The organism is Streptomyces sp. NPDC002698 (genome assembly GCF_042888945.1).
Taxonomy (GTDB): Bacteria; Actinomycetota; Actinomycetes; order Streptomycetales; family Streptomycetaceae; genus Streptomyces.
In genome coordinates this window covers 182,858-240,318 of record NZ_JBIAQM010000006.1, presented here as the reverse complement: position 1 = coordinate 240,318, position 57,461 = coordinate 182,858, and the positions used below count along the sequence as shown (strand labels likewise).

Here is a 57,461-nt window from a genome sequence, read left to right as displayed (position 1 = left end):
GCAGGAGGCGAGGGCGCCCTTCCAGGGGTGCGGCCGGGGTCAGGAGGGGACGGCGCTCGCGTGGCAGCGGCAGCGACGGCAGCTGGTGGGCCGGCGGCGCGGGCGGTGCCGTGTCCTCCTGTTCGTCCGGCGGTTCCTCGGGTGGCCACGGGGGTCACTCCTGCGGGGGCAACTCGTCGTGCGGAGGCTCGTCCTGCGGAGGCGGGTCCTCGTGCGGCGGCGGAGGCGGATGCGGCGGAGGCGGCTGACACGGGGCGGCCGAGTTCCCCACGGGAACCGCGACCGAGTACGGAGGCGCCCGTCGGCCGGTGACTGCCGACGGGCGCGTTCGTGCGCCGGGCGCACGTCGCGGTTGAACAGTTGAGCTGTGGAGCCCTCGAGGGGATGGAAACCCCACGAAGTTGGGTAAAAACGCTGTGGCGGCACCACAGTTCATGATTCCCTCTAAACCACCAAAGCGGCCCTGGTGCATCACCAAGCAGCCCTGGGCCGACAGGCCTCGGAAGTCCATCGGATGGTCGTATCGGACGCGTCCGCCGGATGTCCTTCCGACCGGGCCGGCCGGGCCGTTCCCCCCGGTGCTGACCGGGTGCGCAGGAATCCCACCTCACCTTTGCGTGCTAGCGGAGCCGACCCATGCTCACGACCCTGAAAACCTCGTACACCGACACGCGCGCGGCCGATCTCGCCTGGGCTCTGGGCCGCGAACCGCTGCCGGCCCTCGCCACCCTCGATCTCGAACTCGCCGGGGCGAAACTCCAGTTGAGACTTCTCGGCGCGTCCCACCAGGTCCTTCTGGAGGAGAAGCGGGGCAGTTGTTCGGAGACCGTCGCCTGTATCGCGGGCAGCAGCACGCCCCTGCCGCTCGGCGTCGCGAAGAGGTTCGGCGACTGGGAGTACGAGTTCGCGGCCCGTGTCGAGATCATGTCGCCCGGCTCCTTCGCGGGCCGCGCCCAGGAGTTGCTGGCCCTCGTCTCCGACCACCCCCAGGGTCTGGCCGGCGTCTTTCCCGGCAGCCCGCACGCGTTCACGGCGATGCTCGCCCAGCGTCATGAGGGCCAGGTCCACTGGCGTACGTGGCACGCGTACCCGCAGGACGGCCAGTTGGTGGCGACGCGTACGCGAGTCGGCGTACGGACGGGAGCCCTCAGCGCGTCCGGCGTCTGACGGCGCGGAGCGCGAACGGACACGTGGAGGTGTCCGGCACGGGGGCGGGCTCCGCGGCGGTCCGCGGTCAGGGGGCGGTGTGCCGGGAAGATACCCAGGTCAACTCGGTACACCAGGAAGAGCAAGGGTTTCCACACGTGTGGGTGACGTGACGTAGTGGCGGCGTGACGTAGCGTTCACGGCGTGATCGAACCGCACGCGCCAGCCCCACCCGGCGCGCCGCCGCCCTGGGGCGTCCAGGGCCAGGCGCGGCTGCCCGTCCGGCCGGGCATCGGCAGGTTCCTCGTCCTGGCGGGAGTGTTCGTCTGCGCGGCCTGCGGACTCGTGTACGAGCTCGAACTGGTCGCCCTCGCCTCGTACTTGATCGGTGACTCGGTCACCCAGACATCCGTCGTCCTGTCCGTCATGGTGTTCGCCATGGGTGTCGGCTCCCTCGCGGCGAAGCGGCTGTGCCCGTGCGCCGCGGCCGGGTTCGGCGCCATCGAGGCCGCGCTCGCCCTCGTCGGCGGATGCAGTGCGATGGCGTTGTACGCGGTGTTCGCCTGGACGGGCGGATGGGGCGGCCTGTGGGCGGACGGGCCCCGCTGTCTGCTGGTGGTCTTCTCGCTCACCATCGGCCTGCTCATCGGCGCCGAGGTCCCGCTGCTCATGGAGCTGATACAACGCATCCGCCGCCAGGACCCCGGCGGCGCGGTCGCGGACCTGTTCGCGGCGGACTACGTGGGCGCCCTCTTCGGCGGCCTCGCCTTCCCGTTCCTGCTGCTGCCCCAGCTCGGCCAGCTGACGGGCGCGCTGCTGACCGGAGCGGTGAACGTGATCGCCGGCGGTGCCCTCGTCCTCGGGCTGTTCCGGAACGACCTGACCCGCCGGGCGCGCTGGACCCTGATCGTCGCCAACGTCGTCGTGCTCGGCCTCCTCGCCTCCGCCGCGATGCTGGTCGGCGACTTCGAACGGGCCGCGCGGCACGCCCTGTACAGGGCGGACGCCCGCGTCGCGCTCCGCACCGGCGTCCAGGAGGCCGTCCTCACCGGAGGCACCCACGGCCGTCCGCTCCGCTTCTTCCTCGACGGCCGGCTGCGCTTCAGCGGCCGCGACGAACGCCGCTACCACGAGGCGCTCGTCCACCCCGCGATGAACGGACCCCACGCGCGCGTGCTCATCCTCGGCGGCGGTGACGGCCTCGCCGCCCGCGAGGTGCTGCGCCACCCCGGCGTGCGCCGCGTCGACATCGTCGAACCCGACGCGAACGTGGTCCGGCTCGCACGCCACGACACCGCGCTGTCCGCCCTCAACCACCACGCGTACGACGACCCCCGGGTCCACGAGGTGGCGGCGGACGTCTTCAGCCGGCTGCGCCACGCCCGGTCGACGTACGACGTCGTCATCTCGGACCTGCCCGACCCGTGCGTCACCGCCGCCACCAAGCTGTACTCGCAGGAGTTCTACGGCCTCGCGCGCCGCGTGCTGGCCCCCGGCGGACGTCTCGTGGTCCACGCGGGGCCGCTGTCCGGCCGGCACCGGGCCTTCTGGACGGTCGACGCGACGATCCGCGCGGCGGGCCTGTTCACCAGGCCCTACCGCGTCGGCGGCCGTGACTCCGGCTACGCGGCCCGGCCCGGCCGCCACGCCGACCGGGTCACGGGGCCGGGAGGAGCGGCGGGATCCGTGGGCGACTGGGGTTTCCTCCTGGCCTCCCGCGCGCCCGTGCCCCTGCGGCTGGACTCCTCCTGTCCACGGCTGAGCACCCTCACCCAGGCGGCCCTGACGGCGGACGCGCGCGCCGCCTCCCGCAGCCGCCTCCCCCCTCCGCTCCCGCCCTCCACGCTGGTACATCCGCGGTACACCGACTGAGGGGAGGGCCGGGAATCCCGTGATACGCGGGTGCGGTCCGGTTCGTGCTGGGTAGGCTCGGCTGACATGGAGCATGAGGTGTTCGTTCCGTTTCCGGCCGGGCGGCTGAGAGAGGCGCTGGCCGATCCCGTCCGGGTCGCCCGCGTGGTCCCCGGTCTCCAGCAGGACGCGTCGGCCGTCGCCGACGGCGCGGCGGAGACGGACGGGGGCTCGCCGCCCGTCTCCGGGGCCGGGCAGGACGCCGCCGCCGGGTCCGCGGCTGCCGGGCGCGGGCGGGACGCGGGGGGCGCGCGGGTCGCCGGGCGGCTGAAGGTCCGCGTCGCTGGCCACACGATCACCTATCGCGGCGGCTTCCGCGTCACCGCCCAGGCCGACGGCTCGTACGCCGTCGAGGGCGACGCCACGGAGGTGCGCGGCGCCGGTGCCGTGAAACTGGCGCTGACGCTGCGGCTTCTCCCCGCCGAGGGCGGGACCGTCCTCGCGTTCGGCGGCACGGCCTCCGGCGACGGCCGCCTGGCGGAACTCCCGCACGACGCGGTGGCGTCGACGGGCGCGCGCCTGCTGACCCGCTTCGGCGAGGCCCTGACCGCGGACCTCGCGTCACGGCCCGGCTCCGAGCCGGGGACCGGAGCCGAGCCCGCACACGGAGCCGCCGAGCCCGGCCACCGAGCCGAATCCGAAACCGGTCCGTCAGCCGGAAACGTGCCCGCGGCCGGATCGGAACGCGAACCTGCGCCCGAGGCCGAAGCCGAGCCGGAAGCCGAAGCCGAGCCGGAAGCCGGCCTCGGTCCCGAAACCGAGACCGGTCCCGACGCCGACGCCGACGCCGACGCCGACGCCGACGCCGACGCCGACGCCGACGCCGACGCCGAGGGTGAGGGTGAGGGCGAGGCAGTTCCCGGGTTCGAGGCGGACGTGACGTCCTCCTCGTTCGATTCGTCGGGCGAGGACGGCGAGTTCGGCGGGGAGGACTTCGTGGCGGAGGCGGAGGCCAGGGAACCGGGGCGTGCGGACGCCATGGCCGAAGCGGCGCACGCGCGGCGGACGATGATCGGGCGGAGCGCGGAGGAGGTCGACCACGCCCCTCCGCGCGGCCGCTACGCCCCCGTCCCGCCCCCGGAGGCCACCGCCGCACGCGCCACCCTGCGCTGGGCGGCTCCCGCGGCGGCCCTGGCGCTGGCCTCGGCGATCGCCCTGACCCGGGTGCTGCGCAAGCGTCGTTGAGCCGTTCCGAGGCCGGAAAAGCGCACAGCGCTCCCGCCCCAGTAGGGTCGGCTCCGTGAGTAACGAAGACATCACGCTGACCGCGGGTGACGCGGAGGTGACCGTGTCGCCGGGCAACGGCGGCCGGATCGGCAGTCTGCGGGTCGGTGGCGTCGAACTGCTGCGGCAGGGCGCGAAGTTCGGGTGCTTCCCGATGGTCCCGTGGTGCGGACGGATCCGCGACGGCAGGTTCCTGGACGGTGCCGCCGTCCGGCAGATGCCGCTCAACTCCCCGCCGCACGCCATCCACGGCACCGCCCGCGACGGTGCCTGGAGGACGGCCCGCGTCACCGCGGACGACGCCGTGATCACGTACGACCTGGTCGAGCCCTGGCCGCACCCCGCCCGTGTCACCCAGGCGTTCACCCTCACCGAGGACACCCTGGCGATCACCATGGCGGTGGAGACGTACGGGGAGTCGTTTCCGGCCCAGATCGGCTGGCACCCCTGGTTCAACAGGAACCTGGGAGACGGCGGCGAGGACGTCCGCGTCGATTTCCGGCCCGCCTGGCAGGAGGAGCGGGGCGACGACCACCTGCCCACCGGCCGCCGCGTCGACCCGGAGCCCGGCCCCTGGGACGACTGCTTCGGCATGCCGGAGGGCGTCGACGTCACGCTCACCTGGCCGGGGCGGCTGGAGCTGAAGGTCGCGAGCCGTGAGCAGTGGGCCGTCGTCTACGACGAGCAGGAGGCGGCCGTGTGCGTGGAGCCGCAGACGGGTCCGCCGAACGGGCTCAACACCCACCCCCGGCTGGTCACACCCATCGAACCCCTCGAAGCCACCACGACCTGGAGCTGGCGGCGGCTCTAAGCTGGCGTCATGAGTGACGTCAACGCAGTAATGCCGCCAGGCACACGCGGCGCGCTGCTGCAGCAGATCAAGGACAAGGCCGTGGTGCACGGCAAGGTGACCCTCTCCTCGGGTCTTGAAGCCGACTACTACGTGGACCTGCGCCGGATCACGCTGGACGGCGAGGCCGCCCCGCTCGTCGGGCAGGTTCTCCTCGACCTCACCGCCGGCCTGGACTTCGACGCGGTCGGCGGGCTGACCATGGGCGCCGACCCGGTCGCCGGGGCGATGCTGCACGCCGCCGCCGCGAACGGGCGCAGGCTCGACGCCTTCGTCGTCCGCAAGGCGGCCAAGGCGCACGGCCTGCAGCGCCGTGTCGAGGGCCCCGAGATCAAGGGCCGGCGTGTCCTCGTGGTCGAGGACACCTCGACCACGGGCGGCTCCCCGCTGGAGGCCGTCCAGGCCGTCCGGGAGGCCGGGGCCGAGGTCGTCGGCGTCGCCACGATCGTCGACCGCGCGACCGGTGCCGCCGAGAAGATCGAGGCCGGCGCCGGTGTCCCGTACCTCTTCGCCTTCTCCAAGGGCGAGTTGGGGCTCGACTGACGAAGCTCCCGCGGGGCCCCGCCGACGGCAGGGTCCCGCATGTCGGATGGGGGTCTGGAGCATCCGGCGATGTCTGGAAAGATGGGGCCGACGATGACGTCGCCCCCCTAGGTCAGGGCCATAAGCACCAGTCCCGTCGTACCGCAGCAGCAGTACGCAGACCCGCACATACAAGGAGCGGACAGATGCCCATCGCAACCCCCGAGGTCTACAACGAGATGCTCGACCGGGCGAAGGCAGGCAAGTTCGCCTACCCGGCCATCAACGTGACCTCGTCCCAGACCCTGCACGCTGCGCTGCGCGGCTTCGCGGAGGCGGAGAGCGACGGCATCATCCAGATCTCCACCGGTGGTGCGGAGTTCCTGGGCGGTCAGCACAAGAAGGACATGGTGACGGGCGCCGTCGCGCTCGCCGAGTTCGCGCACATCGTCGCCGCGAAGTACGACATCACGGTCGCGCTGCACACGGACCACTGCCCCAAGGACAAGCTGGACGGCTACGTACGTCCGCTGCTCGACATCTCCGCCGAGCGCGTCGCCCGCGGTGAGAACCCGCTGTTCCAGTCCCACATGTGGGACGGCTCCGCCGAGACCCTCGCCGACAACCTGGCCATCGGCCAGGAGCTGCTCGCCAAGGCCGTCGCCGCGAAGATCATCCTCGAGGTCGAGATCACCCCGACCGGTGGCGAGGAGGACGGCGTCAGCCACGAGATCAACGACGAGCTGTACACGACCGTCGACGACGCGCTGCGCACCGCCGAGGCCCTCGGCCTGGGCGACAAGGGCCGCTACCTGCTCGCCGCCTCGTTCGGCAACGTGCACGGTGTGTACAAGCCGGGCAACGTCGTCCTGCGCCCCGAGCTCCTCAAGGACCTCCAGGAGGGTGTCTCCGCCAAGTACGGCAAGGCGAGCCCGTTCGACTTCGTCTTCCACGGCGGCTCCGGCTCCACCGCCGAGGAGATCGCCACCGCGCTGGAGAACGGCGTCGTGAAGATGAACCTCGACACCGACACGCAGTACGCCTTCACCCGTCCGGTCGTGGACCACATGTTCCGCAACTACGACGGCGTCCTGAAGGTCGACGGCGAGGTCGGCACCAAGTCGAAGTACGACCCGCGCACCTGGGGCAAGCTCGCCGAGGCCGGCATGGCCCAGCGCGTGACCGAGGCCTGCGCCGCCCTGCGCTCCACGGGCACCCGGCTCAAGTAGGCGTCCGGTGGTCCTCCGGTAGGCCTCCGGCGCTCCTTCGCCGGTCCTCCGGAGTCATCCCCGCGCAAGGGCCCGGCACCTCCCACGGTGCCGGGCCCTTCCGTATGCTCCGAGGTATGGCTGTGCCGGCGCGGGACGCATCGGATCTGTCGGACGGCAGGCCCGCGGTACGGATCGCCTCCCCCAAGGGGAAGTGGATCCTGCTGACCACCGTCCTCGGATCCAGCATGGCCCTGCTGGACTCGACCGTCGTCAATGTCGCTCTGCCGACCATCGGCCGTGACCTGGACGCGAGCCTCGCCGCCCTCCAGTGGACCGTGAACGGCTACATGCTGTCGCTGGCCGGGCTGATCCTGCTGGGCGGCTCGCTCGGGGACCGTTTCGGGCGCCGGAAGATCTTCGTCATCGGCGTGGTGTGGTTCGCCGCCGCCTCGCTGCTGTGCGGGCTCGCGCCGAACGTGGGGGTGCTCATCGCGGCCCGCGTGCTCCAGGGCGTCGGCGGGGCGCTGCTCACCCCCGGCTCGCTGGCGATCATCCAGGCCTCCTTCCACCCGGACGACCGGGCCCGTGCCATCGGCCTGTGGTCGGGCTTCGGGGGTGTCGGGGCCGCGGTCGGGCCGTTCCTCGGCGGCTGGCTGGTGGACGGGCCCGGCTGGCGCTGGGTCTTCCTGCTGAACATCCCCGTCGCGCTGGTCTGCGTCCCGATCGCCCTGCTGCACGTTCCGGAGTCGGCCGGCGGAACCTCCCGCCCGGCGGGGGCCGAGGGCGGGGGAGGCGGCTCGCACCGCGGCTTCGACGTCCTCGGCGCCGTCCTCGGCGCGCTCTCGCTCGCCCTGGTCACCTACGCCCTGATCGAGGCCAGGAGCGGTTCTCCGCTCGTGTGGGCGGCCGCGGTCACGGGCGTGGCGGCGGGGGTGGCCTTCGTGTACGTCGAGCGGCGGCGGCCCGATCCGATGATGCCGCCGGACATCTTCGCCTCGCGTCAGTTCACGGCCGTCAACCTGGTGACCCTGTGCGTGTACGCGGCTTTCGGCGGCTTCTTCTTCCTGACCGCGCTCCAGCTCCAGGTCGTGGCGGGCTACTCGGCGCTCCAGGCCGGCACGGCACTCCTGCCGACCACCGCCTTGATGCTGCTCTTCTCCGCCCGCTCCGGCGAACTCTCCCAGCGCATCGGCCCGCGCATTCCGCTGACGGTCGGGCCGCTGCTGTGCGCGGCGGGCATGCTGCTGATGCTGCGGGTGGGCGAGGACGCGTCGTACGTGACCGACGTGCTGCCCGCGCTGCTGGTGATGGGGCTCGGCATGGTCACCCTGGTCGCGCCGCTGACCGCGACCGTCCTGGCCTCCGTGGACACCGGGCGGGCGGGTCTGGCCAGCGGGATCAACAACGCGGCGGCCCGCGTGGCCGGGCTCCTCGCGGTGGCCGCGCTGCCGCTGCTCACCGGGATGGGAGAGGAGGCGTACCGCTCGGCGACGGCCTTCGACGCCGCCTTCCGCCGGGCGATGCCGCTGTGCGCGGGTGTGCTGGTGGTCGGCGCGGTGCTGGCCTTCACGACCGTGCGCCGCCCGCCGCCCGGCTGCCTGCGCCCCGAGTGCCGCAGGCACGGTTCCCTGACGACGCCCCCGCTGGAGCCGGAGCGCTCCCGGGGCGTCCTCGGCGCCCAGGAGTCCCCGGGCTCGCCGGGGCGTTAGGGCCTGCCGTTCGGATCAGGTGGCGCAGACGTGCGTGCCCTGCCCCGCGTCCCGCCGCATGATCCGAACGACAGGCCTCAGGCCTTCCGGCGCCGGTCCGGCTTCGTGATCGCGGCGGTGCCGGCGCACCTGACGATCACCCCGTTCGGCGCGGACGCGATCGGCGGACACCGGTCGCGGTCCGGCCACGGAACGGATCCTTCCCGGGCGCCATGGGCCACCGTCACCGATCACGGAGAATGCAGCAGACTGGAACCCATGACGATTCACGAGAACCTTCTCGGGGGACCGCCCCCGACCCGTCTCCCCGACGACCCGGAGCCGCGCGAGCTCCTCGCCAACGGCACGGCCCCCGCCGATGTCGCCGCGAAGTACCCCACCTCCTCGCTCGCCTGGGCGCAGCTCGCCGACGACGCGTTCGAGCGGGGCGGCGTCGTCGAGTCGTACGCCTACGCCCGTACCGGCTACCACCGCGGCCTGGACGCGCTGCGCCGCAACGGCTGGAAGGGCCACGGTCCGGTGCCCTGGGAGCACGAGCCGAACCGCGGCTTCCTGCGTGCCCTGCACGCCCTCGCCCGCGCCGCGCAGACGATCGGCGAGCAGGAGGAGTACGAGCGCTGCAGCCAGTTCCTGAAGGACTCCTCGCCGACGGCGGCCCAGACCCTGGGCTAGGGCGGACGGCGGGCCAGGACCGGCCCCGGTTCGCCCCGGCCCCGGCCCCGGGCCGGGACAGAGCCTTCACACGAGGCCCCGTCGGGGTGCTTCGACGCGGGTCCGCCTGGTGTGACCAGGCGGACCTTGCGGTTTCGGGGGACGATTGTGGAGGATGCCCGGTGGGGACCGGGGCCCCCGTGTCGGTAACGGCAGGGGCGGACCGCTACCCGGAGCACAATCAGGAGACAGCGATGTCCCACCAGGCTCGGCCCACGCAGGCTCAGGAGCCCGAGACCCCGCATCTCGACTTCCAGGGCACGACCCCGTACGAGGACTACGTACAGGCGGACGTGCTCACCCACCTCCAGCACACCCTCTCCGACGACCCCGGAGAGATGGTCTTCCTGGTGACGACCCAGGTCATGGAGCTGTGGTTCACGGTCATCGTCCACGAGTGGGAGACCGCGGCCAAGGCACTGCGCGCCGACGACATCCCCGTCGCGGTGGCCGCGCTGAAGCGGTCCGTACGGGAGCTGGAGGCGCTGAACGCGTCCTGGCGGCCCCTCGGACAGCTCACGCCCGCGCAGTTCAACTCCTACCGGTCGGCCCTCGGCGAGGGCTCCGGCTTCCAGTCGGCGATGTACCGGCGCATGGAGTTCCTGCTCGGCGAGAAGTCCGCGTCGATGCTCGTCCCGCACCGGGGCGCGCCGCGGGTGTACGCCGAGCTGGAGAAGGCACTGCACGAGCCGAGCCTGTACGACGAGGTGCTGCGGCTGCTCGCCCGGCGCGGGCACGCGATCCCGGCCGCCGTGCTGGAGCGTGACGTGTCGCTGCGCTACGAGCCCGTGCCCGAGGTGCAGGCCGTGTGGACGGCCCTGTACTCCGGTGACGACAGCGACGAACTCGCGCGTCTGGGCGAGGCTCTGACCGATGTCGCCGAGCTGGTGTGGCGCTGGCGCAACGACCACCTCGTCGCCACCCGGCGGGCGATGGGCTCGAAGACCGGCACCGGCGGCTCCGCCGGGGTGGCCTGGCTGGAGAAGCGCGCGCAGAAGAACGTGTTCCCCGAGCTGTGGACGGCGAGGTCCTATGTCTGAGCGAGCCTCTGTGTCCGCGCTGGGCGCGCGGGCGGCGGAACTGGACGCGGCCGACGAACTCGCCGGGCTGCGCAAGCGGTTCGTGCTCGACGACGTCGTGTACCTGGACGGGAACTCGCTCGGCGCGCTGCCGGTCGAGGTCCCCGGCCGGGTCGAGGACGTCGTCCGCAGGCAGTGGGGCGAGATGCGCATCCGCTCCTGGGAGGAGAGCGGCTGGTGGACCGCGCCCGAGCGGATCGGCGACCGCATCGCCCCGCTGGTCGGCGCCGCGCCCGGACAGATCGTGGTCGGCGACTCGACGAGCGTGAACGTCTTCAAGGCCCTGGTGGGTGCCGTACGGCTGGCGGGCGAGGGGCGCGACGAGATCCTCGTCGACGCGACGACGTTCCCGACGGACGGGTACATCGCCGCGTCGGCGGCCCGGATGACGGGCTGTGAGCTGCGTCCGGTCGACCCGGACGAGGTGCCCTCGGCGCTCGGCCCCCGCACGGCGGCCGTGCTGCTCAACCACGTCGACTACCGCACCGGCCGGTGCTACGACCTCCCGTCCCTCACCGCCGCGATCCACGCGGCGGGCGCGATCTCCGTCTGGGACCTGTGCCACACCGCGGGCGCCCTGCCGGTCGGTCTCGACGAGCACGGGGTGGACCTGGCGGTCGGCTGCACCTACAAGTACCTGAACGGCGGACCGGGTTCGCCCGCGTACCTCTACGTCCGCGCGGACCTCCAGGACCGTTTCGACTCCCCGCTGCCCGGCTGGAACTCGCACGCCGAGCCCTTCGCCATGAGCTCGTCCTACGAGCCGGCGCCGGGCGCGCTGCGTGGCCGGGTCGGTACGCCGGACATCCTCTCGATGCTGGCCCTGGAAGCGGCGCTGGAGGTGTGGGACGGAGTCTCCATCGACAGCGTCCGCGCCAAGTCGCTCGCCCTGACGGACTTCTTCCTGGAGTGCGTCGCGGCGTACGTCCCCGAGGGCCGGGTCGAGTCCGTGACCCCCTCCGCGCACGCGGAACGGGGCAGCCAGGTGGCCCTGCGCTGCGCGGACGCGGGCGCGGTGATGAAGCGCCTGATCGACAACGGAGTCGTCGGCGACTTCCGCCACCCGGACATCCTCCGCTTCGGCTTCACCCCCCTGTACGTCGGCTTCGCGGACGCGGAACGAGCGGCGAGGGTGCTGGCGGAGACGCTGGGCTGAACCGGCCGTAAGTTTCAGCCCCTCCGGCGTTTGAGGAGCGGGGTCCGGGGCGGAGCCCCGTGTACGGGACGGGTAGGGGCGGAGGGGGCGGGATTCCCTCCGCCCCTACCCGTACGCCGGGTACCTGGCCCGCCCGGGGATCACGGAAGGGAGAACTGTCACCCCTTGACCGAGAGTGACAGCCCGCTGCCGACCCATGTCACCGGCCTGATACCGTCCCCGCAAACGGCCGAATTGTTCCCTCGCCCGCCAAATCCGTTTCACCGCTGAGAGGTTGGAGCATGCAGGACGACGCCGTATCCCGGGACGGCGACGACGACGCCGCCGTCGCGCGCGACGCAGCCGAAGAGGCGTCCGCCTTCTCGCACCCGGAGGTGGCCCCGGACGTCACGACGGCGTACGGCGACCACCCCGACCAGGTGATCGACTTCTACGCCCCGCGCGATCCCGACCCGGCGGTCCCCGCCCCGGTCGTGGTCGTCCTGCACGGCGGCGCCTGGCGCGCTCCGTACGACCGCCGCCACATCACGCCGTTCGCCGACTTCCTGACCCGCCGCGGATTCGCCGTGGCGAACGTCGAGTACCGCCGGGGAGAGGCGGCGTCACCCGCTCCGAGCGGACCCGTGATCCCCGCGCAGGGCGGCCCCACGGATCCCGGGCGGGACGACGCGGCCGCTTCCGCGGCCGGCGGCACCGCCACCGGAGGTCCGGTCGCCGGCCGCTGGCCCGACACCTTCGACGACGTGGCGGCCGCCCTCGACGCGCTGCCCGCACTCGTACGCCGGGCACTTCCGCAGGCCGACCCCCAGCGCATGGTGATCACCGGCCACTCCGCGGGCGGTCACCTGGCGCTGTGGGCCGCGGCGCGCCACCTCCTGCCCGCCGACGCGCCCTGGCGCACCGACCACCCCGCACCGCTGCGCGGCGTCGTCGCCCTCGCTCCGATCGCCGACTTCGAGGTCGCGGAGAAACTCGATGTGTGCGGCGGAGCCTCCCGCCAACTCCTCGGCGGGGAAGCCACGTTCGCGGAGCGTCTGCCCTACGCCGACCCGGTGCGACTGCTCCCCACCGGCATCGCCACCACGCTGGTCCAGGGCCGTACCGACATCGTCGTCCCGCAGGCGGTCGCCGAGTCCTACGCGGACGCGGCGGCCAAGGCCGGTGAGGTGGTGGGTCTCACCCTGCTGGAGGACGTCGGCCACTTCCCCCTGATCGACCCGGCCGCCGACGCCTGTGCCGTGGTGGCGGAGGAGATCGCCCAACTGGCCTGGTAGCCGGGGTCCGGACCCCGGTGCCGACGGCCGAACGATCCTCCCCAAGGGCGCCGTGGTTCAGGGGAGTTGACCCGTTCTCCCCGAACCCCGGTCATACCCGTAGTACCTGAGAGCTACCTCGCGGATGGGGCCCGCAGCGGGACGCGGGTGACGGGTGGCGATCCGTAATTTCCCTTCCAGTGACGCCCGACGAACGGGCGCACGGGGAGGGACGGACACCATGGATTTCCGGGCGAAGCCGATCGCGAGGGGGAACGCGGACACCTCACGACAACGGCCGCGGCGACCGCACCGGCGGCTGGGCCGGGCGCTGCTCGCCGCGCTCGTCACGGCCGCGGTCGTCGTCCCCTTGTCCGGCGCCGCCCGCCCGGAGATCCCCGCGCCGCCACCCGCGGTCCTCGCACCGCTGACGGCGTCGACCCTGGACGCGGCGTACGCGGCGAACCGGGCCGACGCCGCGGAGGCCGCCCGGATGGCCGCGGACCACGGCGACCGCACCCGGGCAGCCGCCGACCGCGCGATGGCCGCACCCTCCCGCCGTTTCCTCACCTTCGACGGCCGGGGTTCCGGCCGGGCCGCCGAGGTCTTCGGCGACCTCGCCCACGCCGACCGCGTGGCCGTCCTGGTCCCGGGCTCGGACACCACGCTGGAGACGTACGGCCGTTTCCGCGCCGGCGCCCTCGCCCTGTACGGCCGACTCGGCCCGCGCGGCGCCGTCATCGCCTGGCTCGGGTACGAGACGCCGGGCACGGTGAGCACCACGGTCGCGACGCCGGACCGCGCCGAGCGGGCGGCCCCGCTGCTGAGGGCGTTCCTGCACCGGCTGCACGGCGTCGTAGGCCGGTCGGCGCACCTCTCCCTGCTCTGCCACTCGTACGGCACGGTGGTCTGCGGCCGCGCCGCCCCGGGCCTGGACGTGAGCGACATCGTCGTCTTCGGCAGTCCGGGCACCGGCGCGTCCTCGGCCGCGGCGCTGCGCACCCCCGCCCGTGTCTGGGCGGCCCGTGGCTCCGCCGACTGGATCGCGTACGTCCCGCACACGAGCGTCGGTCTTTTCGGTACGACCGTCGGCCTGGGCCCCGACCCGGTGTCCCCGTCCTTCGGCGCACGGGTCTTCCGGGCGGGCACCGCAGGCCACAGCGGCTACTTGGCACCGGGCTCGGTGTCCCTGGCCAACCTCACCCGCATCGTCCTCGGCGACACCTCGGAGGTCACCCGTGCGTGAACCGACCGGCACGACCGCCCTGACGGGCAGCACCACCCCGACCGGCAGGACCGCCCTGACCGGCGTGCGGACCGCGATCCACCGCGTCGACCGGGCCACCCCCGCCGAACGGGACCGTTCCGTGGACGCCCTGCGCGCCCTCGCGATCCTGGGCGTGGTCCTGGGCCACTGGCTGGTGACGGCGCTCGTCGCGGACGGCGGCGCGCTGCGGACCGCGAGCCCCTTACAGCACATGCCGTGGCTGACCCCGGTTTCCTGGGTCTTCCAGACGCTCGCCGTGTTCTTCCTGGTGGGCGGTCATGTGGCGACGAAGAGCTACGCGTCGGCGCGGGCGCGCGGCACGACGTACGAGCAGTGGCTGCGCGCCCGGGCGGTCCGTCTGCTGAGGCCGGTGGCGGCGGTGCTGACGCTCTGGACGGTGGCGACCGTCTGTCTGCTCGCCTCCGGCGCGGACTTCGGCACGGTGCGCACGCTGGTGAAGCTCGCCCTGTCCCCGCTCTGGTTCCTGGTGGTGTTCGCCGGACTGACCGCGGCGACACCGCTGTTGACCCGTCTCAGCCCGCTGTGGCCGCTGGCCGTCGTTCTCCACGTCGACGTCATCCGCTTCGGCCTCGGCGGCCCGGCATGGCTCGGCTGGGTGAACCTCGCGGCTGGCTGGCTGGTGCCGTACACCCTGGGCGCGGCCTGGACCCGGGGCGAGCTGGAGGGACGGCGCGCGGGAGGGGTGCTGTTCGGCGGGGGTGTGTCGGCGACGGTGGTGCTGGTGACGTGGGCCGGCTACCCGGCGTCCATGGTCGGCATACCGGGGGCCGCGGTCTCCAATCTGGACCCGCCGACACTGGCCGCGGTCACGTTCGGCCTGGCCCAGTGCGGACTCGCCCTGCTGCTGCGCGAGCCGCTGCGCCGGGTGATGCGGCGCCCGGTGCTCTGGGCGGGCACGGCCTTCGCCAACCTCTCCGCGATGACGATATTCCTCTGGCACCAGAGTTCCCTGATGGTGGTGACCGCCCTCGGCCTGCTCGCGGGCCGGCTTCCCGGCCTGCACACCACCCCCGACTCCCTGCTCTGGGTGGCCGCGAGAGTCGCCTGGCTGCCCGTCTTCGTGTGCGCCCTCACCTTGTGCTGGTTCGCCTTCAGCGCGCACGAGCGTGGACCCCGCCGCCCCACCGGCCGTCCTTCCCGGGTCGTCCGGGTCCACCGCGTGCGCCGCGGTCCCGGCCCGGCCACGCCCAAGGCGGCTCCTCGTGCCTAGGGTTGACGGCGTGACCAGCGAGGAGCACCGCCCCCGGGACGACGAGCCCGCAAGGCTGCCTGACACGCCCTCAACCGCACCCGCACCCTCACCCGCACCCACGCCCGAGCCACCCGAGCACGCCACCGCGCCGACCACGCCCGTCGACCACGCCCCCCGCACTCCCCGTACCCTCCGCACTCCCCGGACCTCCCGCGGGACGCGCGCCATCCACGCGATCCGCGCCATCCGCGTCCAGACCCTCGCGCGGACCCTCACGCAGACCTCTCTTCCCTTCCTGCGCGGGATCCTGGGCGAACTGGCGGTGTCGGCGGCCATGCCGCTGCCGCCGTTGTCCCGGCCCCGGCGTCTGCGCCGACTGCCGCACGTCGTGGTGTGCTTGGTCGCCTTCGGGCTCGGGCTGGCGGCCATGGACGAGCTGAGCGGCGGCTATCGACTGGGTTTCCCGCTGGGCACGGTGAGCGGGTTCGCGCTGGGTGCGGCGGTCGCGCTCGCGCTGTGGCGCCCGATTCCGGCCTGGTGGCTGTCACTGGGCGCGGCCGTGGTCGCCGCTGCCGCTGTCCGTATGGACCCGGTGGCGGGCTTCCCGGGATCGGGACCGGGACCGGACTGGCCCTGGAGCGGGCCCGCGATCACGGCGCAGGCCGTCGTGCTCTTCCTGCTGGCCCTGCGGACACCCACACGCGTCGCGGTCGGCGCGCTGTCGTTGACCGGCCTGGCCACCTATGGGCTGCAGGGTCTGGCCGGCGGCCCCTCGTACCCGCGGCCGGGCACGCTCGGGGACCCGTCGTACCCGCAGCCGGGCACGTTCGGGGGCCCGTCGTACCACCCGACGGGAGCGACGGCGGTGATCGTCTTTGCCGTCGTCGTCCTGCTCGGCACCGCGCTGCGCGATCGCCGTGAGGCGCGCAGCCAACTGGTCGAGCAGGCCTCGCTGACCGAGGAGGAGCGCGCCCGCCGCACGGTTCTGGAGGAGCGCAGCCGTATCGCGCGCGAGCTGCACGACGTGGTGGCCCACCACATGTCGGTGATCTCCATTCAGGCGCAGGTCGCCCCGCACCTGGTGGAGAATCCGACGGACGAGCTGAGGGAGAACCTCCACGGCATCCGGCAGAACGCCCTGGAGGCGCTGACCGAGCTGCGCCGGGTGCTCGGAGTGCTGCGTTCGGAGGATCCGGAGGACCCGTACGGCCTCGGTGCGGGCGCGGGCGCGGCTCCGGACGCCCCGCAGCCCACGCTGGACCGGCTCGACGCCCTGGTCGAGAACACGCGCGCCGCGGGACTGGAGGTGACCACGGAGATCGCCGGGGAACAGCTTCCCCTGGCCCCGGGCGTGGAGCTGTCGGCGTACCGGATCATCCAGGAGGCGCTGAGCAACGCCCTGCGCCACGCGCCGGGTTCGGCGGTCAAGGTGGAACTCTGGCACTTCCCGCGGGGCCTTCAGGTGAGGGTCGTCAACTCGCGGCCCGCGTTTCGCGCCCCGCCGTCCCCGGGCGCGGGGCACGGACTGCTCGGTATGCGCGAGCGCGTCGCGATGCTGGGTGGCACTCTCGTGACCTCGGAGACGTCCTGCGGAGGTTTCGCGGTGGCGGCCTTCCTGCCGGGCAACGGCGTCGAGCCCACCGACGACGTCACCCGGACGACGACACCTTGACCGGCCTCCCAGGAGAAGAGACGCCATGACGACCGTGAGCGGCACCATCCGCGTTCTGATCGCCGACGACCAGCAGATGGTCCGCCAGGGATTCACCGTGCTGCTCGACGCGAACCCGGGCATCGAGGTGATCGGCCAGGCGGTCGACGGACTCGACGCGGTCCGCCAGGTCGCCGAACTCGCGCCGGACGTCGTCCTGATGGACATCCGCATGCCCGAACTCGGCGGCATCGAGGCGACCCGCCGCATCACGACGGACACCCCGCACATCAAGGTCCTGGTGCTCACCACGTTCGACCTCGACGAGTACGTGTACGAAGCCCTGCGCGCCGGTGCCTCCGGCTTCCTCCTCAAGGACGCCTCGGCCGATCAACTCGCCGAGGCGGTCCGTGTGGTGGCCGCCGGCGACGCCCTCCTCGCCCCGGGTGTCACCCGCCGCCTCATCGCCGAGTTCTCGCGCCTCGACTCCACCCCGCGCGCTCCCCTCAAGCAACGCGTGGGTGATCTCACCGAACGCGAGACCGAGGTCCTGGCCCATATCGCCCAGGGTCTCTCCAACGCCGAGATCGCCCAGCGTCTGGTGGTGGCCGAGCAGACGGTGAAAACCCACGTCGGCCGCATCCTCGTCAAACTGGGCCTGCGCGACCGCACCCAGGCCGCGGTCTTCGCCTACGAATCGGGACTGGTCCGCCCCACCGGCTACTGATCGCCGTACAGGCCGGCCGAAGACCGGCCACCACCTCCTCGCGAACCCGGCCCTACCCGTAGTACCTGAGACGGACCCCCAAGGACCCTCCTCGCAGGTGACGACCCCGCCCCCCGTCCGGGCCTACCGTTCTGAGCGTGACCGAGACGACCCACACGCAGACGACGTCCCCGCCCCCCGGCGGTGCCGGGGCCAAGCCGCGCAGCCCGGAGTACCGCCTCGCGGCGGACGCCGTGCGCGGCCTGCGGCAGGACATGTTCCACGACGCCTTCGCCTACCGCCCGCTTCGCCGCATGCGCACGGACGGCCCCGTTACCCGCCGCCTCTCCGGAACCCTGCGCGCGTACGCGGCCTGGACCCCGCACGCGACGGTGGCCGCGGCCGGCCTGCTGGCCATGGCCGCGGGCTACAGCTCGGCGGACGGCCCCGGCGGCGGCTCGGTCGCGTCCCTGCTGTGCGGGCTCCTCGCCCTGCTCCCGGTCCTGGCGACCCTCGTCCGTCCGATCGGCGCCTTCTGGTTCTCGATCGCGGCGGTCCCGGTCGTCGCCGTGTTCGACGGCGCCTGGAGCGACTGGCCGTGGCCCCCCGGCAGCTTCCTGGCGCATGTCATCGTGCTGACGGTGGTCGCCCTGCGCTCGCGCCCCCGCGTCGCGGCGTGGATGTGGCTGCTGACCGCGGCGTACGGCCTGATGGCCGAGACGATCTTCGGCGGGGGCTACAGCGACAACACGTTCCCGCTCCTCTTCGTCTCGGCGCTCGCCCTCCTGATCGTCTCGGTCCTGAACATCCGCAAGGAGGCCGAGCAGGAGGTGACCGCCCACCAGTCGGAGACGGCCCACGAGCGTTCCCGGCGCACGCTGCTCGAAGAGCGCACGACGATCGCCCGCGAGCTGCACGACGTGGTCGCCCACCACATGTCGGTGGTCGCCATCCAGGCGGAGGCGGCGCCCTACCGGGTGGAGAATCCGCCCCCGGAGCTGGAGCAGGCGTTCGTCACGATCCGGGAGAACGCGGTGGCGGCGCTCACCGAACTGCGCCGGGTGCTGGGCGTGGTCAGGGCCGAGGACTACGAGGCGCCGGACGCGCCGCAGCCCACCCTCGCCGATCTGGACGGGCTCCTCGCCAATGTGCGGGACGCGGGTCTGACCGTGGAGAAGGCGGTCACCGGTGCGGTGCGCGAGCTTCCGCAGGGCGTCGAACTGTCGGCGTACCGGATAGTCCAGGAGGCACTCAGCAACACCCTGCGGCACGCGCCGGGCGCGTCGGCCCGCGTCGAGATCGGTTATGTCCTCGGCGGGCTCGGCCTGCGCATAGTCAACGGCCCCGCGCCGGTGACGACCCTGGAGAAGTCCACGCACGGCGCGGGGCACGGCATCACGGGCATGCGCGAGCGGGTCACGATGCTGGACGGTGAGATGACGACGGGCGCCATGGACGACGGAGGGTACGAGGTGGTGGTGTTCCTGCCGGTGCCGTCGGGGGAGGAGACCGGATGACGGACGGTACGAGTCGCGCGATCCGTGTGCTGATCGCCGACGACCAGATGATGGTCCGCGAGGGCTTCTCCGTACTGCTCGGCGCGATGCCGGACATCGAGGTGGTCGGCGAGGCGGTCAACGGCCGCGAGGCGGTCGACCGGGTCCGTGAGCTGCGCCCGGACGTCGTGCTGATGGACATCCGTATGCCGGAGATGAACGGTATCGACGCGACCCGGGAGATCGTCGCCGCGGACGGTGCCGCGAAGGTGCTGGTGCTGACGACGTTCGATCTCGACGAGTACGTGTACCAGGCGCTGCGCGCGGGGGCGTCCGGTTTCCTGCTCAAGGACGCCTCGGCCCGCCAGCTCGCCGACGGGGTGAGGGTCGTGTCGGCAGGGGAGGCGCTGCTCGCCCCCTCGGTCACCAAGCGGCTGATCACGGAGTTCTCCAAGCTCGCGGAGGAGCCCCGGCCGACGGCGACGGCGCACGGGGCGTACGGGGATCTCACCGACCGGGAGACGGAGGTGCTGGTGCTGATCGCGCAGGGGCTGTCGAACGCGGAGATCGCCGGGCGGCTCGTCGTCGCGGAGTCGACGATCAAGACCCACGTGAGCCGGATCCTGGTGAAACTGGGCCTGCGGGACCGGACACAGGCCGCGGTGTTCGCCTACGAGGCCCGCCTGGTCACCCCCAGATGACGGCACCCGGCGCCCCCGGAACGGGTCGGCCCTGGTCAGCGGGGGGTGGGTAGGGCTAGCGTCCGTTCATGGCAGCTTTGGAGAGTTCGCGGGCCTTCGACCCGTGGGATCCGGCCTTCGTGGCGGACCCGTACCCGGCGTACGAGGAACTGCGCGCGCGGGGCCGGGTGCACTACTACGAGCCGACGAACCAGTGGCTGGTGCCGCACCACGCGGACGTGTCGGCACTGCTGCGGGACCGCCGGCTGGGCCGGACGTATCAGCACCGGTTCACGCACGAGGACTTCGGGCGGACGGCACCGCCGCCGGAGCACGAGCCGTTCCACGTGCTCAACGATCACGGGATGCTCGACCTGGAGCCTCCGGACCACACGCGGATCCGGCGGCTGGTGTCGAAGGCGTTCACGCCCCGCACGGTCGAGCGGCTGAAGCCGTATGTGGAGGGGCTGGCGGGTGAGCTGGTCGACCGGCTGGTGGAGGCGGGCGGAGGGGATCTGCTGACCGATGTGGCGGAGCCGCTGCCGGTGTCGGTGATCGCGGAGATGCTGGGCGTCCCGGAGTCCGAACGGGCGCCGTTGCGGCCCTGGTCGGCGGACATCTGCGGGATGTACGAACTGAATCCGTCCGAGGAGACGGCGCGGAAGGCGGTGCGGGCGTCGGTCGAGTTCACCGAGTACCTGCGGGGCCTGATCGAGGCCCGCCGCAAGGAGCCCGGGGACGATCTGATCTCGGGGCTCATCGCGGCGTACGACGAGGGCGACCGGCTCACCGAGCAGGAGATGATCTCCACCTGCGTCCTGCTGCTGAACGCCGGGCACGAGGCGACGGTCAACTCGACGGTGACCGGCTGGTGGACCCTGTTCCGGCATCCCGCGCAGCTGGAGACGCTGCGGGCGGACCATGCGCTGATCCCGACGGCGGTGGAGGAGCTGATGCGCTACGACACCCCGCTCCAGCTGTTCGAGCGGTGGGTGCTGGACGACATCGAGATCGACGGCACGACGGTTCCGCGGGGTGCGGAGATCGCGATGCTCTTCGGTTCCGCGAACCGTGACGCCGAGGTGTTCGCGGACCCGGAGACGCTGGACCTGTCCCGGTCGGAGAACCCGCACATCTCCTTCAGCGCGGGTATCCACTACTGCATCGGCGCTCCGCTCGCCCGGCTCGAACTGGCCGCGTCCATGAGCGCGCTCCTGACCAAGGCCCCCGGTCTCCGGCTCGCCCGGGAGCCGGTCCGCAAGCCGAACTTCGTGATCCGCGGACTGGAGGGTCTGCCGGTGGAGGTCTGACGACCGTCACCGCTGCCGGTCCGGCGGGCGCGTCCGTCCGTTCCCGCCGGTCCGGCGGGCGCGTCCGTCCGTTCCGTCCGCTCCGGCGGCGCGGTCCTCCACCGCTGTCCGTCGAGCGGCGCGACTTCGGCACCGAAGTCCTGGTGACGGCGGGCGCGACCGCTCGGCTCGGCAGGTCGCGCCGCCGAGGGCTCGTCAGTGGCCGGGCCGCCTTCCGGCTCGGCCGGGCGGCCCGCCCCTCATGCCGCCAGGTCGCGGCGGCGCAGGGACACCAGTCCCGCTGCCGTCAGGGCCGCGGCGATCGCGGTGAGGACGAGGACCGGTGTCCAGGCCATGGTTCCGCCCGGCAGCTTCGGGAGGTGGCCGAAGGGGGAGAGGTCCATGACGGCCTGCGGGATCTTCAGGGCGGGCCCGATCCAGCCGAGGAGGAGGGCGAGGCCCGCCGCGGCCCAGGCACCGGGGGCGATCCGGGGGGAGAGACCGTGGAGCAGGACGGCGAGGCCGCCCAGGGTCCAGACCGCCGGGACCTGGACCAGGCAGGCGCCGAGGATGGCACCGAGCCCGGCGCCGTAGCCGAGAGCGAGGCCGAGTCCACCGAGCAGCATGATCAGGACCGTGCCGCCGAAGGCGAGGACGAGGTGTCCGCCGGCCCAGCGCAGCCGGCCGACGGCGGCGGCGAGCAGGGGTTCGGCGCGCTGCGAGGTCTCCTCGCCGTGCAGCCGCAGCACGGAGGCGACGATGTAGAGCGCGGCGACCATGCCCAGCATGTTCACCATGGCGGCGAGGAACGCGTCGGTGATCCCGGCCTGCCCGCCCATCCGCTCGATGATCTCGCGGGTCTTGGCGTTGTCGCCGACCAGGTCCGCGGCCCCCTTCGTGATGCCGCCGAACGCGGCGCCCGCCGCGAGGAATCCGAGGCTCCAGCCGAGCACCGCGCCGCGCTGGAGACGCCAGGCCAGCGCCCCGGCCGTGCCGAGGCGTCCGGTCGCGGGTCCCGGCCGGGTGGGCAGGAAGCTCATGCCCACATCGCGCCGCCCGGCGAGTGCGTAGGCCGCGGCGCCCTGGGCGGCGACGGCCGCGGCGAACAGCAGCAGGACCCACCAGCGTTCGTCCGCGAAGGCGCGGAGGTTCTCCAGCCAGCCCACGGGTGAGATCCAGGTCAGCGCCGACGAGCCGTCGTCGGTCGCGGAGTCGCCCGCCGCCCTGAGGACGAAGGCGGCGCCGATCAGCCCGCCCGTCAGCCCCTTGGCGAGCCGCGCGCTCTCCGTCAGCTGGGCGACGATCGCGGCCATGGTCGCGAAGACCATTCCGGTCGCGCCGATCGCGAGCCCCAGCGCCAGGGCCCCGGCACCGCCCTGTCCGGCGAGGCCGATGGTGACGATGAGGGCGAGAACGCCGTTGGCGACGAGCGCCGCGAGCAGGGCGGCGGTCAGCGGCGCCCGCCGCCCGACCATCGCGGCGGAGACGAGTTCCTGGCGTCCGCTCTCCTCCTCGTCCCGGGTGTGCCGTACGACGACGACCAGGCTCATGACGGCGGCGAGGACTCCGGCGTAGGCGCCGATGCGCCAGGCGGTGAGTCCGCCGAGCGAGTCGCTGAACACCGGTCCGTAGGTGGCGCGCAGGGAGCTGTTGGCGAGCATCTGCCGTGCCAGGGAGGCGCGTTCCGCCGGGGTGCTGTAGACGGACTCCAGCGAGGCCGGCAGGGAGAGCACCATCAGGGAGACGACGCCGATCCACAGCGGCATCATCACGCGGTCGCGGCGCAGCGCGAAGCGCAGCAGGGTTCCGGTGCCGGCCAGGGGGCGGGAGCCGCCGACGCGTGCGGCGAAGGGGCCGGCGGTCGTGGCGGTCATCGGGCCATCGCCCCTTCCTCGGATCCGTCGGCCCGTACGTCGTCCTGGTAGTGCCGCAGGAACAGCTCCTCCAGGGTCGGCGGGGTCGAGGTCAGGGACCGTACGCCGGAGTCGGTCAGCGACCGCAGGACCGCGTTCAGTTTGTCGCTCTCGACGTGGAACCGGACCCGGCAGCGGACGCCGTCCTGCCGGGCCCCGGTGTCCTGGACGTCCAGTTCGTGGACTCCGGGCAGGGACGCCAGTCCGTTCGGCGGGCCGGTGAGTTCGGCGGTGACGCTGGTGCGGGTGAGGTGGCGCAGGTCGGCGAGGGAGCCGCTCTCGACGGTGCGGCCCTTGCGGATGATGCTGACGCGGTCGCAGAGCTCCTCGACCTCGCTCAGGATGTGCGAGGACAGCAGGATCGTGCGGCCCCGGTCGCGTTCCTCCCGGACGCACTTCTGGAAGACCTCTTCCATCAGCGGGTCGAGGCCGGAGGTCGGCTCGTCCAGGATGAGCACGTCGACGTCGGAGGCGAAGGCGGCGACGAGGGCGACCTTCTGACGGTTGCCCTTCGAGTAGGTGCGCCCCTTCTTGGTGGGGTCGAGTTCGAAGCGCTCGATCAGTTCGGCGCGCCGCGCCGGGTCGAGGCCGCCGGTCCGCCCGCCGTCCGTGCCGCCGCGCCGGGCGCGGCCCCCGTCGTGCAGCCGCCCGTAGAGATCGATGACCTCGCCGCCGGAGAGGTTGCGCCACAGGGTGACGTCTCCGGGGACGTAGGCGACCCGGCGGTGCAGTTCGACGGCGTCCGCCCACGGGTCCATGTCCAGCATCCGGGCCGTGCCCGAGTCGGCGCGCAGCAGGCCGAGCAGGACCCGGATGGTGGTGGACTTCCCGGAGCCGTTGGGGCCGAGGAAGCCGTGCACCTCACCGGCCTCGACCTCCAGGTCCAGTCCGTCCAGTGCGTGCGTCCTGCCGAACGACTTGTGCAGTCCGGTGACGCTGATTGCCTTCGTCATGGCCCGAACGTACGCTTCCTTCAGAAATTTGTGAAGTTAAGGAAACGTATAAATCCTGGATACACTCGACGGTGACGCGTGAGCAGGGGAGATGATCGTCAGATGGCGGAACCGAGTGCGGCGGAGCGGGACCCGGAGGCGGTCTCGCGGTTCGTCGAGGGCTTCGCGGCCCAGCTCGTCGAGGCCGGCATGCAGCGGATGCCCGCCCGCGTCTTCGCCGCCCTGCTGGCCTCCGACTCCGGTGCCATGACCTCCGCCGAGCTCGGCGAACAGCTCCGGGTGAGCCCCGCCGCCGTCTCCGGCGCGGTGCGCTATCTCGCGCAGCAGCACATGGTCTCGCGCGAGCGGGAGCCGGGCTCACGGCGCGAGCGGTACCGCGTGCACAGCAACCAGTGGTACGAGGCGCTGACCAACCGCGACGCGGTGCTCAAGCGCTGGGAACTCGCCCTGCGCGCCGGTGTCGACTCCCTCGGTTCCACGACCCCCGCCGGGCGGCGGCTCTCCGAGACCCTCGCGTTCTTCGAGTTCATCGACGGTGAGGTCGCCGCCATGATGGAACGCTGGCGCGCCCACCGCGAGACGCTGTTCGGCGCCGACGGCTGACCACCGGACCGCTCCCGGTCAGGGTGCCGCCGGCAGGGTCAGACCCCAGGCCGACTCCCGTACCGTCCACGTCCGGGTCCGCACCGGGCCGCTCACCACGGAGTCCGCGCCGTAGCGGAAGTCGGCGCCGGAGACGGTGACCTTGTGGCCCAGCAGCCGCAGGGGCGAGGACCCGGCCCCCACGGACACCGCGCGGACCTCGATCTCGGCGCCGGTGCCCGAGCCCCCCGGTGTCACCGACACGGTTTCCACGGGCTGGTCCAGGTCCACCACGCACACCCCGTCGACCTCGATCCGCAGCCGGGAGGGCCCCGTCACGGGCGCGGAGGCGAGCCGGGACGGCCGGGAGGCCAGGGTCCGCACCAAGGACTGGCAGGTACGCAGCCACGGACGCGCGCCGGCTTCCTCCCCGGGCGCTCCCACGGGCACCGGAGCGGACGGCCGGGAGGGCAGGGAGGGGATGCGCAGCGCGCCGAGCACCACACCGTCACTGTCGTCCACGAGCAGGTCGAGCCGCCGTTCGGCCCCGTCGAGGACCGCCCTGGCCGCCGCGACGGTCCCCATCGGCACCCCGAGCGAACGGGACAGCGACAGCGCACCGCCCACGGGCACGAAGGACAGCGCGCACGCGGCGAGTTCCCGCCGCCGGTGCAACAGGGACACCGCCCGCAGCAGGGTGCCGTCGTCACCGATGACGACGGGTCGGCGCGCACCCCGGCGGATCAGCGCCCGAGCGAATTCCTCGGGCCCTTCCGGGAGGCACACCTTCGTCGCCGCACCCGCGCTGAGCACGTCTTTCGCGATCCGGACGGACTCGCCGTCCGTCCGTCGGGCGACCGGGTCGATGACCACCAGGAGCTGGTCGGAAGCCGCCACCTCGGTCCTGCCTCGCTTCCTCGGGTAGCATCTTTCTGCAAGAGCCCCTTGCGCCTTTGCGCCAGGGGCTTCGTCTATTCCGGGGCATCCGGTCCGACGGTCGCGGCCAATGGTGGTCGCCGGTGTACGCAGCCACGAACGGCCACGTACGTCCCCGACCTTGGACATGCCCCGCCCGGAAGGGGTGTACGCCTGTGCCCGCACTTGTGCTGCTCGGTGCTCAGTGGGGTGACGAAGGCAAGGGAAAGGCCACCGATCTGCTCGGTGGATCCGTGGACTATGTGGTGCGCTACCAGGGCGGCAACAACGCCGGCCATACGGTAGTCGTCGGCGACCAGAAATACGCTCTCCACCTCCTCCCTTCCGGAATCCTCACGCCGGAGTGCACTCCGGTGATCGGCAACGGAGTCGTCGTCGACCCGTCCGTCCTGTTCTCCGAGCTGAACGGACTGAACGAGCGCGGCGTCGATACCTCCAAGCTGCTGATCAGCGGAAACGCTCACATCATCACGCCTTACAACGTCACTGTCGACAAGGTGACGGAACGCTTCCTCGGAAAGCGGAAGATCGGCACCACCGGGCGCGGGATCGGCCCGACCTACGCGGACAAGATCAACCGCGTGGGCATCCGCGTCCAGGACCTCTACGACGAGTCGATCCTCGTCCAGAAGGTCGAGGCGGCGCTGGAGGTCAAGAACCAGCTGCTCACCAAGCTCTACAACCGCCGCGCCATCGAGGCGAGCCAGGTCGTCGAGGAGCTGCTGGGCTACGCGGACCGGCTCAAGCCGTACGTCGCGGACACCGTCCTGATCCTCAACCAGGCGCTGGAGCAGGACAAGGTCGTGCTCTTCGAGGGCGGCCAGGGCACGCTCCTGGACATCGACCACGGCACGTATCCGTTCGTGACGTCGTCCAACCCGACCGCGGGCGGCGCCTGCACGGGTGCCGGTGTCGGCCCGACCAAGATCAGCCGGGTCATCGGCATCCTCAAGGCGTACACCACCCGGGTCGGCTCGGGTCCGTTCCCGACCGAGCTGTTCGACGCGGACGGCGAGGCGCTGCGGCGCATCGGCCACGAGCGCGGTGTGACGACCGGCCGTGACCGGCGCTGCGGCTGGTTCGACGCGGTCATCGCCCGCTACGCGACCCGCGTGAACGGTCTGACCGACTTCTTCCTCACCAAGCTGGACGTCCTGACCGGCTGGGAGGAGATCCCGGTCTGCGTGGCGTACGAGATCGACGGCAAGCGCGTCGAGGAACTCCCGTACTCCCAGACCGACTTCCACCACGCGAAGCCGATCTACGAGACCCTCCCCGGCTGGTCGGAGGACATCACCAAGGCGAAGACCTTCGCGGATCTCCCGAAGAACGCGCAGGGCTACGTGAAGGCGCTGGAGGAGATGTCGGGCGCCCCGATCTCCGCGATCGGCGTCGGACCGGGCCGCACCGAGACGATCGAGATCAACTCGTTCATCTAGCGCGGAGCGGTATCCGCGGCGGTGTCCGAACCGGGCCCGCCGCGGTGCCCGGAGCGGTTGTCTCCACGAGTACGCCCCCGGCCGACATCCGGGGGCGTACCCGTACTTCCCGGCTCGGCCGGATCAGCTGAAGACGATCATGGAGCCCTGGGCGAGACTCCGGGTCGCGGCGGCGTGCAGGCCCAGCCAGACGTGACGCTCACGGGCGAAGGGGCTGGAGTCGTAGGGGGCCGGAGCGGCGGGTTCCTCCAGCTCCGTCGGGGAGCTCGGGGGCTGCGGTGGCGCCGGCGGATTCGCCGGGTCGATGCCGATCGAGGGGGCCACGAACTCGAGTTCGCGCAGGAGGGCCTGGGACGAGCCCAACGGCCCGCCGCCCGCGAGGAGTTCGTCGTTGGCCAGCGGGTGCGGGAACTCCACCGGAACGTAGGCGCCCGCGTGGTCGTAGTGCCAGACCAGATGGGACTGCTGGGCGTTCGTCTCGAACATCTCCAGCAACTGCTCGTAGTCGCCGCCGAGTTCGTCGACCGGCGCCACCGCGAGCCCGCACATCTGGAGCAGGTACGCGCGGCGCAGGAAGTGCAGCGCGTCGTAGTCGAAGCCGGCGACCGGGGCCACGTCACCCGACAGGCCCGGCATGTACGCGTACACCGGTACCGGGGGAAGCCCGGCCTCGGCGAGCACCTTGTCGTAGAGCGCCAGTTCCTCGGCGAAGGGGTTGTCGGGGGTGTGGCACAGCACGTCGACGAGCGGGACCAACCACAGGTCACAGGCCAACAGACGGCTCCTCTTGCTCCTTGGGGTGCAGGGTGGTCAGGGCAGCGTAATGCGCGTGGCGGTCCTGTGAAGAGGCCGGTACGCAAGTAGGCCTCCCGATGGCCGGGGTCGCCCGCTCCCCGGGGACACCTCCCCATCCCCCCGATCGCCCGCGGGGGGTGTCCTCAAACACGGGAACGGGACGATCCGCGCCCGGACCGCGGCTCAGGGGGCGTCGAGGCGCTCGATGAGGGTGAGCGCGTGCTCGTTGTACGCCGTCACGATCGCCCGCGCCCCGTCGGCGTCGCGGCGCGCGAGGGCGTCCACCAGCTCGGTGTGGCCGGACCACAGATGGCCCTTGAGATCGGAGACGTGGCGCAGGTGCTGGACCGTGCAGACCCAGGACTGGACCCGCATCCGGTGCAGGAAGTCGGCGAGATAGGCGTTGCCGAACAGGTTGCTGAGCTCGCGCCAGTAGCGGAGGTCGTAGCCGATGAGGATGTTCAGGTCGCCGGCGGTGGCCGCGCGCTGGGCCTCCTCGCCGCGGCGCCGGACGGCCGCGAGCGCGGCGAGCGCGCGGGGGTCGTCCGCCTGTGGCATGCCGCTGGCCACGAGGCTCTGGAACATGCCCTCCGTGATCAGGCTGCGCGCCTCGATCATGCCGCGGTAGTCGGCGCCGGAGTACTCGTGGACGCGGAAGCCGCGGTGCTGGTCGGCGTCCAGGAGCCCCTGGGCCGACAGGTCGACCAGGGCCTCGCGGACCGGGGTGGCGGACACGCCGTACTGCTCGGCGATCTCCTTCACCGTGAACTCCTGGCCGGGCCGGAGGCGACCCCCGAGCACCTCGTCACGGAGCGCGTCCGCGATCTGCTGCCGCAGGGTGCTGCGTGTTACGGCGCCGCTGCCGCCGATGCCGGCCATGGTGGTGGTCTCACTCCCCGTCGCGTGGGCTGGGTGCGCGTGTCTACTCGCGTATCTCCACGAGCAGGACACCATACGCCGTGGGGGCCGGCGGACGGACTCCCCGGCACCCCCGAAGGGGCGCGGGGAACCGGCGCGGCCGACCCCACCAGGGACGGGAACCCCCAGGGCCTGCCGGACAGGCCCCCGGACCTCACACCGTGTGCTCGTCCGCCACCGACAGCGCCGCGTCCAGGGCCGCCAGGCCCTCCTTGGCCTCGGCCTCGGTGATGTTGCACGGCGGTACGACGTGGGTGCGGTTCATGTTGATGAAGGGCCACAGACCGCGGGCCTTGGCCGCGGCGCCGAACGCCGCCATCGGCGCGTTCGCCTCGCCCGACGCGTTGTACGGGACCAGCGGCTCCCGGGTCTCCCGGTTCTTCACCAGCTCCAGCGCCCAGAAGACGCCGGTGCCGCGCACCTCGCCGACACTCGGGTGCCGCTCGGCCAGATCGCGCAGCCCCGGGCCGAGGACGGTCTCGCCGATGGCGGCCGCCTGGCCGACGATCCCCTCCTCCTCCATGACGTTGATCGTCGCGACGGCGGCGGCGCAGGCCAGCGGGTGCCCGGAGTAGGTGAGTCCGCCCGGGTAGGGCCGCCTGGCGAAGGTCTCGGCGATGGCGGCGGAGATCGCCACGCCGCCCAGCGGCACGTAGCCGGAGTTGACGCCCTTGGCGAAGGTCATCAGGTCCGGCGTCACCTCGTAGTGGTCCGCGGCGAACCACCTGCCGGTGCGGCCGAACCCGGCCATGACCTCGTCCAGGACGAAGACGATCCCGTAGCGGTCGCAGATCTCCCGCACCCCGGCCAGGTAGCCGGCCGGCGGCGTCATGATCCCCGCGGTGCCCGGGATCGTCTCCAGGATCAGGGCCGCTATGGTCCCCGGTCCCTCGAAGGCGATGGTGTCCTCCAGGTGCTGGAGCGCGCGCTCGCACTCCTGCCGCTCGCTGTCGGAGTGGAAGGGGCTGCGGTACAGGAACGGCGCCCAGAAGCGGACGACACCGGCCGCGCCGCTGTCGTTCGGCCAGCGCCGGGGGTCGCCGGTGAGGTTGATCGCCGTGGAGGTGGCCCCGTGGTACGAGCGGTAGGCGGAGAGCACCTTCGGGCGGCCGGTGTGCAGCCGGGCCATCCGCGTGGCGTTCTCGACGGCCTCCGCGCCGCCGTTGGTGAAGAAGATCTTGTCCAGGTCGCCCGGGGTCCGCTCGGCGATCAGCCGGGCCGCCTCCGAACGCGCCTCGACGGCGAAGGCCGGCGCGAACGTGGACAGGGTCGCGGCCTGTTCCTGGATCGCGGCGACGACCTTCGGGTGCTGGTAGCCGATGTTGGTGAAGACGAGCCCGCTGGTGAAGTCCAGATACCGCTTGCCTTCGTAGTCCCAGAAGTACGACCCCTCGGCGCCTGCGACGGCGAGCGGGTCGATGAGCTCCTGCGCGGACCAGGAGTGGAACACGTGCGCGCGGTCCGCGGCCTTCACGGCGGCGCCGGCCTGGGGGTTGGGCTGAGGGGTCATGCGGCGAAGCGTAAATGTCCGCCGACCGGGCGCGATATCGGCGTCCTGTCTGCGGTCGGGGGCTTTCCGCGACAGTCTGTCGGGCTTGGCCGGGAGGCCGCTCGGGGCGGTCCCCGGCGGGGGACGTCCGGGACGACGGTGGGACCCGTTACCAAAACGGCACCAGTCGTGACGGAACCGTAGACACCGCCCCGCCCGATGCCCGGTAAGGCGCACTATCCTCGGTCTGTTGCACACGTACGGGGGAGGGTGGGCACTGCCATGGAGAACCTGGGGGCGGGGGATCCGCAGCAGATCGGGGCGTACCGGCTGCTGGCGAGACTCGGTGCCGGAGGGATGGGCCACGTCTATCTCGCACGGTCCGACCGGGGACGTACCGTCGCGGTCAAACTCGTCCGGCCGGAACTCGCCGAGCAGGAGGAGTTCCGGGCCCGCTTCCGCCAGGAGGTGCGGGCCGCCCGCCGGGTCGGCGGGCTGTGGACCGCACCCGTCCTGGACGCGGACACCGAGGCCCCGATCCCGTGGGTGGCCACCGGCTATGTCGCGGGGCCCTCGCTCCAGGCCGTCGTCGGACGCGACCACGGCGCGCTGCCCGAGCGTTCCGTGCGCATCCTCGCCGCGGGTCTCGCGCACGCGCTGAAGGACATCCACTCCGCGGGCCTCATCCACCGCGACCTCAAGCCCTCGAACGTCCTCGTCACCATCGACGGCCCCCGCGTCATCGACTTCGGCATCGCGCGCGCCCTGGAGACGCTGACCGAGGGCGGCCTCACCCACACCGGGGCGCTCGTCGGCTCACCCGGGTTCATGGCTCCCGAGCAGGTGCGCGGCGACCGTGTCACACCCGCGTGCGACATCTTCTGCCTCGGCTCGGTCCTGTCGTACGCGGCCACCGGCGCCCTTCCGTTCGGCGCGGCCAACAGCGGTGTGCACGCCATGATGTTCCGCATCGCGCAGGAGGAGGCCGACCTCACGGGGGTGCCCGAGGGGCTCGCCGACCTCGTGCGGGACTGTCTGCGCAAGGATCCCGGCGCCCGGCCCGGGCTCGACGAGATCCTGGAGCGCACGGGCGCGGAGGAGACCGTCGCGGAAGGACGGACCCTCGACCCCTGGCTGCCCGGCTCGCTGGTGGCCCAGCTCGGGCGGCACGCCGTGCGGCTGCTGGACACGGAGAACCCGGACGGGGGACCGGAGCGGCCCCGGGCGGGCGCTCCGGCCGCCCTGCCGCCCGCGCCCGGTGCCGCTCCCGCCCTGCCGCCGGCACCCGTCACCGCCCCCGACTTCTCCAAGCCGCCCACCGGCTCGCCCGCCTCCTCCTCGGCTTCCGCCTCCTCCTCGACGCCCTCCGCCTCCTCCTCGGCGTCCGCCGCGGCCGGCGAGGCCTCCCCGGAGCACGCGCCCGCGCCCGCCGAGGGGAGCGCCACCCCGCCCCTTCCGGGGCAGCCCGGCCCCGTGAACCACCTCCCGACCGTGATCGCGGGCCCGGGCACGACGCCTCCCCCGGCGGCGCCGGCCGGCCCGCACCCCGCGTACGGCTATCCGCAGCAGCACCCGCAGCCCCCCGGCCAGGGCCCGGCCCACCCCGCGTACGGCTACCCGCAGGCGGGGTGGGGCTCGGCCCAGCCGCCCTACGGCTCGACGCCTCCCTACGGTCCGGGAGCGGTCGCCCATCCGTACGGGCCCGGCGGCGCGACCCCGCCCTACGGGGCGACCCCTCCCTACGGTCCCGGCGTCGCCCCGCTCGGCCCGGAGCCCCCGCACAGGAGCGGCCGGTCCACGGTCCTGCTCGTGGTCGTGGCCCTGGTCGTCGCGCTCGGCGCGGGCGGCAGCGTGTTCGCGCTGCTGAACGGCCGGGGCGGCGGAGGCGGCCAGGACGACCCCAAGGCGTCCACCACGGCCTCCGGCGCGACGACACCGGGGCAGAGCGCGTCGCAGCCGCCCGCCACCGCCTCCGATTCGCCCAGCGCCCCGGCGACACAGGGCGGCACCGTCCCGGAGGCGTTCCTCGGCACCTGGGACGCGGTCATCGACAACGACAGCGGACACCACACCCGCCGGATGACCATCCGGCAGGGCGAGGTCGGAGACACGGTGCTGACGGTCACCGCGGACGGCGGCGACTACCACTGTGTCTTCCAGGCCGCCCTCGCCACGGCCCCGGGAGCCGGCGGTCCGCTGGAGATCGGCCCCTCCCAGGTCACCGTCGGGGAACCGCCGTCCTGCAGGCCGGGCGACGCCTCCGAGGTCACCCTCCTGCCGGACGGACGGCTGCGGCGGGCGAAGACCGGCTCGGTGGCCGAGGCCGAGCTGACGTACACGAAGACCGGCTGATCCCGGAACACGCCGGGGTCCCGCGGGCGGTGGCCCCCGGGCCCCCGGGAGGGCTCCGGCCGCCGTACCGACCACGGCCGCCGAAGTTCACTTCCCGTATGTGGGTTGTTTCCGGCCAGAGCCGTACGGTGACCGCACCGCAGGCTCGGGGGAGTGGCTCACGTGGAGTGGCTGAGCGCAGAGAACGTCGTGGCCGTCGGGACGGCCGTCATCGGTGTCGTCGCCTCCGCCGTGATGGTCTGGTACGAGCGCAGGGTGCCGCGCCGCAAGAGGGTCGGCTACCGCGTCCAGATGGACAACCCCATCGGCGACGACGTGCGCTCGGGACGCGCGAACGTACGGCTCGGGCTGTTCGACGAGGCCCCCGGCATGTCCGACGCCACCCTCGTGCTGCTGCGGATCGAGAACGACGGCTCGCAGAGCATCGCCGGGGACGACTACACCAGCCGTGAACGGCACGGACTGACCGCGGTGTTCACCGACCGCACCATCCGCGGTGTGTCCGTGACCCAGCCGCCCGGCACCGACCACCTGATGGACCACTTCACCCCGGCCGCCGGGCTCGGCTACGAGGACGGCACGCTGCGCATCCCGCGGGTCCCGCTCAACCGGGGCGAGCACTTCAAGCTGCTCGTCCTGCTGTCGGGCGGCGACGTGGGATGTCCGATACGGATCGTCGGCGGCATCCGGGACGGCGAGGTCCGGCCCAACCGCAGTACGACACCGGACGACCAGCCGCCGCTGTTCAGCCGCGCGGCCCGGCTGATCACCGTGCTCCTGACGGTCTGCGTCGTCGCCCTCGCCCTGATCGTCGTCCTGCGCGACGACTCCCCGCCGCCGATCGGCTGCGCGCAGGGCACGCTGACCGTCACCGGCTCGACCGCCTTCGCGCCCGTGATGCGCGAGCTGGCCGAGAAGTACGAGCACGCCTGCCAGGGCTCCGCGATCACGGTGGACGCCCACGGCAGCACCGCCGGCGTGCGCGAACTCGACGTGGCGGGGCAGGCGTCGAAGAAGGGGTCCCCGGCCCTCGTCGCCCTCTCCGACGGTCCCAAGCCGGGCGCCTTCCCGCACCTGCGGGAGAACCGGATCGCGGTGTCGGTGTTCACGCTGGTCGTCAACGACGCCGTCCCGGTCAGGAACCTGTCGCTGACCGACGTACGGCGGCTGTACCGCGGCGAGATCAGGAACTGGAAGCAGCTCGGCGGACCCGACCGGCCCGTCCTGCTGGTCAGCCGGGACGCCAACTCCGGTACGCGGCAGGTGTTCCAGCGCCGGGTGCTCGGGCGCGGCGAGATCGCCAACTCCTCGCTGGACTGCGCCCACAAGGACGACGCGACGGCACCGGTCGTGCGCTGCGAACTCGACTCCACCGAGCAGGTGCTGAACGCGGTGGCCGGGCTGCCCGGCGCGATCGGCTACAGCGAGCTCAACGGCGCCGCCGGCCACAAGGGGCTGCACAGGATCAGCCTCGACGGCCACACCGCCTCCGTCGAGGACCTGGAGCGCGGCACCTCGGACTATCCGTACCGCGAGATCGAGTACGCCTACACCTACGGACAGCCGCCCGCCGACTCCCTCGCCTCCAGCTTCCTCTCCTACATCACCCGGGGCAGCGGCCAGGACGTCGTCCGCACCCACGGCCATCTCCCCTGCGGGACGCCGGTCGGGCTGAAGATCTGCGGAGCCGGCTGACGCCGCGGCGCCGGCCGCTACCGGGGCTCGGGCGGGCGCTGGCGGGGCATGTTCGGGCGGGTGCCCGGCGGCAGCGGGGTGCGTCCGTTCAGCGGCGGTCCCTCGGGCCGGGGCGCTCCCGCCGACGACGACTGGATCCCCAGTGGTGCCGGTCCCGTGCGGAACTCCACCATCCAGTCCGCCGTCTCGGTGCGCACCAGTTCCGTGATGTCCTCCGAGAACCTCCGCAGCACCCCGATGCACCGGTCGGCCGCCTCGCTGGCCGTCCCGTCGGCGGGTCCGAGGACCTCCCGGACGCTCTCGGAGGCCCAGTCGAACTGAAGTGCCTGGAGCCGCCGTTGCACGGCCTGCGCGGTGGCCACGTCCCTTATCCATCCGGAGGTCACACCGAAGAACCGGTCGACGGCGACGCAGGACACCGCGAGCAGCAGCGCCGGATAGCCCCACGGAGCCGCCCCCCGCACCGCTCCGGTGAGGTCGAGCAGCGGCAGCGCGGCCCCGGCGACGGCCCCCAGCGTCGCGCCGGACCGCAGCACCCGCGCCGTCCGCCGCTTCCACACGCGGTCGGAGAGATACCAGGCGGCCGTGTCGAGCGCCCCCTGCTCCACCCAGCGGTAGAGCTCGTGGAGCCGCTCGGCGGGCTCCCCCCAGTCGCCGAGCGGAAACGGCCGACCGGTCAGGTCACCCGGCCGGGGCCCCGCCGCGCCCTCGTTCCGCCCGTCCTGGAGCGGCCCCTCCGGCTGCATCTCCGGCTGACTCACCCGGCACTCCCTAGTTGACGACGGTGATGGGGACGACGCTGACGACCGTGACGACGGCGACGGCACCGACAGCGCGTGACGTCGTGTGACGCGTGGTGCGAATGCGCGGCCCCCTTCCTACCGCTCAATGGGTGGCGATGGACCGGCTTTACCGGCTTTTCCGCCCGGAAGTGGGCCTTGATCAGGTATAGGCGCCGCTGTGATGTCACTCGAAAGAGTGCTTGGGCGACGGGCCCGTGGACCACGTAGGCTCATGCTGGACAGGAGAAAACGCTCGGACAGCCGTACTCGAACCAGGAGCTGATCGTGATTCCCGGTGGTGGCCAGCCCAATATGCAGCAGTTGTTGCAGCAGGCCCAGAAGATGCAGCAGGACCTGGCGAACGCGCAGGAGGAACTGGCGCGGACCGAGGTCGGGGGCCAGGCGGGCGGCGGCCTGGTGAAGGCGACCGTGACGGGCTCCGGAGAGCTCCGCGCCCTGGTGATCGACCCGAAGGCGGTCGACCCCGAGGACACCGAGACACTCGCCGACCTGATCGTCGCGGCCGTCCATGCGGCGAACGAGAACGCGCAGGCGCTCCAGCAGCAGAAGCTCGGCCCGCTCACCCAGGGGCTCGGCGGCGGCAGCGGCATCCCCGGTCTGCCTTTCTAAGACCGGCGGCATCCAACTACCGTACGCACCAGGAAGAAACAGTAGGACGAACAGCAGGACGAACAGCAGGACGGGACCAGGCGGTACCGGAACACTCGGAAAGGCAGTCCGTTGTACGAAGGCGTTGTTCAGGACCTCATCGACGAACTGGGGCGGCTCCCCGGCGTCGGTCCCAAGAGCGCGCAGCGGATCGCCTTCCACATCCTGCAGGCGGAGCCGACGGACGTCCGCCGGCTCGCGCAGTGCCTGATGGAGGTCAAGGCGAAGGTCCGCTTCTGCGCGACCTGCGGCAACGTGGCGCAGGAGGAACTGTGCAACATCTGCCGCGACCCGCGCCGCGACCTCTCGGTGATCTGTGTGGTGGAGGAGCCGAAGGACGTCGTCGCGGTCGAGCGGACGCGTGAGTTCCGGGGCAAGTACCACGTGCTCGGCGGCGCGATCAGCCCGATCGAGGGCGTCGGCCCGGACGACCTGCGGATCAGGGAACTCCTGGCCCGCCTCGCCGACGGCGCGGTCACGGAGCTCATCCTGGCCACGGACCCGAACCTGGAGGGCGAGGCCACGGCCACGTATCTCGCCCGCATGATCAAGCCCATGGGCCTCAAGGTCACCCGCCTGGCCAGCGGCCTCCCTGTGGGCGGCGACCTGGAATACGCGGACGAGGTCACGCTCGGCCGCGCCTTCGAGGGGAGACGACTTCTAGATGTCTGACGCCACGCTGCACGCGACCAGCCCGGACCCCGACGACTTCGTCGTTCAGATCGCGGACCAGGTGGAGAGCTTCCTGGTCGCCGTCAACGAGGTGGCCAAGGGCGACGAGCCGGACTCGGCCGTGCCCTTCCTCCTGCTGGAGGTCTCCCAGCTCCTTCTGGCCGGCGGCCGTCTCGGGGCGCACGAGGACATCGTTCCCGACGAGCGCTACGAGCCGGACCTCGGCCCCGAGGCGGACGTGGACGACCTCCGCGAGCGTCTCGCCGTGATGCTGGAGCCGATCGACGTCTACTCCGAGGTCTTCGACCCCTACGAGCCACGCAAGGCCCCGGTCCCGGCCCGTATCTCCGACGACCTCGCCGATGTCATGACCGACCTGCGCCACGGCATGGCCCACTACCGCGCGGGCCGCACCACGGAGGCCCTGTGGTGGTGGCAGTTCTCCTACTTCTCGAACTGGGGCTCCACCGCCTCCGCGACGCTGCGCGCCCTGCAGTCCGTGGTGGCCCACGTCCGGCTGAACCAGCCCCTGGAGGAGCTCGACGGCCTCGACACCGACCAGGACCTCGGCGAGGAAGCGCTCGCGGAAGAGGCCGGCAAGGTGATGGCGGAGGAGATCGCGGGGCCGCTGGGCCTGCGCACGGTCAAGTGACCGACCGCGCTCCGGCGAGGGCCCGCCGTGCCGGCGGGCGCGGGAGAGGGCCCGCCGTGCCGGCCTCCGCGTCCCGCCCGTCCGTGGTGTGACCTGGGGCACGTTCGGAGTGGCGGGGCTCCGGCACGGGCAGGTGCCGTCTCGGAGCGGCCGGACCTCCCTTACCGACCTGACAGCCCGGAGTGATCACGTCGTGAGCGGGACATCTCACGATGCGATACCCCGGAAGGGAAATCCGGCCGCTCGTTAGACTGAGCCGACCGCAGTAGTGCGGTGCAGAGACGGACTGAGCGAGGAGCGCACGTGGGCCTTGTCGTGCAGAAGTACGGAGGTTCCTCCGTAGCCGATGCCGAGGGCATCAAGCGCGTCGCCAAGCGGATCGTGGAAGCGAAGAAGAACGGCCACCAGGTGGTCGTGGTCGTTTCCGCGATGGGCGACACGACGGACGAGCTGATCGATCTCGCCGAGCAGGTATCTCCGATGCCCAGCGGCCGGGAGTTCGACATGCTGCTGACCGCCGGAGAGCGGATCTCCATGGCCCTGCTGGCGATGGCGATCAAAAACCTGGGCCACAGCGCCCAGAGCTTCACCGGCAGCCAGGCGGGCGTCATCACCGACTCGGTCCACAACAAAGCCCGGATCATCGACGTCACCCCGGGCCGGATCCGTACGGCGCTCGACGAGGGCAACATCGCCATCGTCGCCGGCTTCCAGGGCGTCTCGCAGGACAAGAAGGACATCACCACGCTGGGCCGCGGCGGGTCCGACACCACGGCCGTCGCGCTGGCCGCGGCGCTCGAGGCCGAGGTGTGCGAGATCTACACCGACGTGGACGGCGTGTTCACCGCCGACCCGCGCGTGGTGAAGAAGGCGAAGAAGATCGACTGGATCGCCTTCGAGGACATGCTGGAGCTCGCCGCCTCCGGCTCGAAGGTGCTGCTCCACCGCTGTGTGGAATACGCCCGCCGCTACGACATCCCGATCCACGTGCGCTCGTCCTTCAGCGGACTTCAGGGCACCTGGGTCAGCAGCGCACCACTCGTTCGAAAGACACAGCAGCAAGGGGACCAGAAGGTGGAGCAGGCCATCATTTCCGGTGTCGCTCACGACACCTCCGAGGCCAAGGTCACGGTCGTCGGCGTCCCGGACAAGCCGGGCGAGGCCGCCGCGATCTTCCGCGCCATCGCCAACGCCGAGATCAACATCGACATGATCGTGCAGAACGTGTCGGCGGCGACCACGGGCCTGACGGACATCTCCTTCACCCTCCCGAAGACCGAGGGCCGCAAGGCCATCGACGCCCTGGAGAAGGCGAAGGGCGTGATCGGCTTCGAGTCGCTGCGCTACGACGACCAGATCGGCAAGATCTCGCTCGTCGGCGCCGGCATGAAGACGAACCCGGGTGTCACGGCCGGCTTCTTCGAGGCGCTCACCGACGCCGGGGTCAACATCGAGCTGATCTCGACCTCCGAGATCCGCATCTCCGTGGTCACCCGCGCCGACGACGTCAACGAGGCCGTACGCGCCGTGCACAGCGCCTTCGGGCTCGACTCCGACAGCGACGAGGCCGTCGTCTACGGAGGCACCGGGCGATGACCCGACGACCGACGCTCGCGGTCGTGGGAGCGACCGGAGCCGTCGGCACGGTCATGCTCCAGATCCTGTCCCAGCACGCGGACATCTGGGGCGAGATCCGACTGATCGCCTCGCCGCGCTCGGCCGGCCGCAAGCTGGCCGTGCGCGGTGTGGAGGTCGAGGTGACGGCCCTGTCGGAGGACGCCTTCGACGGGGTCGACATCGCCATGTTCGACGTCCCGGACGAGGTGGCCGCCCAGTGGGCGCCGATCGCCGCCGCCAAGGGCGCGGTCGTCGTCGACAACTCCGGCGCCTTCCGGATGGACCCGGAAGTGCCCCTGGTCGTCCCCGAGGTGAACCCGCACGCCGCGCGTGTGCGCCCGCGCGGGATCGTCTCCAACCCGAACTGCACGACCCTGTCCATGATCGTGGCGCTGGGTGCCCTGCACGCCGAGTTCGGGCTGCGGGAACTCGTCGTCTCCTCGTACCAGGCGGTCAGCGGCGCGGGCCGCGCCGGCGTCGACACCCTGCGCCGCCAGATGTCCCTGGTCGCGGGTACGGAACTGGGGAACAGCCCCGGGGACGTACGCCGGGCCGTGGGCGACGACACGGGCCCGTTCCCGGAGCCGGTCGCCCTGAACGTGGTGCCGTGGGCCGGGTCGCTCGCCGAGGACGGCTGGTCCTCGGAGGAGATGAAGGTCCGCGACGAGACCCGCAAGATCCTCGGGCTGCCCCGGCTGAAGGTCGCCGTGACCTGCGTCCGCGTCCCCGTCGTCACCACGCACTCCCTGACCGTGCACGCCCGCTTCCAGGACGAGGTGACCGTCGACAAGGCCCGGGAGATCCTGGACACCGCGCCCGGCGTCGTGCTCTTCGACAACCCGGCCGCCGGCGAGTTCCCCACGCCCGCCGACGTGGTGGGCACCGACCCGACCTGGGTGGGCCGGGTCCGCCGGGCACTGGACGACCCGACGGCCCTCGAACTGTTCGTGTGCGGGGACAACCTGCGCAAGGGCGCGGCCCTGAACACCGCTCAGATCGCCGAGCTGGTGGCCGCGGAGATCGGCAGGGCCTCGTAGGCCGTCACGACCCGGTGGATCACCAGGGCCCGATGTCTCATCAGGACCCGATGGACCGTCCGGACCCCCTGGATCCGGTTCTCCGTCGTGGCGTATGCTCCGCAGGTTCTGCGCTCCCGGCGCCCTCCGGCCGTAAACCCGGTGCCCCGCGGAGGGCGGGTTTGTAAGATTCCTGTCGGTTCAGTGATCAACTTAATGGTCCTGGCCACTTGAACGGACTCGTGTCGGCGTTCGAAGATTTTGCTACCGCCCCGCCGCAACCGCGCGCGGGGCCGTGAGCGTCTTCGCCGTCGCCATTCAGGGGCGTCCGGGGGGCGGCAGAGCATTGGGCACAGGGGAAGAGCTGTTACGCATGAGGACATCTGGTGCACTGTCGCGCGCGCGGGTCCGCGTGACGGCGGGGGGCCCGAGCGGCGTTCCGAAGGGCGTGACTCCGGCGGATGTGGCACACGACACGAATGTGATGACGTTCGCGTACAACCCTCCTGGGGGGACGTGTGTCCAACTGGCGTGGCAGAGGTACTCGAATTCACCGCGGTCCAGACAAGGGGCATGGCCCTGCGTCCACCCCGCCGACTCCGCAGCCCCGGCGCGCCCGGCGGCATGCCGGTGATCGCGCCCATGCCCTCAGCGCGGCCCGCCCGCATCCCGAGCCAGCGTGACGGCGCCGAGGACAGCCTGGCGGCGGGCACGACCGTCGACCATCTGACCGAGACCTACCGGGCGCACTACCGGTCCCTCCTCGGTCTCGCGGCGCTCCTCCTCGACGACACGGCCTCCTGCGAGGACGTCGTCCAGGAGGCCTTCATCCGGGTGCACTCGGCGCGCAAACGCGTCCGGGACCCCGAGAAGACGCTCGCCTATCTGCGTCAGACCGTCGTCAACCTGTCGCGTTCGGCCCTGCGCCGGCGCATCCTCGGCCTCAAGCTCCTCTCGAAGCCGATGCCCGACATGGCGAGCGCCGAGGAAGGCGCGTACGACCAGTTGGAGCGCGACGCCCTGATCAAGGCGATGAAGGGGCTCCAGCGGCGCCAGCGCGAGGTCCTGGTGCTGCGCTACTTCGCGGACATGACCGAGGCCCAGGTCGCCGAGACGCTCGGTGTCTCCCTGGGTTCGGTGAAGGCGTACGGCTCGCGCGGCATCGCCGCGCTCCGCGTCGCCATGGGGGCTTCGGCATGAGCGAGCACGACGACCGGCGGCACCCCGAGGACGAGGGGCGCCCGGACCACGAGCACAGGCAATCGCACGCTGGGAACGGAAATGTGAACCACGGCCCCGACGAACAGCCCGGAACACCGGACATGGACGGACTGGGACCCGAAGGGCTCGGCGGCGACGAGCTGGCACTGCGCCGGCTGTTGCACCAGGCCGTTCAGGAGATCGAACCCTCCGACGGCACCCTGGACCATCTGCGCCGGGCGGTACCGGCGCGGCGCGCCCGCAAGCGGCAGGCCGTGGTCGGCATGGCGGCGGCGGCGCTCTTCATGGGCACGGCGATCCCGGCGTTCGTCCACGTCTCCAACTCCTCGGGGGCGAACGCCGACCCGTCCATCGCGGCCAACAGCTCACAGGCCCAGGGCGGTGCGAACCAGGGCAAGGGATCGGGCGGCGACTCCGGAAAGGACACGGGCGGCCCGGCCGGCACGTCCGCGGGCGACGGCGACAGCGGCAAGACCGAGTCACCGGGCGACAAGGACAAGAACGCGGGCGGCGCCGGCGCGGGCGGCACCGATCCCTCGGCCTCCGCCCCGGCCGCCCTCGCCTGCACCGCGGACCAGCTCGGCGGGGCTTCCGGCACGGCCGCGGCACCGGACGCCACCGGCGCGGTCTACGGCTCCTTCACCGTCTCGAACGTCTCCACCTCCGCCTGCACGGTCACCGGCGCCGGCACGGTCAACACGACCGTCCAGGGCGCGGCGGATCCCGCCAAGGTCGGCGTGGCGACACATGTGGGGGGCGACGCGGCCGCCGGGCTGCCCGACCCCTCCACGGAGGTCACCTCCCTGGTGCTCCAGCCGGGCACCTCGTACGTGGTGAAGTTCGCCTGGGTGCCCTCGTCGACGTGCCCGACCGTGGAGCCCTCACCGGATCCCACCCCGACGCAGGGAGCCACCGACACCGGCGGTACGACCGCCGGCTCCGGCGCGGAGGGCACCGCGCCCCAGCTCCTCGTCGAGGACGGCACGCTGGACGGCAGCGTCGTCGTCTCCAGCACGGCGGCCACCGGCGGCGCGAGCGCGTCGGTCACCGTGGCCAACGCCTGCGCGGGCACGGTGTACCACACGGGGATCCTGGCCTCGTCCTGACGGACGGGTGATCCGTTCGGTACCGGGCGGCGGCGATGGTCGGTCGCCGCCCGGTCAGTCCGCTCAGGCCGTCCCGGACGGCTCGACCGCGGTGGCGGCGGCGTCCTCGGACTCCTTCTCCGGGGTGGCCGGGGCGGCCATGGCTTCGGAGGCGGCCGGGGTTTCGGCGCTGCCCGAGGTCTCCTGGGTGTCCGGGAGCAGTCCCAGTTCGGCGTCGCGGACGAACTCCACCTCGCGGCGCAGCAGGCGGAACCACATGAAGACGACGAAGCCCGCGAAGACGAACCACTCGCCGGTGTAGCCGAGGTTCTGGAACGCCTTGAGATCGAGGCCGGTGTTCGCCGGCGCGGACGGAGGCACCGCCTTCATCCCGGCGTCGGCCTTGTCGAGCGTGATCCACGCGTCGTACGGGGTGTACGGCACGAGGTTGACCAGCGACGGGGCGCTGATCGCGGCCGTCTGCCCCGGGGGAAGCCCGCCGACCGCGCTGACGCCGTTCGAACCGGGGCTCTCGGACGCCTGGAGGGCGCCCGTGACCGTGACCTCGCCGGTCGGCGCGGCCGGGGCCTTCGCCGCGTCCGCCGTACCGGGCAGCCAGCCCCGGACGACGGGCAGCGCCTTGCCGCCGTCGACCCGCAGCATCGTCAGTACGTAGTAACCGCTCCTGCCGTCCAGTTCCCGGCCCGGCACCAGCAGCTGCTTGTCGTACCGGCCCTTCGCGGTGGTCTGCCTGCCGGACGTCTGCGTGGTCACGGGCAGCATCGAGGCCAGCGGCCGGGCCGGGTCCGTTCTGGCCGCCGAGGCCGCCGCGTCCGCCGTCCGGTGGTCCTGCACCCGGTCCTCGAACCGCCCCAACTGCCACGACCCCATGAAGACGCAGAAGGGAATGGCCAACAGCACGAAGACGTTGATCCCCCACCAGCGGGGCGTCAGCAGGAACCGGTACACGCCGTCCACGGTACGGGGCCCCCGAGCCGGACTCGCCCGTGGGGCCCGCTCAGTACCGCTCGGCAAGATGGTCCCGGCCCGCCGGAGGCTCGTACGGCTCGGGCCAGAAATCGGTCACCGTGGAGATACGGCCCGACGCGTCCGCCGTGAAGAACGTGATCGCGTGCATCTCCTCCAGGCCCACGGTGACGCGGGTCCAGGTGACGGCCTGACCGGTTTCGGCTATGACGCGCTCGATCTGAACATGCCAGTCGCCCGGATACTCGCGGTTGAACTCGACGTACCGCTCCCGGCCGCTGATCCGCTCCCGTGTCTGCGGCAGGGTGTAGACGACGTCCTCGGCGAGCAGTTCCGTGAACGCTTCCCAGTCCCGGGCGTCCGCGGCGGCCCAGTAGCTCTCGACGGCCTTGCGTAGATCGGTCATGCGAAAAAGTCTGCACCCCACCACTGACAACGGCCCTGACCTGCGCACACGGCCCGGCGGAACGACCGGCCCCGACCTCGTTTCCCGGAGCGCCGGGGCGGCTCCGCGTGCCGTTCGGCGCCTTGCCGAGCACGCGGGGGCCGCGAGGTTGTCCACAGGCCGGGTGCCTCTCCGGCGCGAGGCGGGCCGGGCCAGGCACTATGGGGCCATGACTGAGAGCACCAGGTCCATCGAGCCGCAGCAGGCCGACATGCCCGACTGGGAGAAGCGCTTCCGGGCACCGCGGGTGTCGCTGCCGGACTGGGCGGAGGACGCCCCGCACCGTTCCCTGTTCGTCTCGAACGCGACGGGGACGTACGAGCTGTACGCATGGGACCGCGCGACGGGGGAGCAGCGCCAGGTCACCCACCGGGCGAACGGCACGACGGACGGGGTGCTCTCGCCCGACGGCGAGTGGATCTGGTGGTTCGACGACAAGGACGGCGACGAGTTCGGCATCTGGCGCCGCCGCCCGTTCGGCGCCGCCCTGGTCGTGGGCGGTGCCGACGAGCCGGCGGTTCCCGGCCTCGACCCCTCCTACCCGGCGGGTCTGGCCATCGCCCGCGACGGGCGTACGGCCGTCGTGGGCCGCTCGACGGACGACGACGGATCGACGATCCATGTGGCCCGTGCCGGTGAGGCCACGGTGGAGATCTACCGGCACCGCGAGTCGGCCGGGGTCGGTGACCTCTCGCACGACGGCTCGCTGATCGCCGTCGAGCACACCGAGCACGGCGACGCGATGCACTCGGCGCTCAGGGTGCTGCGCCCGGACGGTTCGGCGGTCGCCGAGCTCGACGACACCGAGGGCGGCACGGTCGAGCTGGGCCTCGAGGTGCTGGGCTTCGCCCCCGTCGACGGGGACAGCCGGCTGCTCATCGGGCACCAGAGGCGCGGCCGCTGGGAACCCCTGGTGTGGGACGTGGTCACCGGCGAGCAGACCGACCTGAACCTCGACCTGCCCGGTGACGTGGCGGCGGAGTGGTATCCGGACGGCTCCGCCCTCCTCATCGCCCACAGCTTCGAGGCGCGCAGCGACCTGTGGCGCTACGACCTCGCCGCCGGTGAGCTGACCCGGGTCCCGACCCCGCCCGGCACGGTGTCGGGGGCGACGGCCCGCCCGGACGGCACGGTGGAGTACCTGTGGTCGTCGGCGGCCGAGCCCTCGGCGGTCCGTTCGACGACCGGCGAGACCGTCCTGGACCCGCCCGGCCAGAAGTCCCCGGGATCCGTCCCCGTGGAGGACGTCTGGGTCGAGGGTCCCGGCGGCCGCATCCACGCCCTGATCCAGAAGCCGGCCGGGACCACCGGCCCGCTGCCCACCGTCTTCGAGATCCACGGCGGTCCGACCTGGCACGACAGCGACTCGTTCGCGGCGGGCCCGGCGGCCTGGGTCGACCACGGCTACGCGGTGGTCCGGGTCAACTACCGCGGCTCCACCGGCTACGGCCGCGCGTGGACCGACGCTCTCAAGCACCGCGTCGGCCTCATCGAGCTGGAGGACATCGCGGCGGTCCGCGAATGGGCGGTCACGTCCGGCCTGGCCGACCCCGGCCGGCTGATCCTCACGGGCGGTTCCTGGGGCGGCTACCTCACCCTCCTCGGCGTCGGCACCCAGCCCGAGGCCTGGGCCCTCGGCATCGCCGCCGTCCCGGTCGCCGACTACGTCACGGCGTACCACGACGAGATGGAGGCGCTGAAGGCCATGGACCGCACGCTCCTCGGCGGCACCCCGGAGGAGGTCCCCGAACGCTTCGAGGCGTCCTCCCCGCTGACCTACGTCGACGCGGTCAAGGTCCCCGTGTACATCTCGGCCGGTGTCAACGACCCCCGCTGCCCCATCCGCCAGATCGACAACTACGTCACCCGCCTCGCCGCCCGCGAAGCCGTCCACGAGGTCTACCGCTACGACGCGGGCCACGGCTCCCTGGTCGTCGACGAACGCATCAAGCAGGTCCGCCTGGAACTGGACTTCGCGGAGCGGCACCTGGGCAGGTGACACCGGCGCACCGCCGGGGGTCCCGGGGCTCTGACAGAGGGCCCCGGGACCGGGGTGGTGCCGGTCGTGCTCCGGGACCGGGTGGTGCCGGCCGTCCCGGGACCGGGTGGTGCCGGCCGTCCCGGGACCGGGGTGATGCCGGCTGTCCCGGGGGCGTCTGCTGACCGCATGCTCGAGGACTCTGTGCTCGCGGACGCGTGTCCTTGGGCTGCGTGCCCGCGGACCGCGCGCCCTTGGACTGTGTGTGCCCCCGGACCGTATGCCCGCGCAGCCCAGCCCAGCCCAGCCCAGCCCAGCCCAGCCCAGCCCGGCCCAGCCCGGCCTCCGTCCCGTCTACGCCCCTGCGCGCTGCCGGGGCCGTCGGCCGAGCAGTTCCGCCAGGCCCCGCCGCGTCGCGGCGAGGACCACGCGGTCCTCGGGCCGCAGGACATAGGTGGAGGGCAGGTCCCACACCAGCCGGGGACCGCGCGCTCCGGACGCCTGGTCCGCCCGGCGCTCCTCGGGAGTCGCCGTGTCCAGCGCGAGCACGCGCCAGGCCCCCGCCCGGAACGCCTCACCCACCGTGCGCTCCTCCAGCTGCGGATGCCCGGCCACGTCCACCGCGGCGAACAGCAGCACCCGCCGCTCGACGGGAATCGCCCCGAGGATCTGTCTCCCCAGCATCGCCCCCGCGAACGCGGGCGCGGCCAGGTGGGACACGCTGCGGCTCCGGGTGAGCGCGCCGGGATGCGCGGCCCGGAGGGTGCGGTAGACCGCGGTCGCGAAGTCGTCGTCGTACAGCCGAAGCACGACGCGCAGGTCGGGGTTCAGGGTGCGGGCGGAGAGCGCGGCCTCCAGGTTCATGGTGTCCGCGCTGGTCAACGCGAGCAGCGCGTGCGCACGGTGGATCTTGGCGGCCTCCAGCACCCCTTCCTGCGTGACGTCCCCCAGCACCACGGGCACGCGCAGACTCCGTGCCAGCGCGAGCCCCCGGGCCTCCGGATCGGCCTCCACGCACACCACGGGGATGCGCAGCTCACGCAGCCGCGCCAGCACCCGCGTACCGATCTTGCCGACCCCGAGCAGCACCACATGTCCGGACAGCCCGCGGGGCGGCTTCCGCAGGGCGGTCCCGCCGCGGAAGGTGCCGAGCGCCTCGAGCACGGCGGCGAGCAGCACCGGCAGGAGCAGCAACCCGACCAGCCCCGAGCAGAGTTGGAGGATCTGCCGCCCGAGCGACTGCCCGATGGCCGGATCGTTGATGGCGAAGAGATCGAGCAGCGTCAGATAGGTCGCCTGGAGCGGGGGCTCCTTGGTGACCAGCATCGAGGCCACGGCGAGTCCGACCACACACGAGACGAGCCCCGCGAACGACCAGCGCAGCCTCCGGGACAGCAGCGAGCCGAACCACGGGACGACCCCTCGTCCGGGGTTCAGTTCGGGGCCGGAGTACGACACGTTCTCCAGGACGACGGTGCCGCGCCCGGTGGCTGCGGCCACCGCCCTTTCGTCGGGCAGGAGTTGGGGTCCCTGCGTGCCACTGCTCTCGGAACCGTCGGCGCCGGCGGGGTCGTTGGTCGTGGCGGAGAGCAACGCCAGTGTGCACAGACCCGGATCGGCGACCTCGCCCGGACCGGGCGGCGGCCGCTCCACCGCGCGCAGCATCAGCCCGTCGGTCTGGACGACCTTGCTGGTACCGGTCACGGCGGTCGCGGCGAGGGCGGGCGCGGCCGTGTCGGCGTCGGACAGCACGGTGGTGGAGGTGTCGTAGACCTCGGTGTTCCCGCCCGTCGGGGAGGCGTCCGCCCCCGGGGCTCCTCCGGCGGCCAGGGCCGAGGCCTGGTCGAGGAGGGCTTCGATGTGCTGCCCGAGACGCCGGTTGTAGAGCCGCAGAACCAGCCGGATCCGGGGGTTGAGCCGCCGGGCGGTGAGGGCGGCACGGATGTTGGTCTCGTCGTCGTCGTACACGAGGGCGAGCGCGGTGGCCCGATCGACACCCGCGTGGGCGAGCGTGAGCTCGGTGAGTTCGGCGACCTCCACGACCCGCTCGGTTCCGCGCGGCTCGTCGCCCGCGCCGGTTCCTCCCCCGGCCCCTGCCCCTGCCGCTCCCCCGTTCCCGTTGCCGGAAGCCCGGTTGACCGCCGCGGACACCCGGTCGAGCAGGGCGGTGGCCCGCGCCCGCCCGACGACCGGCAGCCGTACGCCGCCCTGCGCGGGCGGCACCACAAGGGTCACCCGCTCGCCGTACACCCCACGCAACTCGGCGGCCAGCCGCTGGGCCAGGGCGTCGTCCCCGGCCACCACCATGTGTTCGGCGGCGTCGCTCGACGCGCTCTGAGACGGAAGATTCCCCACGAAGGAGAAGACTGCCGTACGGATACGGGTGGTTCCAGCGAGGAGACCCGGCGACAAGGGCCGCCGCCCTCCCGGAAGGGACGAAGGGGCCCCTGTGCCGCGGTTTCCCGCAGCATGACTTGCCCTTCGCTCACGTGCCACACGCGGACACGGGTTTTCACACGCCGGACGCATGGGTGGCACCCTCTCGCGCTCACCTTCACACGCTGAGGCTCCGAAGCGACTTGGGCGGGGGCTTGGCCTTTGGCCTGACGGCGGCCGCCCCGGCTCGGGGGACCGGGGCGTCGGAGGAAAGCGTCCGGTAGGCCTCTACGAGCGCCCGGGCCACCCGCCGCCGGCCGGGCACGGAGAGCAACGAAGTAGTGCGGCACGCGCGTTTCCAGAGGCGTCGGTCCTTCTCCGGCAGGGATCCGGCGGACCGGAGTAGTGCGTGTGCAGTAGGACGGATCGCCCGTAGCTGCACGACGACGGAACAGCGCTGGTCCTGGAGTCTTGTGGAAGATTCCCGAGACCAGATGTGGAGACCTTCTGTCATGGCGTCCTTCCTCTACCGGCTGGGCCGGACGGCCTTCCGGAAGCGCCGCTGGGTCCTGTTGCTGTGGGTGGCCGTCGTGGCCGTCGTCGGCTTCAAGGGCCTCACCGCCGCCGCCGGCTCCGACGACTCGTCATCGATGCCCGGAATCGAATCCCGGAAGGCCTTCGACCTCATCGACCAGCGCTTCCCCGGAACCGCGGCGGACGGGGCGAGCGCACGCATCGTGTTCGTCGCGCCGGACGGGCAGAAGGTCACGGCCGCCGACAACCGCGAGGCCATCGAGAAGACGGTCACCGATGTCACCGACGGCGGCCAGGTCGCGAGCGCGGTGAATCCGTTCCGGGCGAACGCGGTCAGCAAGGACGGCAGCACCGCCTACGCGACCGTCACCTACAAGGTGACGGCCAAAGACATCTCCGACGGCAGCAAGAGCGAGCTCCAGCAGGCGCTGAACGACGCGAGGCAGGCCGGTCTCACCGTCGAGACCGGCGGCAACGCCGTGGCCGCGCAGACGGAGGCCGGCGGTGTGGGCGAGGCGGCGGGTGTGCTGGTGGCCGCGCTCGTCCTTCTGGTGACCTTCGGATCCATGGCCGCGGCCGGGCTGCCCTTGCTGACCGCCATCATCGGCGTGGCCACCAGCATGCTCGCCATCACGGCCCTGAGCAGTACCTTCGGCCTGTCGTCCTCGACGGGAACCCTGGCCACCATGCTGGGCCTCGCGGTCGGCATCGACTACGCGATGTTCATCGTCTCCCGCTACAGGGAGGAGCGGGGCAAGGGACACGCCCCGCAGGAAGCAGTCGGCCGGGCCGTCGGTACGGCCGGTTCCGCCGTCGTCTTCGCCGGGCTCACCGTCGTCGTCGCACTCGCGGGACTCTCGGTCGTCGGCGTCCCCATGCTGACCAAGATGGGGCTGGCGGCCGCCGGAGCGGTCCTGTTGTCCGTGGTCATCGCGCTGACGCTGGTTCCGGCGCTGCTCGGGTTCTGGCCGAACGCGGTCCTGCCCCGACGCCTGCGCCGCCGGAACCGCAAGACCGGCGACGCCGACGAGCAGCACCTCGCGACCGCCACCGGCGCGGCGGCCGGCGCCAGGGAATCGAGGTGGGCCCGCTTCGTGCTGTGCCGCCCGCTGCCGGTCCTCCTGCTGTCCGTCATCGGACTCGGAGCACTCGCCCTGCCGGTGGCCGACCTCCAGCTGGGCATGTCCGGCGACGAGGCCAAGCCCACCTCCACCACCGAACGACGTGCCTACGACGCCCTCGCGGACGGTTTCGGTCCCGGCTTCAACGGCCCGCTGACCATCGTGGTCGATGCCCAGGACGCCCCCGACGCGGTGGGAGCGGTGGACACCGTCGCGAAGAAGATCGCTTCGACGGACGGCGTCGTCTCCGTGTCCGAGCCGCGCTTCAACCAGGCCGGGGACACCGCGATCATCTCCGCCACGCCGTCCACCTCGCCCACCAGCGAGGAGACGAAGAATCTCGTCCACACCATCCGAAGCGAGCGCCCGGGGCTGGAAGCGGCGACGGACGCGACGTTCCAGGTCACCGGGACGACGGCGGCCAACATCGATGTCGCGCAGAAGATGCAGAGCGCGCTGATCCCCTATCTGACCGTCGTGGTCGGGCTCGCCTTCCTGCTCCTGCTCGTCGTCTTCCGCTCCGTCCTGGTGCCCGTCAAGGCGGCCGTCGGGTTCCTGCTGTCCGTCCTGGCCTCGCTGGGCGCGGTCGTCGCGGTGTTCCAGTGGGGCTGGGCCGCGGACCTCCTCGGCGTCGAGCAGACCGGCCCGATCATGAGCATGATGCCGATCTTCCTCGTCGGCATCGTCTTCGGCCTGGCCACGGACTACCAGGTCTTCCTCGTGTCCCGCATGCGGGAGGCCTACGTCCACGGACAGACCCCGGGCCACGCGATGGTCACCGGATTCGGCCACAGCTCCCGCGTCGTCGCCGCGGCGGCACTGATCATGATGAGCGTGTTCTCCGGCTTCGTCACCGCCGGGGAATCGATGATCAAGATGATCGGCTTCGGTCTCGCCCTCGCCGAACTCCCTCTCCACTTCTGATCCGGGAACCCCATGACCATCCGAGTGCTCCTCGCCGACGACCACGCCCTTCTCAGGGACACCTTCCGCATCCTGATCAACTCCGCCGACGACCTGGAAGTCGTCGGGGAGGCGTCCGACGGCGCGGAGGCCGTCACCCTCGCCGGGACACTCCACCCCGACATCGTGGTCATGGACATCCGCATGCCCGGCACCGACGGCCTGGCCGCCACGACCGCCATCTGCGCCGACCCCGCCCTCTCGGACGTCCGCATCCTCATCCTCACCACGTTCGAGACCGACGAGTACGTCGCCCGCGCGCTGCGCGCCGGAGCGAGCGGTTTCCTCGGCAAAGACGTCACGGCGGACGCCCTTCTCGACGCGATCCGCACCGTCGCGGACGGCGACGCGCTCCTGTCCCCGGCCGCCACCAAGATGCTCGTCAGCCGCTTTCTGGTCACACCCGAGCCGGCCGCCGGCACGGGGTTGCCGGAACAGCTCAGCTCCCGCACCGCACGCGAACGAGAAGTGATGATCATGGCCGCGCGCGGCATGTCCAACACGGACATCGCCGACACGCTCTGCCTCAGCCCATTGACCATCCGCACCCACATCCAACGCGCCATGACCAAACTCCACGCCCGCGACCGGGCACAACTCGTCGTCGCCGCCTACCAGTCGGGGCTCGTGCAATCCGGGCCACCCGCCGCTCCCTGACTCTCACCGGGAAGCACAGGAAGCCGCTGCCGTGCCGGCAGGGAACACCGATGATCCAGACGACCAGCGTTCCGGCACGGATGTGACACGCGCGACCTCGGGCCGGTGTGTCCCTCACCCGCTGCAATGGTCCGCAGGTGTGCCGTGCGCGTATCGGTCAGAAGGGAGGTTCGAGGTCGCCGCGACCATCGCTGTGCGGTCCCCGGTCCTCGGCTTCCTCCGAAAGAGGCTCCGGGCCGGGCGGATCGTGGCCCCATGCCTTGAGGGCCCTCCACGCGACGCGGCGGTCGGGTTCGTCGCTTCCGGCGTCCAGTACGCGGCGCGCGTGCACGGCGAGGTGAGCACGGTGCCCGGCGAGCGCGGGGTGTTCGGCGAGGAGGAGCGCGGCGACGACGGCGGCTTCGCGCACGTCCTCGTGGCTGTCATGCAGGAAGGGCGCGACGGCCCGATAGAGCGTCGGGCGCAGGTCCCGGAAGGCCGCCACGGTGGTGCAGCGGGTGAGGAAGCCCGGACAGTACTCCTCGTTGCGGGCGACGATCTCGTCGGAGGCGTCGTGAAGCGTGGAAGCCAGCCAGCCCAACAACGTCGCGCGGATGGGGACGTCGCGATAGGGCCGACGGGTCAGAGCCGCCGGGTGGGTGAGGATGCCGGCGACGTACATGACGGCGGGGGCGGTGGCTTCGTAAACGGTGTTCTGATGGCCGACCAGCTCACCCAGCTCCCACAAGGCGGTGACCTGGACCTTGGGATCAGGCTCCAACAGCCGTACCAGAACCCCGGGAACGTCCTCACCGGACCCGAAAGCCGTCGGGAGCGAACCCCAGTCGGTATCCGCCAGGACAACCTGATAGGGCGGCAGGTCAGTCTCGCGGGGCGCCCCGGCACGGGAACGACTGTGGGTCACGGGCCAAACCTAGACCAGACTTCTGACACCATCCCCTCCCCGTCCGGTCACTCGGTCTACGGTCCTGCCGTAAGCCGCTGCCGCGCGTGTGGCAGCGGCCTACGGCAGGACCGCATGCACCCGAACCCGCATCAGGCCCATCGTTTCAGGCGTGCACCAGGCGGACGGTGCCGATCGCTATCCCGATCACTCCGAGGACCGCACTCGTGGCCCTCAGTACCACGGGCGTGAGGACGGCGCCGACCCTCGGATGATTCGCCACACCGCGGTGAAGTCGCTCAGCGGCGCCGCCCGCATTGAGCGCCACCAGCATCAGGGCCATCCCGAACCCGAGGTCGTATACCGCTCTGCTCCACGCACTCATTGCGTTCCCCTTCCAGGTCGCGCCCATTTTGCAGGTCTGCTCGATCGGTCGGTCCTGTGGGGACGGGGTTGGACTTTGACATGCGGATCTCCGTGGTGAGCGGAGGCCCGGGTGTCAACGATGATCGGCAGTTTTGTACGTGCGTGCGCCGGGGACAGCGAGGTCTGTCATGGTCGAGGCGCATGGCAGGATTCCTGGATGACCGCTTCCCCGCGCACCGTCGAAACTGTCTCCACGGTGGCGACCGATGCCGGAATGCTGGCTCTGTGGGACCCCCGACGCTTCACCGGCATCGTCGATTACGACACCTGGGATCCGCAGCTCGGTGAGGACGAGGACGTTGAACGGCACATCCGTATCGGTGCCCTCGTGCCCATCAACATCCGAAGCGACGGTGCCTTCGGGGTGCTGGTCCGCACCGGGGAAGTCGGCCTGCTCGCGCGGCTCACGGAGCGGGAGAGCAGGCACCGCCTGGTTACCTCGGACGCCTACCTTCTCCATTCGTCGGGGCAGGTGTGGCTCAGCGGCGTCGAGGCGGTGGGTGCCGAGGTGTGGCCCGGTACCGTCCAGTGCGATCTGCCCGCCGGCCGCTATTCGGTAGTGATCCACTTGATCGCGTGGGAGGACGAACCGGGCAGCGTCGACGAGGACGGCACTCCGTCCGAGACCGCTCTCTCCGACTTCGTCGTCCTCATCAACCCCGCCATGCCGGAACAGGACACCTTCCGCTCGGCAGTGGAGACCTTCGACCAGCCGGAAGGCTGACCGCCTGCGTAGGACGTCAAGGACCACGCGGCGTCAGACCGTCGGCCTTCTCGACGGCCCGGACGGAGCCGAGGACATCCCACCCGCCTGGGCCACGGCCGGCATCTTCGGCACCGACCAACGAGGGCCGTAGACACTCAGGAATCGATGGTCACGCAGTTGGACACACGGCAACGCCAGAGGGCCCTTACCGATCCGGTAAGAGCCCTCTGAACTGCTATCCAGCTGTCGGGGTGGCGGGATTTGAACCCACTACCTCTTCGTCCCGAACTCTCGGCGGGACGGTCATCGATGGTTCTCGAGCTGCTCAATCAGCCGTGGATGGGTTTTGAGGTGCATCCTCGGGCACTGAGGTTGCTGTACTTCCGTGCTGTACGGCTTCGAGTTTTTGACGGGCACCAGCGAGGTTGTTGCGGCTGGTGAGGGTGCGGGGGTGGGTGTCGCCTAGGACTTGCTCGCACTGGGCGAGGAGGGCCTCGTACAGGAAGATGGCCCGTCTCAGGTCCCCCACCGACTGGTAGGCGTAAGCGAGGTTGTTGCGGCTGGTGAGGGTGTCGGGGTGGGTGTCGCCTAGGACTTGCTCGCACTGGGCGAGGACGGCTTCGTGCAGGGGGATGGCCCGCTCCAGGTCCCCCGCCGACTCGTAAGTGCTGGCGAGGTTGTTGCGGCTGGTGAGGGTGTCGGGGTGGGTGTCGCCCAGGACTTGCTCCCGTTGGGCGAGGGTGGCTTCGTGCAGGGGGATGGCCCGCTCCAGGTCCCCCGCCGACTCGTAAGTGCTGGCGAGGTTGTTGCGGCTGGTGAGGGTGTGGGGGTGGGTGTCGCCCAGGACTTGCTCGCACTGGGCGAGGACGGCCTCGTACAGGAAGATGGCCCGTTTCAGGTCCCCAGACGCCCGGTAGGCACCGGCTAGGTTGTTGCGGCTTTGCAGGGTGTCGGGGTGAGTGTCGCCCAGGACTTGCTCCCGTTGGGCGAGGGTGGCTTCGTGCAGGGGGATGGCCCGCTCCAGGTCCCCCGCCGACTCGTAAGTGCTGGCGAGGTTGTTGCGGCTGGTGAGGGTGTGGGGGTGGGTGTCGCCCAGGACTTGCTCCCGTTGGGCGAGGGTGGCTTCGTGCAGGGGGATGGCCCGCTCCAGGTCCCCCGCCGACTGGTAGGCGCCAGCGAGGTTGTTGCGGCTGGTGAGGGTGTGGGGGTGGGTGTCGCCCAGGACTTGCTCGCACTGGGCGAGGGTGGCCTCGTGCAGGGGGATGGCCCGTCCCAGATTCCCCGCCGCCTCGTAGGCGCCAGCGAGGTTGCTGCGGCCGGCCAGGGTGTGGGGGTGGGTGTCGCCCAGGACCTGCTCGCACTGGGCGAGGACGGCCTCGTGCAGGGGGATGGCCCGCTCCAGGTCCCCCGCCGCCCGGTAGGTGTTGGCGAGGTTGTTGCGGCTGGTGAGGGTGTCGGGGTGGGTGTCGCCCAGGACCTGCTCGCACTGGGCGAGGACGGCCTTGTGCAGGGGGATGGCCCGCTCCAGGTCCCCCGCCGCCCGGTAGGCGCCAGCGAGGTTGTTGCGGCTGGTGAGGGTGTCGGGGTGGGTGTCGCCCAGGACCTGCTCGCACTGGGCGAGGACGGCCTCCAGCAGGGGGATGGCGCGTCCCAGATCCCCGGCGGCGTAGTAGGCGCTGGCGAGGTTGTTGCGGCTTTGCAGGGTGTTGGGGTGGGTGTCGCCCAGGACTTGCTCCCGTTGGGCGAGGGCGGCCTCGTACAGGGGAATGGCGCGGGCCGTGTGGCCTTGCTGGTGGAGCCGATGGCCAACAGTCTCGTATGCGCTGGTGAGCGGGGTGTTGTGCTGTTCGGGTGGTCTGGTGGCGGCGAGGGTGACGAGGTGGGGGGTGAGGGTGTCCCACTGCCCTTCGGTAGGGGTGTCGTGGCCTGCTGGCGGGGTCAGGCTGCGGAGTACCGCCTGTTCGGCACGATCGCGTCCTTGCAGGTGCCGGGGCGGCTGAGTGCCGTCGGTGCTCTGCGGGGCGCGTAGGACTGCCTGGACCAGGCGGTGGACGCTCAAAGTGGTGCCGGTGTCGGTGACCATGCTGTAGGCGGCAAGGGTTCCGACGGCTTCGGCGATGTCGTCCGGGTCGGTGCCGGGCGGGGTGAACAGGCTGTGGGGGATGTCGTCGGGTGCCAGCCAGGCAGCGGTGTACAGCACCTCCACGGCCAGCGGATCGGCCTCCTCCAGCGTGTGGAGGGTGACGTCCCAGATGCGGGCGAGGGTGCGTTCGGTATCGGTGCCGTGGGCGGTCTTGGCAAGTTTGGTGTTCAGCCGACGGCGGTAGGAGTCCAGGCTGATGCCGCGGTTCTGGGCCAGATAGGCGCCGGCCTGCTTGATCGCCAGTGGGAAGTACCCCAGCTCGACGGCAAGGGACCGGGCTTCGGTCTGCTCCCGGGGCGTGGGGCTCTCCTTGAACACGAGCCGGCACAGCAGGGTGGTGGCGTCGTCGGGGTCGAGGTTGCCCAGGGTCAGAGTGGGGGCGCTGTCGGGCCAGCCGGTGGTGCGTCGGCTGGTGGCGAGGTGATGGCCTCGGTGGAGTGCACCGGTGTACGGGACGAGATCGTCGGGGTTCTCCACGTTGTCGTAGACCAGCAGCCAGCCTGGATGCCAGGCGAGCCACTGCATCGCCCACGCCACCTGCGCTCTTCGCCCTGCGGTGGCGGACCAGCCGGGGACCAGGGTGTGGGTGAGGCCGGTGAGGGAGGTCTCGATCTCGTCGGAAGACGCGGCGTTGATCCACCAGATCAGGGCGTAGTCGCCACGGTGTCGGTGGGCGTAGTGCAGGGCGAGCGTGCTCTTGCCGATCCCGCCGAGACCGTGCACGGTCCCGCTCTGGGTGATCGCACTCTCGTGTCGGCTGGTCAGGGTGCGCCGTAGCCAGTCCAGTTCTTCCTCCCGCCCCAGGCAGAGGGCGATGGGGGGAAGATTGGAGGTGCCTGGGGCCGCCGTGACCTTGCTCGGTGCGTGCAGTGCCTCGGCCGGCAGTACATCGCCTGTGAAGGCGTTACCGATCTGCTCGGCGGCGATCGACCTCGGTCCGGCCGCCTCGATTCCCAGCCGAGACCGATCCCTGTCCGTACTCACGGCTGCGGCGCGGTGTGACCATCACCCGTGATGGCAGTACCGATGTGCTGAGCGGCGATCGACCGCTCACCGGAGGCCGTGACATTGACCGTGCCTGGCGCGAGAGCGGGCAGTACGGCGGCCAGTTCCTCCCGAAGGGCGGGGTCGTTCTGCAATGCCTGCCTGAGGAGTCGGCTCAGCACGGCCGTGGAGTACGCGTCGTCCTGCTCGTCGGCGGCCTCACCCACCACCCGTTCCAGCTCCGCCTGGCCCGCTTCGTCCCGGTGCCGCCAGACCAGTTGAAGAATCCGTTGCCCGAGGCTGACCGTGGCATCGGCCGCAGCATCCTGCGCACGGGTCAGCACCGCTACCCCGTATGCCCCCACCGCCGCCGTCACGGCCGGTCCCGCCTGCCCAACCAACTGCACGATCTCAGCATCCACTTGATCCCCAACCCTGCGTGGCTCCGAACGAACTCAGCCTAGAGCGACGTTCTGCGGTTGAGGTCAAAAAGCCCGAATCGTCTAAGGCGGCTACCCCGAACCCGTCGCCGGTCACCGACCCGAGCATGGCTGACCGAGACTCGTCGACCGCGGCCTTGTAAGGGCGGATGGACGAGGTAGCTCTCGCGCCCAGGTCACACGGGCTCTAGCAACAGCCCAGCTCACTCGTGCATCTCGACTGTGGTGAACCGTCGTTGACCGTGGTTGACCGCCCGATGTGGCACGACTGTGGCACGTTCCGAGTGACCCGGCACTTAGAAGGCGCCTGCCGCGTCGCGCGAGGCACCCCCTCTGACCTGCACCGCTCCCCCGCCCTGACGCTCCATTGGCTGACCCTCGACACGCATTCGACAGGGTCCGCGGTTCGCTACGGTCGCCGGTAGACCTCGGGGTCGAATCCCTCCCCGGGTGACCTGGAGAAGCTCACATAGACGGGCTGCTCAGGATCGCCCACCTGCAGATCGGCAAACTGATCCACATCGTGATTGGCGAACCGGTGCAGATACTGGAGGAACAACTCCAACTCCGCTTTGGACAGTGGCTCGTCGTGCCGCTCATTGCGCATGCATGCACGATACGAGCAGAGCTCGAAGGGGCTTTCCAGAGCCGCCGACTTGCAGCGTCCTGCACCCATGGCGCCAGCTCCGGGGGCACCGCATTAGGAGTTCGATCGCTGCTCGGAACTGTCGGGAAGTCACCCGGTCATGCCAGCCGTGTAGGACCGCCTGGGGATGTTGGCGTCCGGGGTCGTTGATGTCGCCTGTGGATGTCAGAACGGTGCAACCGCACGCGCTCGCTGGCACGATGATCCTGTGGTTGACCTGGAGCGCATCAAAGCAGCGAGCGTGGCGTACTTCCGATCTCTTGATGAGGGGGCCGCCCTCCGGCACCACTTCCGCCATGCCGACGAGGAGGG

The 57,461-nt window shown here is 71.8% G+C and carries 49 protein-coding genes (1 of these 49 cut by a window edge); 34 read left to right on the top strand and 15 right to left on the bottom strand.

Annotation, left to right across the window (positions count from 1 at the left end):
* Positions 1-636: 636 nt before the first annotated feature.
* From ACFYW9_RS11990 to ACFYW9_RS11905, 18 genes are all read left to right on the top strand, one after another.
* On the top strand, positions 637-1,167 hold the full coding sequence (locus tag ACFYW9_RS11990) for a DUF2617 family protein (protein WP_351871456.1): 531 nt from the start codon (positions 637-639) through the stop codon (positions 1,165-1,167).
* A 183-nt stretch (positions 1,168-1,350) separates the two neighbouring features.
* Positions 1,351-3,018 (top strand): polyamine aminopropyltransferase, encoded by a 1,668-nt coding sequence (locus ACFYW9_RS11985; protein ID WP_389148060.1) that lies wholly within the window; start codon positions 1,351-1,353, stop codon positions 3,016-3,018.
* Positions 3,019-3,084: 66 nt separating this feature from the next.
* Positions 3,085-4,242 (top strand): carbon monoxide dehydrogenase, encoded by a 1,158-nt coding sequence (locus tag ACFYW9_RS11980; protein ID WP_389148057.1) that lies wholly within the window; start codon positions 3,085-3,087, stop codon positions 4,240-4,242.
* A 55-nt stretch (positions 4,243-4,297) separates the two neighbouring features.
* Entirely contained in the window at positions 4,298-5,092 is a 795-nt protein-coding gene (locus ACFYW9_RS11975) for an aldose 1-epimerase (protein WP_351871465.1), read from the top strand.
* A 9-nt stretch (positions 5,093-5,101) separates the two neighbouring features.
* Positions 5,102-5,674 carry an orotate phosphoribosyltransferase gene (pyrE, locus tag ACFYW9_RS11970; RefSeq protein ID WP_389148053.1) on the top strand — a complete coding sequence of 191 codons (573 nt, stop codon included), beginning with the start codon at positions 5,102-5,104 and terminating at the stop codon, positions 5,672-5,674.
* 185 nt (positions 5,675-5,859) lie between these two features.
* Positions 5,860-6,882 carry a class II fructose-bisphosphate aldolase gene (gene fbaA / locus ACFYW9_RS11965; protein WP_351871468.1) on the top strand — a complete coding sequence of 341 codons (1,023 nt, stop codon included), beginning with the start codon at positions 5,860-5,862 and terminating at the stop codon, positions 6,880-6,882.
* Positions 6,883-6,998: 116 nt separating this feature from the next.
* Positions 6,999-8,573 carry an MFS transporter gene (locus ACFYW9_RS11960; protein WP_389148049.1) on the top strand — a complete coding sequence of 525 codons (1,575 nt, stop codon included), beginning with the start codon at positions 6,999-7,001 and terminating at the stop codon, positions 8,571-8,573.
* A 258-nt stretch (positions 8,574-8,831) separates the two neighbouring features.
* On the top strand, positions 8,832-9,245 hold the full coding sequence (locus ACFYW9_RS11955) for a DUF3151 domain-containing protein (protein ID WP_329300859.1): 414 nt from the start codon (positions 8,832-8,834) through the stop codon (positions 9,243-9,245).
* 233 nt (positions 9,246-9,478) lie between these two features.
* Positions 9,479-10,324, top strand: a complete 846-nt coding sequence (locus ACFYW9_RS11950) for a tryptophan 2,3-dioxygenase family protein (protein WP_389148045.1) — start codon at positions 9,479-9,481, stop codon at positions 10,322-10,324.
* On the top strand, positions 10,317-11,519 hold the full coding sequence (gene kynU, locus ACFYW9_RS11945; RefSeq protein WP_389148042.1) for a kynureninase: 1,203 nt from the start codon (positions 10,317-10,319) through the stop codon (positions 11,517-11,519). The genes ACFYW9_RS11950 and kynU overlap by 8 nt, the downstream gene beginning before the upstream one ends.
* A 281-nt stretch (positions 11,520-11,800) precedes the next feature.
* On the top strand, positions 11,801-12,793 hold the full coding sequence (locus ACFYW9_RS11940) for an alpha/beta hydrolase (protein ID WP_389148039.1): 993 nt from the start codon (positions 11,801-11,803) through the stop codon (positions 12,791-12,793).
* Positions 12,794-13,013: 220 nt separating this feature from the next.
* Positions 13,014-14,018: an alpha/beta hydrolase gene (locus tag ACFYW9_RS11935; protein ID WP_389148036.1), complete on the top strand. Its 1,005-nt coding sequence runs from the start codon at positions 13,014-13,016 to the stop codon at positions 14,016-14,018.
* A gap of 55 nt (positions 14,019-14,073) precedes the next feature.
* Positions 14,074-15,270: an acyltransferase gene (locus ACFYW9_RS11930; RefSeq protein WP_389148335.1), complete on the top strand. Its 1,197-nt coding sequence runs from the start codon at positions 14,074-14,076 to the stop codon at positions 15,268-15,270.
* Positions 15,271-15,586: 316 nt separating this feature from the next.
* Positions 15,587-16,924 carry a sensor histidine kinase gene (locus ACFYW9_RS11925; RefSeq protein ID WP_389148332.1) on the top strand — a complete coding sequence of 446 codons (1,338 nt, stop codon included), beginning with the start codon at positions 15,587-15,589 and terminating at the stop codon, positions 16,922-16,924.
* A 25-nt stretch (positions 16,925-16,949) separates the two neighbouring features.
* The gene (locus ACFYW9_RS11920) at positions 16,950-17,630 is read left to right on the top strand and encodes a response regulator transcription factor (protein WP_351871485.1); all 681 of its coding nucleotides are present in this window, start codon (positions 16,950-16,952) and stop codon (positions 17,628-17,630) included.
* A 137-nt stretch (positions 17,631-17,767) separates the two neighbouring features.
* A complete protein-coding gene (locus ACFYW9_RS11915; RefSeq protein WP_389148032.1) occupies positions 17,768-19,126 on the top strand; it encodes a sensor histidine kinase in 1,359 nt (452 codons plus the stop codon).
* Positions 19,123-19,806, top strand: coding sequence for a response regulator (locus ACFYW9_RS11910; protein ID WP_389148029.1), 684 nt, complete (start codon positions 19,123-19,125; stop codon positions 19,804-19,806). Before ACFYW9_RS11915 ends, ACFYW9_RS11910 begins: the two co-directional genes overlap by 4 nt.
* 68 nt (positions 19,807-19,874) lie before the next feature.
* On the top strand, positions 19,875-21,095 hold the full coding sequence (locus ACFYW9_RS11905; protein ID WP_389148026.1) for a cytochrome P450: 1,221 nt from the start codon (positions 19,875-19,877) through the stop codon (positions 21,093-21,095).
* Positions 21,096-21,334: 239 nt separating this feature from the next.
* Here ACFYW9_RS11905 and ACFYW9_RS11900 read toward each other — a convergent pair whose 3' ends face one another.
* Positions 21,335-22,948, bottom strand: a complete 1,614-nt coding sequence (locus tag ACFYW9_RS11900; protein WP_389148022.1) for an ABC transporter permease — start codon at positions 22,946-22,948, stop codon at positions 21,335-21,337.
* The gene (locus ACFYW9_RS11895; RefSeq protein ID WP_389148019.1) at positions 22,945-23,940 is read right to left on the bottom strand and encodes an ATP-binding cassette domain-containing protein; all 996 of its coding nucleotides are present in this window, start codon (positions 23,938-23,940) and stop codon (positions 22,945-22,947) included. The genes ACFYW9_RS11900 and ACFYW9_RS11895 overlap by 4 nt, the downstream gene beginning before the upstream one ends.
* A 102-nt stretch (positions 23,941-24,042) precedes the next feature.
* On the opposite strand from ACFYW9_RS11895, the gene ACFYW9_RS11890 reads away from it, so the two are divergent.
* On the top strand, positions 24,043-24,543 hold the full coding sequence (locus ACFYW9_RS11890; protein WP_389148016.1) for a GbsR/MarR family transcriptional regulator: 501 nt from the start codon (positions 24,043-24,045) through the stop codon (positions 24,541-24,543).
* An 18-nt stretch (positions 24,544-24,561) separates the two neighbouring features.
* On the opposite strand, the gene ACFYW9_RS11885 is transcribed toward ACFYW9_RS11890, so the two are convergent.
* On the bottom strand, positions 24,562-25,419 hold the full coding sequence (locus ACFYW9_RS11885) for a diacylglycerol kinase family protein (RefSeq protein WP_389148013.1): 858 nt from the start codon (positions 25,417-25,419) through the stop codon (positions 24,562-24,564).
* Positions 25,420-25,613: 194 nt separating this feature from the next.
* On the opposite strand from ACFYW9_RS11885, the gene ACFYW9_RS11880 reads away from it, so the two are divergent.
* Positions 25,614-26,897 (top strand): adenylosuccinate synthase, encoded by a 1,284-nt coding sequence (locus ACFYW9_RS11880; protein WP_351871509.1) that lies wholly within the window; start codon positions 25,614-25,616, stop codon positions 26,895-26,897.
* A 123-nt stretch (positions 26,898-27,020) separates the two neighbouring features.
* Here ACFYW9_RS11880 and ACFYW9_RS11875 read toward each other — a convergent pair whose 3' ends face one another.
* The 3 genes from ACFYW9_RS11875 to ACFYW9_RS11865 form a co-directional block, all read right to left on the bottom strand.
* Positions 27,021-27,671 carry a hypothetical protein gene (locus tag ACFYW9_RS11875; protein ID WP_389148008.1) on the bottom strand — a complete coding sequence of 217 codons (651 nt, stop codon included), beginning with the start codon at positions 27,669-27,671 and terminating at the stop codon, positions 27,021-27,023.
* Between the two features lie 204 nt (positions 27,672-27,875).
* The gene (locus tag ACFYW9_RS11870; RefSeq protein WP_351871515.1) at positions 27,876-28,571 is read right to left on the bottom strand and encodes a GntR family transcriptional regulator; all 696 of its coding nucleotides are present in this window, start codon (positions 28,569-28,571) and stop codon (positions 27,876-27,878) included.
* A gap of 193 nt (positions 28,572-28,764) precedes the next feature.
* Positions 28,765-30,120: an aspartate aminotransferase family protein gene (locus ACFYW9_RS11865; protein ID WP_389148004.1), complete on the bottom strand. Its 1,356-nt coding sequence runs from the start codon at positions 30,118-30,120 to the stop codon at positions 28,765-28,767.
* 261 nt (positions 30,121-30,381) lie between these two features.
* On the opposite strand from ACFYW9_RS11865, the gene ACFYW9_RS11860 reads away from it, so the two are divergent.
* Positions 30,382-32,451 carry a protein kinase gene (locus ACFYW9_RS11860; protein ID WP_389148001.1) on the top strand — a complete coding sequence of 690 codons (2,070 nt, stop codon included), beginning with the start codon at positions 30,382-30,384 and terminating at the stop codon, positions 32,449-32,451.
* Between the two features lie 162 nt (positions 32,452-32,613).
* Positions 32,614-34,146 carry a substrate-binding domain-containing protein gene (locus ACFYW9_RS11855; RefSeq protein ID WP_389148329.1) on the top strand — a complete coding sequence of 511 codons (1,533 nt, stop codon included), beginning with the start codon at positions 32,614-32,616 and terminating at the stop codon, positions 34,144-34,146.
* Between the two features lie 17 nt (positions 34,147-34,163).
* On the opposite strand, the gene ACFYW9_RS11850 is transcribed toward ACFYW9_RS11855, so the two are convergent.
* Positions 34,164-34,907, bottom strand: coding sequence for an SLATT domain-containing protein (locus ACFYW9_RS11850; RefSeq protein ID WP_389147998.1), 744 nt, complete (start codon positions 34,905-34,907; stop codon positions 34,164-34,166).
* A gap of 306 nt (positions 34,908-35,213) precedes the next feature.
* Here ACFYW9_RS11850 and ACFYW9_RS11845 point away from each other — a divergent pair, with 306 nt between their 5' ends.
* From ACFYW9_RS11845 to ACFYW9_RS11815, 7 genes are all read left to right on the top strand, one after another.
* Positions 35,214-35,558, top strand: a complete 345-nt coding sequence (locus tag ACFYW9_RS11845; protein ID WP_351871526.1) for a YbaB/EbfC family nucleoid-associated protein — start codon at positions 35,214-35,216, stop codon at positions 35,556-35,558.
* 111 nt (positions 35,559-35,669) lie between these two features.
* Entirely contained in the window at positions 35,670-36,269 is a 600-nt protein-coding gene (gene recR, locus ACFYW9_RS11840; protein WP_107018120.1) for a recombination mediator RecR, read from the top strand.
* Positions 36,262-36,921 carry a DUF5063 domain-containing protein gene (locus ACFYW9_RS11835; protein ID WP_351871529.1) on the top strand — a complete coding sequence of 220 codons (660 nt, stop codon included), beginning with the start codon at positions 36,262-36,264 and terminating at the stop codon, positions 36,919-36,921. Before recR ends, ACFYW9_RS11835 begins: the two co-directional genes overlap by 8 nt.
* A 303-nt stretch (positions 36,922-37,224) precedes the next feature.
* Positions 37,225-38,517, top strand: coding sequence for an aspartate kinase (locus ACFYW9_RS11830; protein ID WP_389147993.1), 1,293 nt, complete (start codon positions 37,225-37,227; stop codon positions 38,515-38,517).
* On the top strand, positions 38,514-39,575 hold the full coding sequence (locus ACFYW9_RS11825) for an aspartate-semialdehyde dehydrogenase (protein WP_328670585.1): 1,062 nt from the start codon (positions 38,514-38,516) through the stop codon (positions 39,573-39,575). Before ACFYW9_RS11830 ends, ACFYW9_RS11825 begins: the two co-directional genes overlap by 4 nt.
* A 552-nt stretch (positions 39,576-40,127) precedes the next feature.
* Positions 40,128-40,754, top strand: coding sequence for a SigE family RNA polymerase sigma factor (locus tag ACFYW9_RS11820; protein WP_326786515.1), 627 nt, complete (start codon positions 40,128-40,130; stop codon positions 40,752-40,754).
* Complete coding sequence (locus ACFYW9_RS11815) at positions 40,751-41,881, top strand: hypothetical protein (protein WP_389147988.1); 1,131 nt, start codon at positions 40,751-40,753, stop codon at positions 41,879-41,881. Before ACFYW9_RS11820 ends, ACFYW9_RS11815 begins: the two co-directional genes overlap by 4 nt.
* Before the next feature lie 63 nt (positions 41,882-41,944).
* Here the strand turns inward: ACFYW9_RS11815 and ACFYW9_RS11810 are convergent, their stop codons facing one another.
* Both ACFYW9_RS11810 and ACFYW9_RS11805 read right to left on the bottom strand, forming a co-directional pair.
* Positions 41,945-42,829, bottom strand: a complete 885-nt coding sequence (locus ACFYW9_RS11810; RefSeq protein ID WP_389147985.1) for an SURF1 family protein — start codon at positions 42,827-42,829, stop codon at positions 41,945-41,947.
* A gap of 49 nt (positions 42,830-42,878) precedes the next feature.
* Positions 42,879-43,253 (bottom strand): nuclear transport factor 2 family protein, encoded by a 375-nt coding sequence (locus ACFYW9_RS11805; protein WP_389147982.1) that lies wholly within the window; start codon positions 43,251-43,253, stop codon positions 42,879-42,881.
* Between the two features lie 208 nt (positions 43,254-43,461).
* On the opposite strand from ACFYW9_RS11805, the gene ACFYW9_RS11800 reads away from it, so the two are divergent.
* Positions 43,462-45,291: a prolyl oligopeptidase family serine peptidase gene (locus ACFYW9_RS11800; RefSeq protein ID WP_389147979.1), complete on the top strand. Its 1,830-nt coding sequence runs from the start codon at positions 43,462-43,464 to the stop codon at positions 45,289-45,291.
* Between the two features lie 333 nt (positions 45,292-45,624).
* On the opposite strand, the gene ACFYW9_RS11795 is transcribed toward ACFYW9_RS11800, so the two are convergent.
* Positions 45,625-47,577 carry an NAD-binding protein gene (locus tag ACFYW9_RS11795; protein WP_389148326.1) on the bottom strand — a complete coding sequence of 651 codons (1,953 nt, stop codon included), beginning with the start codon at positions 47,575-47,577 and terminating at the stop codon, positions 45,625-45,627.
* A gap of 581 nt (positions 47,578-48,158) precedes the next feature.
* Here ACFYW9_RS11795 and ACFYW9_RS11790 point away from each other — a divergent pair.
* Together ACFYW9_RS11790 and ACFYW9_RS11785 are read left to right on the top strand one after the other, a co-directional pair.
* On the top strand, positions 48,159-50,225 hold the full coding sequence (locus tag ACFYW9_RS11790) for an MMPL family transporter (RefSeq protein ID WP_389147976.1): 2,067 nt from the start codon (positions 48,159-48,161) through the stop codon (positions 50,223-50,225).
* A gap of 12 nt (positions 50,226-50,237) precedes the next feature.
* A complete protein-coding gene (locus tag ACFYW9_RS11785; RefSeq protein WP_389147973.1) occupies positions 50,238-50,921 on the top strand; it encodes a response regulator in 684 nt (227 codons plus the stop codon).
* Positions 50,922-51,078: 157 nt separating this feature from the next.
* On the opposite strand, the gene ACFYW9_RS11780 is transcribed toward ACFYW9_RS11785, so the two are convergent.
* On the bottom strand, positions 51,079-51,681 hold the full coding sequence (locus ACFYW9_RS11780; protein ID WP_389147970.1) for a hypothetical protein: 603 nt from the start codon (positions 51,679-51,681) through the stop codon (positions 51,079-51,081).
* A gap of 289 nt (positions 51,682-51,970) precedes the next feature.
* On the bottom strand, positions 51,971-52,189 hold the full coding sequence (locus ACFYW9_RS11775; RefSeq protein ID WP_389147967.1) for a hypothetical protein: 219 nt from the start codon (positions 52,187-52,189) through the stop codon (positions 51,971-51,973).
* Positions 52,190-52,387: 198 nt separating this feature from the next.
* Here ACFYW9_RS11775 and ACFYW9_RS11770 point away from each other — a divergent pair, with 198 nt between their 5' ends.
* Positions 52,388-52,954 (top strand): hypothetical protein, encoded by a 567-nt coding sequence (locus ACFYW9_RS11770; RefSeq protein WP_389147964.1) that lies wholly within the window; start codon positions 52,388-52,390, stop codon positions 52,952-52,954.
* A 307-nt stretch (positions 52,955-53,261) separates the two neighbouring features.
* Here the strand turns inward: ACFYW9_RS11770 and ACFYW9_RS11765 are convergent, their stop codons facing one another.
* The 3 genes from ACFYW9_RS11765 to ACFYW9_RS11755 form a co-directional block, all read right to left on the bottom strand.
* The gene (locus ACFYW9_RS11765; protein ID WP_389147961.1) at positions 53,262-56,063 is read right to left on the bottom strand and encodes a tetratricopeptide repeat protein; all 2,802 of its coding nucleotides are present in this window, start codon (positions 56,061-56,063) and stop codon (positions 53,262-53,264) included.
* A complete protein-coding gene (locus tag ACFYW9_RS11760; protein WP_389147958.1) occupies positions 56,060-56,485 on the bottom strand; it encodes a hypothetical protein in 426 nt (141 codons plus the stop codon). Before ACFYW9_RS11760 ends, ACFYW9_RS11765 begins: the two co-directional genes overlap by 4 nt.
* Before the next feature lie 427 nt (positions 56,486-56,912).
* The gene (locus ACFYW9_RS11755; RefSeq protein WP_389147955.1) at positions 56,913-57,110 is read right to left on the bottom strand and encodes a hypothetical protein; all 198 of its coding nucleotides are present in this window, start codon (positions 57,108-57,110) and stop codon (positions 56,913-56,915) included.
* Positions 57,111-57,357: 247 nt separating this feature from the next.
* Here ACFYW9_RS11755 and ACFYW9_RS11750 point away from each other — a divergent pair, with 247 nt between their 5' ends.
* Positions 57,358-57,461 carry the 5' portion of a hypothetical protein gene (locus ACFYW9_RS11750; protein ID WP_389147952.1) on the top strand. It continues 211 nt past the right edge of the window, so 104 of the gene's 315 nt are visible here — the first part of the coding sequence; the start codon lies at positions 57,358-57,360; its stop codon lies off the right edge, out of view.

What these genes read in the sequence shown, in the direction of transcription:
- ACFYW9_RS11990 (WP_351871456.1), top strand. Translation starts at nt 637, where the DNA reads ATGCTCACGACCCTGAAAACCTCGTACACCGACACGCGCGCGGCCGAT.
- ACFYW9_RS11980 (WP_389148057.1), top strand. Translation starts at nt 3,085, where the DNA reads ATGGAGCATGAGGTGTTCGTTCCGTTTCCGGCCGGGCGGCTGAGAGAG.
- pyrE (WP_389148053.1), top strand. Translation starts at nt 5,102, where the DNA reads ATGAGTGACGTCAACGCAGTAATGCCGCCAGGCACACGCGGCGCGCTG.
- fbaA (WP_351871468.1), top strand. Translation starts at nt 5,860, where the DNA reads ATGCCCATCGCAACCCCCGAGGTCTACAACGAGATGCTCGACCGGGCG.
- ACFYW9_RS11960 (WP_389148049.1), top strand. Translation starts at nt 6,999, where the DNA reads ATGGCTGTGCCGGCGCGGGACGCATCGGATCTGTCGGACGGCAGGCCC.
- ACFYW9_RS11955 (WP_329300859.1), top strand. Translation starts at nt 8,832, where the DNA reads ATGACGATTCACGAGAACCTTCTCGGGGGACCGCCCCCGACCCGTCTC.
- ACFYW9_RS11950 (WP_389148045.1), top strand. Translation starts at nt 9,479, where the DNA reads ATGTCCCACCAGGCTCGGCCCACGCAGGCTCAGGAGCCCGAGACCCCG.
- kynU (WP_389148042.1), top strand. Translation starts at nt 10,317, where the DNA reads ATGTCTGAGCGAGCCTCTGTGTCCGCGCTGGGCGCGCGGGCGGCGGAA.
- ACFYW9_RS11940 (WP_389148039.1), top strand. Translation starts at nt 11,801, where the DNA reads ATGCAGGACGACGCCGTATCCCGGGACGGCGACGACGACGCCGCCGTC.
- ACFYW9_RS11935 (WP_389148036.1), top strand. Translation starts at nt 13,014, where the DNA reads ATGGATTTCCGGGCGAAGCCGATCGCGAGGGGGAACGCGGACACCTCA.
- ACFYW9_RS11925 (WP_389148332.1), top strand. Translation starts at nt 15,587, where the DNA reads ATGCCGCTGCCGCCGTTGTCCCGGCCCCGGCGTCTGCGCCGACTGCCG.
- ACFYW9_RS11920 (WP_351871485.1), top strand. Translation starts at nt 16,950, where the DNA reads ATGACGACCGTGAGCGGCACCATCCGCGTTCTGATCGCCGACGACCAG.
- ACFYW9_RS11910 (WP_389148029.1), top strand. Translation starts at nt 19,123, where the DNA reads ATGACGGACGGTACGAGTCGCGCGATCCGTGTGCTGATCGCCGACGAC.
- ACFYW9_RS11905 (WP_389148026.1), top strand. Translation starts at nt 19,875, where the DNA reads ATGGCAGCTTTGGAGAGTTCGCGGGCCTTCGACCCGTGGGATCCGGCC.
- ACFYW9_RS11900 (WP_389148022.1), bottom strand. Translation starts at nt 22,948, where the DNA reads ATGACCGCCACGACCGCCGGCCCCTTCGCCGCACGCGTCGGCGGCTCC.
- ACFYW9_RS11895 (WP_389148019.1), bottom strand. Translation starts at nt 23,940, where the DNA reads ATGACGAAGGCAATCAGCGTCACCGGACTGCACAAGTCGTTCGGCAGG.
- ACFYW9_RS11890 (WP_389148016.1), top strand. Translation starts at nt 24,043, where the DNA reads ATGGCGGAACCGAGTGCGGCGGAGCGGGACCCGGAGGCGGTCTCGCGG.
- ACFYW9_RS11870 (WP_351871515.1), bottom strand. Translation starts at nt 28,571, where the DNA reads ATGGCCGGCATCGGCGGCAGCGGCGCCGTAACACGCAGCACCCTGCGG.
- ACFYW9_RS11865 (WP_389148004.1), bottom strand. Translation starts at nt 30,120, where the DNA reads ATGACCCCTCAGCCCAACCCCCAGGCCGGCGCCGCCGTGAAGGCCGCG.
- ACFYW9_RS11860 (WP_389148001.1), top strand. Translation starts at nt 30,382, where the DNA reads ATGGAGAACCTGGGGGCGGGGGATCCGCAGCAGATCGGGGCGTACCGG.
- ACFYW9_RS11835 (WP_351871529.1), top strand. Translation starts at nt 36,262, where the DNA reads ATGTCTGACGCCACGCTGCACGCGACCAGCCCGGACCCCGACGACTTC.
- ACFYW9_RS11825 (WP_328670585.1), top strand. Translation starts at nt 38,514, where the DNA reads ATGACCCGACGACCGACGCTCGCGGTCGTGGGAGCGACCGGAGCCGTC.
- ACFYW9_RS11820 (WP_326786515.1), top strand. Translation starts at nt 40,128, where the DNA reads ATGGCCCTGCGTCCACCCCGCCGACTCCGCAGCCCCGGCGCGCCCGGC.
- ACFYW9_RS11815 (WP_389147988.1), top strand. Translation starts at nt 40,751, where the DNA reads ATGAGCGAGCACGACGACCGGCGGCACCCCGAGGACGAGGGGCGCCCG.
- ACFYW9_RS11805 (WP_389147982.1), bottom strand. Translation starts at nt 43,253, where the DNA reads ATGACCGATCTACGCAAGGCCGTCGAGAGCTACTGGGCCGCCGCGGAC.
- ACFYW9_RS11800 (WP_389147979.1), top strand. Translation starts at nt 43,462, where the DNA reads ATGACTGAGAGCACCAGGTCCATCGAGCCGCAGCAGGCCGACATGCCC.
- ACFYW9_RS11795 (WP_389148326.1), bottom strand. Translation starts at nt 47,577, where the DNA reads ATGGTGGTGGCCGGGGACGACGCCCTGGCCCAGCGGCTGGCCGCCGAG.
- ACFYW9_RS11790 (WP_389147976.1), top strand. Translation starts at nt 48,159, where the DNA reads ATGGCGTCCTTCCTCTACCGGCTGGGCCGGACGGCCTTCCGGAAGCGC.
- ACFYW9_RS11785 (WP_389147973.1), top strand. Translation starts at nt 50,238, where the DNA reads ATGACCATCCGAGTGCTCCTCGCCGACGACCACGCCCTTCTCAGGGAC.
- ACFYW9_RS11775 (WP_389147967.1), bottom strand. Translation starts at nt 52,189, where the DNA reads ATGAGTGCGTGGAGCAGAGCGGTATACGACCTCGGGTTCGGGATGGCC.
- ACFYW9_RS11770 (WP_389147964.1), top strand. Translation starts at nt 52,388, where the DNA reads ATGACCGCTTCCCCGCGCACCGTCGAAACTGTCTCCACGGTGGCGACC.
- ACFYW9_RS11755 (WP_389147955.1), bottom strand. Translation starts at nt 57,110, where the DNA reads ATGCGCAATGAGCGGCACGACGAGCCACTGTCCAAAGCGGAGTTGGAG.